Source organism: Proteiniborus sp. DW1, assembly GCF_900095305.1.
GTDB lineage: Bacteria > Bacillota > Clostridia > Tissierellales > Proteiniboraceae > Proteiniborus.
Map to the genome: position 1 here is coordinate 57672 of NZ_FMDO01000044.1, position 57671 is coordinate 115342.

General features: G+C 32.3%; 50 protein-coding genes (2 of these 50 cut by a window edge). 9 read left to right on the forward strand and 41 right to left on the reverse strand.

Annotated elements, in window-relative coordinates; all coding sequences use genetic code 11:
• Both DW1_RS11460 and DW1_RS11465 read right to left on the reverse strand, forming a co-directional pair.
• Window positions 1-498, reverse strand: the 5' portion of a protein-coding gene (locus DW1_RS11460; RefSeq protein ID WP_074350758.1) for a hypothetical protein. The gene continues 630 nt to the left of window position 1, outside the view; 498 of the gene's 1128 nt are visible here — the first part of the coding sequence; its start codon is at window positions 496-498; the stop codon falls past the left edge of the window.
• Window positions 499-564: 66 nt separating this feature from the next.
• Complete coding sequence (locus DW1_RS11465; RefSeq protein WP_074350759.1) at window positions 565-1449, reverse strand: C39 family peptidase; 885 nt, start codon at window positions 1447-1449, stop codon at window positions 565-567.
• A gap of 357 nt (window positions 1450-1806) precedes the next feature.
• On the opposite strand from DW1_RS11465, the gene DW1_RS11470 reads away from it, so the two are divergent.
• Complete coding sequence (locus DW1_RS11470) at window positions 1807-2229, forward strand: IS110 family transposase (protein WP_074350760.1); 423 nt, start codon at window positions 1807-1809, stop codon at window positions 2227-2229.
• Here the strand turns inward: DW1_RS11470 and DW1_RS15820 are convergent.
• The 12 genes from DW1_RS15820 to uvrC all read right to left on the reverse strand — a co-directional run bounded on the left by DW1_RS15820 (window position 2217) and on the right by uvrC (window position 15378).
• Complete coding sequence (locus DW1_RS15820; protein WP_242942487.1) at window positions 2217-2369, reverse strand: hypothetical protein; 153 nt, start codon at window positions 2367-2369, stop codon at window positions 2217-2219. The genes DW1_RS11470 and DW1_RS15820 overlap by 13 nt on opposite strands.
• Window positions 2370-2372: 3 nt before the next feature.
• Window positions 2373-2969 (reverse strand): transposase, encoded by a 597-nt coding sequence (locus DW1_RS11475; protein WP_242942488.1) that lies wholly within the window; start codon window positions 2967-2969, stop codon window positions 2373-2375.
• A gap of 196 nt (window positions 2970-3165) precedes the next feature.
• Complete coding sequence (locus tag DW1_RS11480) at window positions 3166-5049, reverse strand: DUF5050 domain-containing protein (protein ID WP_074350761.1); 1884 nt, start codon at window positions 5047-5049, stop codon at window positions 3166-3168.
• 102 nt (window positions 5050-5151) lie between these two features.
• Complete coding sequence (locus DW1_RS11485; RefSeq protein ID WP_074350762.1) at window positions 5152-6003, reverse strand: M23 family metallopeptidase; 852 nt, start codon at window positions 6001-6003, stop codon at window positions 5152-5154.
• A gap of 385 nt (window positions 6004-6388) precedes the next feature.
• Window positions 6389-6517, reverse strand: coding sequence for a winged helix-turn-helix transcriptional regulator (locus DW1_RS15940; RefSeq protein WP_278335756.1), 129 nt, complete (start codon window positions 6515-6517; stop codon window positions 6389-6391).
• Window positions 6518-6530: 13 nt separating this feature from the next.
• On the reverse strand, window positions 6531-6740 hold the full coding sequence (locus DW1_RS15690; RefSeq protein WP_200800517.1) for a hypothetical protein: 210 nt from the start codon (window positions 6738-6740) through the stop codon (window positions 6531-6533).
• 45 nt (window positions 6741-6785) lie between these two features.
• Complete coding sequence (locus DW1_RS15695) at window positions 6786-6929, reverse strand: hypothetical protein (RefSeq protein WP_200800518.1); 144 nt, start codon at window positions 6927-6929, stop codon at window positions 6786-6788.
• 211 nt (window positions 6930-7140) lie between these two features.
• Window positions 7141-7785: a hypothetical protein gene (locus DW1_RS11495; RefSeq protein ID WP_074350764.1), complete on the reverse strand. Its 645-nt coding sequence runs from the start codon at window positions 7783-7785 to the stop codon at window positions 7141-7143.
• 327 nt (window positions 7786-8112) lie between these two features.
• The gene (gene nifJ / locus DW1_RS11500; protein WP_074350765.1) at window positions 8113-11646 is read right to left on the reverse strand and encodes a pyruvate:ferredoxin (flavodoxin) oxidoreductase; all 3534 of its coding nucleotides are present in this window, start codon (window positions 11644-11646) and stop codon (window positions 8113-8115) included.
• 135 nt (window positions 11647-11781) lie between these two features.
• A complete protein-coding gene (locus DW1_RS11505) occupies window positions 11782-12525 on the reverse strand; it encodes a phosphatase (RefSeq protein WP_074350766.1) in 744 nt (247 codons plus the stop codon).
• Between the two features lie 20 nt (window positions 12526-12545).
• A complete protein-coding gene (gene hprK / locus DW1_RS11510; RefSeq protein WP_074350767.1) occupies window positions 12546-13496 on the reverse strand; it encodes an HPr(Ser) kinase/phosphatase in 951 nt (316 codons plus the stop codon).
• A gap of 1 nt (window position 13497) precedes the next feature.
• Window positions 13498-15378 carry an excinuclease ABC subunit UvrC gene (gene uvrC, locus DW1_RS11515; RefSeq protein WP_074350768.1) on the reverse strand — a complete coding sequence of 627 codons (1881 nt, stop codon included), beginning with the start codon at window positions 15376-15378 and terminating at the stop codon, window positions 13498-13500.
• Window positions 15379-15495: 117 nt separating this feature from the next.
• Here uvrC and DW1_RS11520 point away from each other — a divergent pair, with 117 nt between their 5' ends.
• A complete protein-coding gene (locus DW1_RS11520) occupies window positions 15496-16188 on the forward strand; it encodes a hypothetical protein (RefSeq protein WP_074350769.1) in 693 nt (230 codons plus the stop codon).
• Between the two features lie 124 nt (window positions 16189-16312).
• Here the strand turns inward: DW1_RS11520 and DW1_RS11525 are convergent, their stop codons facing one another.
• From DW1_RS11525 to DW1_RS11535, 3 genes are all read right to left on the reverse strand, one after another.
• Window positions 16313-18367 (reverse strand): methyl-accepting chemotaxis protein, encoded by a 2055-nt coding sequence (locus tag DW1_RS11525; protein ID WP_074350770.1) that lies wholly within the window; start codon window positions 18365-18367, stop codon window positions 16313-16315.
• Between the two features lie 548 nt (window positions 18368-18915).
• Window positions 18916-19533, reverse strand: coding sequence for a response regulator transcription factor (locus DW1_RS11530; RefSeq protein ID WP_074350771.1), 618 nt, complete (start codon window positions 19531-19533; stop codon window positions 18916-18918).
• 391 nt (window positions 19534-19924) lie between these two features.
• A complete protein-coding gene (locus DW1_RS11535; RefSeq protein WP_159433586.1) occupies window positions 19925-20989 on the reverse strand; it encodes a rhomboid family intramembrane serine protease in 1065 nt (354 codons plus the stop codon).
• A gap of 179 nt (window positions 20990-21168) precedes the next feature.
• Between DW1_RS11535 and DW1_RS11540 the strand changes: the two genes are divergently transcribed.
• From DW1_RS11540 to DW1_RS11555, 4 genes are all read left to right on the forward strand, one after another.
• A complete protein-coding gene (locus DW1_RS11540; protein WP_074350773.1) occupies window positions 21169-22293 on the forward strand; it encodes an amidase domain-containing protein in 1125 nt (374 codons plus the stop codon).
• 228 nt (window positions 22294-22521) lie between these two features.
• On the forward strand, window positions 22522-24174 hold the full coding sequence (locus tag DW1_RS11545) for an ABC transporter ATP-binding protein (RefSeq protein ID WP_074350774.1): 1653 nt from the start codon (window positions 22522-22524) through the stop codon (window positions 24172-24174).
• Window positions 24171-25790: an ABC transporter ATP-binding protein gene (locus tag DW1_RS11550; protein ID WP_074350775.1), complete on the forward strand. Its 1620-nt coding sequence runs from the start codon at window positions 24171-24173 to the stop codon at window positions 25788-25790. Before DW1_RS11545 ends, DW1_RS11550 begins: the two co-directional genes overlap by 4 nt.
• Window positions 25791-25917: 127 nt before the next feature.
• Complete coding sequence (locus tag DW1_RS11555) at window positions 25918-26364, forward strand: YaiI/YqxD family protein (RefSeq protein WP_074350864.1); 447 nt, start codon at window positions 25918-25920, stop codon at window positions 26362-26364.
• A gap of 114 nt (window positions 26365-26478) precedes the next feature.
• On the opposite strand, the gene DW1_RS11560 is transcribed toward DW1_RS11555, so the two are convergent.
• The 3 genes from DW1_RS11560 to uvrB form a co-directional block, all read right to left on the reverse strand.
• Entirely contained in the window at window positions 26479-27021 is a 543-nt protein-coding gene (locus DW1_RS11560) for a copper amine oxidase N-terminal domain-containing protein (RefSeq protein WP_074350776.1), read from the reverse strand.
• 64 nt (window positions 27022-27085) lie between these two features.
• The gene (gene uvrA, locus DW1_RS11565; protein ID WP_074350777.1) at window positions 27086-29911 is read right to left on the reverse strand and encodes an excinuclease ABC subunit UvrA; all 2826 of its coding nucleotides are present in this window, start codon (window positions 29909-29911) and stop codon (window positions 27086-27088) included.
• Between the two features lie 60 nt (window positions 29912-29971).
• Complete coding sequence (uvrB, locus tag DW1_RS11570) at window positions 29972-31945, reverse strand: excinuclease ABC subunit UvrB (protein ID WP_074350778.1); 1974 nt, start codon at window positions 31943-31945, stop codon at window positions 29972-29974.
• Between the two features lie 221 nt (window positions 31946-32166).
• On the opposite strand from uvrB, the gene DW1_RS11575 reads away from it, so the two are divergent.
• The gene (locus DW1_RS11575) at window positions 32167-33753 is read left to right on the forward strand and encodes a hypothetical protein (RefSeq protein WP_074350779.1); all 1587 of its coding nucleotides are present in this window, start codon (window positions 32167-32169) and stop codon (window positions 33751-33753) included.
• A 61-nt stretch (window positions 33754-33814) separates the two neighbouring features.
• Here the strand turns inward: DW1_RS11575 and DW1_RS11580 are convergent, their stop codons facing one another.
• The 4 genes from DW1_RS11580 to ftsE form a co-directional block, all read right to left on the reverse strand.
• The gene (locus tag DW1_RS11580; protein WP_200800519.1) at window positions 33815-35038 is read right to left on the reverse strand and encodes a S41 family peptidase; all 1224 of its coding nucleotides are present in this window, start codon (window positions 35036-35038) and stop codon (window positions 33815-33817) included.
• A gap of 229 nt (window positions 35039-35267) precedes the next feature.
• Window positions 35268-36392 (reverse strand): murein hydrolase activator EnvC family protein, encoded by a 1125-nt coding sequence (locus DW1_RS11585; RefSeq protein ID WP_083605660.1) that lies wholly within the window; start codon window positions 36390-36392, stop codon window positions 35268-35270.
• An 18-nt stretch (window positions 36393-36410) separates the two neighbouring features.
• The gene (ftsX, locus tag DW1_RS11590; RefSeq protein ID WP_074350781.1) at window positions 36411-37307 is read right to left on the reverse strand and encodes a permease-like cell division protein FtsX; all 897 of its coding nucleotides are present in this window, start codon (window positions 37305-37307) and stop codon (window positions 36411-36413) included.
• On the reverse strand, window positions 37297-37983 hold the full coding sequence (gene ftsE / locus DW1_RS11595) for a cell division ATP-binding protein FtsE (protein ID WP_074350782.1): 687 nt from the start codon (window positions 37981-37983) through the stop codon (window positions 37297-37299). Before ftsE ends, ftsX begins: the two co-directional genes overlap by 11 nt.
• 344 nt (window positions 37984-38327) lie before the next feature.
• Between ftsE and DW1_RS11600 the strand changes: the two genes are divergently transcribed.
• Window positions 38328-38903 (forward strand): 5-formyltetrahydrofolate cyclo-ligase, encoded by a 576-nt coding sequence (locus tag DW1_RS11600; RefSeq protein ID WP_074350783.1) that lies wholly within the window; start codon window positions 38328-38330, stop codon window positions 38901-38903.
• Window positions 38904-38986: 83 nt separating this feature from the next.
• On the opposite strand, the gene DW1_RS11605 is transcribed toward DW1_RS11600, so the two are convergent.
• The 3 genes from DW1_RS11605 to DW1_RS11615 all read right to left on the reverse strand — a co-directional run bounded on the left by DW1_RS11605 (window position 38987) and on the right by DW1_RS11615 (window position 43130).
• Complete coding sequence (locus tag DW1_RS11605) at window positions 38987-41371, reverse strand: Lon protease family protein (protein ID WP_074350784.1); 2385 nt, start codon at window positions 41369-41371, stop codon at window positions 38987-38989.
• Between the two features lie 179 nt (window positions 41372-41550).
• Window positions 41551-42432, reverse strand: coding sequence for a LysM peptidoglycan-binding domain-containing protein (locus DW1_RS11610; protein ID WP_074350785.1), 882 nt, complete (start codon window positions 42430-42432; stop codon window positions 41551-41553).
• Between the two features lie 257 nt (window positions 42433-42689).
• Window positions 42690-43130 (reverse strand): protease complex subunit PrcB family protein, encoded by a 441-nt coding sequence (locus DW1_RS11615; RefSeq protein ID WP_242942490.1) that lies wholly within the window; start codon window positions 43128-43130, stop codon window positions 42690-42692.
• 273 nt (window positions 43131-43403) lie between these two features.
• Here DW1_RS11615 and DW1_RS11620 point away from each other — a divergent pair, with 273 nt between their 5' ends.
• Window positions 43404-43760 (forward strand): transposase, encoded by a 357-nt coding sequence (locus DW1_RS11620; protein WP_347499745.1) that lies wholly within the window; start codon window positions 43404-43406, stop codon window positions 43758-43760.
• A 202-nt stretch (window positions 43761-43962) separates the two neighbouring features.
• Here DW1_RS11620 and DW1_RS11625 read toward each other — a convergent pair whose 3' ends face one another.
• The 14 genes from DW1_RS11625 to DW1_RS11690 form a co-directional block, all read right to left on the reverse strand.
• Window positions 43963-44904, reverse strand: coding sequence for a transketolase family protein (locus DW1_RS11625; RefSeq protein WP_143474414.1), 942 nt, complete (start codon window positions 44902-44904; stop codon window positions 43963-43965).
• Window positions 44901-45719: a 1-deoxy-D-xylulose-5-phosphate synthase N-terminal domain-containing protein gene (locus DW1_RS11630; protein WP_074350788.1), complete on the reverse strand. Its 819-nt coding sequence runs from the start codon at window positions 45717-45719 to the stop codon at window positions 44901-44903. Before DW1_RS11630 ends, DW1_RS11625 begins: the two co-directional genes overlap by 4 nt.
• Before the next feature lie 4 nt (window positions 45720-45723).
• Window positions 45724-46593: a YitT family protein gene (locus tag DW1_RS11635; protein WP_143474415.1), complete on the reverse strand. Its 870-nt coding sequence runs from the start codon at window positions 46591-46593 to the stop codon at window positions 45724-45726.
• Window positions 46594-46762: 169 nt separating this feature from the next.
• Window positions 46763-47524 carry a WecB/TagA/CpsF family glycosyltransferase gene (locus DW1_RS11640; protein WP_074350789.1) on the reverse strand — a complete coding sequence of 254 codons (762 nt, stop codon included), beginning with the start codon at window positions 47522-47524 and terminating at the stop codon, window positions 46763-46765.
• Between the two features lie 124 nt (window positions 47525-47648).
• Window positions 47649-48737: a polysaccharide pyruvyl transferase CsaB gene (csaB, locus tag DW1_RS11645; RefSeq protein ID WP_074350790.1), complete on the reverse strand. Its 1089-nt coding sequence runs from the start codon at window positions 48735-48737 to the stop codon at window positions 47649-47651.
• 39 nt (window positions 48738-48776) lie between these two features.
• Window positions 48777-49274, reverse strand: a complete 498-nt coding sequence (locus tag DW1_RS11650; protein ID WP_074350791.1) for a DUF4330 domain-containing protein — start codon at window positions 49272-49274, stop codon at window positions 48777-48779.
• A 1-nt stretch (window position 49275) separates the two neighbouring features.
• Window positions 49276-50403: a glycosyltransferase family 4 protein gene (locus tag DW1_RS11655; protein WP_159433587.1), complete on the reverse strand. Its 1128-nt coding sequence runs from the start codon at window positions 50401-50403 to the stop codon at window positions 49276-49278.
• 5 nt (window positions 50404-50408) lie between these two features.
• Window positions 50409-51752 carry an O-antigen ligase family protein gene (locus DW1_RS11660; protein WP_074350793.1) on the reverse strand — a complete coding sequence of 448 codons (1344 nt, stop codon included), beginning with the start codon at window positions 51750-51752 and terminating at the stop codon, window positions 50409-50411.
• A 5-nt stretch (window positions 51753-51757) separates the two neighbouring features.
• Window positions 51758-52297, reverse strand: a complete 540-nt coding sequence (locus tag DW1_RS11665; RefSeq protein ID WP_074350794.1) for a hypothetical protein — start codon at window positions 52295-52297, stop codon at window positions 51758-51760.
• 13 nt (window positions 52298-52310) lie between these two features.
• Window positions 52311-52796, reverse strand: a complete 486-nt coding sequence (locus DW1_RS11670) for a DUF4330 domain-containing protein (RefSeq protein ID WP_074350795.1) — start codon at window positions 52794-52796, stop codon at window positions 52311-52313.
• A gap of 256 nt (window positions 52797-53052) precedes the next feature.
• Window positions 53053-55884, reverse strand: a complete 2832-nt coding sequence (locus tag DW1_RS11675; protein WP_074350796.1) for a phosphodiester glycosidase family protein — start codon at window positions 55882-55884, stop codon at window positions 53053-53055.
• A 307-nt stretch (window positions 55885-56191) separates the two neighbouring features.
• Entirely contained in the window at window positions 56192-56743 is a 552-nt protein-coding gene (locus DW1_RS11680) for a hypothetical protein (protein WP_074350797.1), read from the reverse strand.
• 512 nt (window positions 56744-57255) lie between these two features.
• Complete coding sequence (locus DW1_RS11685; protein WP_074350867.1) at window positions 57256-57606, reverse strand: type II toxin-antitoxin system PemK/MazF family toxin; 351 nt, start codon at window positions 57604-57606, stop codon at window positions 57256-57258.
• Window positions 57603-57671 carry the 3' portion of a CopG family ribbon-helix-helix protein gene (locus DW1_RS11690; protein WP_074350798.1) on the reverse strand. Its footprint extends 213 nt past the window's final position, so only the last 69 of its 282 coding nucleotides appear in the window; its start codon lies beyond the right edge, outside the window — the gene reads right to left on this strand; its stop codon occupies window positions 57603-57605. The genes DW1_RS11685 and DW1_RS11690 overlap by 4 nt, the downstream gene beginning before the upstream one ends.

Genomic DNA, 57671 nt, shown 5'->3' on the forward strand with positions numbered 1-57671 from the left:
ATATGAAAAGAACTTTACTAAATCCATCTTTGTAAAGTTGTAGTAATATAATTGGCAAGTTCTCCAATCATCTTCTGAAAGTTTAACAATCATATAATTATCATTAGAAGTGCAAATCTCAAAATCCATATTTTTATCAATATTAATTAATTTCTTATATCTATCAGTTTCAAAGTTATACATTCCTATTTCATGTATTACAATATTTGGACTTTCTGTATATAAAACGACTATTACATTAGATTCGTTATATATTTTACTACAAGACATATTCATACCATTCAATTTTTCAGGTAACATAACTTCTTCAATTTTTAGCACTTCGTTCGCATCACATATAGGAACATAAATTTCATAAATGCTTTCCACATTTTCATATGAATTAACATTTTGTGAAGTAATATTTTTTACCTCAGAAATATTTTGGTTACACGCAATGAGAGAAAAACAAGCTATTAAAGCGAATAAAAATTTTATTAATTTATTTGCTATAGACATGTATAAGAACCTCCTTCCATATGAAACCTGAACACAGTGAAATACACTGTGTTCAGGTAAGTTACATTACCAAACAATACCTTTTGATTTTGCATAGGCTGCCAACTTAGTAGATGTAATAGAATAATAAGCAGATATATTATCAGAAAAGCTAACTTCATCTGATTTAGCTGGATCAACAATCCAAATTTCATCACCATCTAACTTATATCCATCAATTGCTAACCAATGTCCAATTTTTCTTGCAGGATATCCTGGCAGTATACTTTCGTGACCCTTAATGTTCCCATATGATATTCCACATACTACAAGCCCATGATCAGAATCAATTGTCGAAACAATTCTCCAATCAATATCAGATGCTTCAATATTTGTAGTTCCAGCTTCACCATAAGGATATGGAACATAATAAAATCCTATTTCATCAGTTAAATAGTTTGGTACAGGAAACTGGTCTCGAGAGTTACCATTAGAAATATACCAAGGACATGAAGAATATCTGTCATATACTTCTTCTGCAATAACTGATTGGGACTTATTTATATTTTCATAGTCAAGAAGGCTTTTTATTGCAGCATAGCCACACCAATAATCTTTCTCTTGAGGTACTTGATAAATAGCTAACCTTTTCCCTGAATAAAGTGGAACTAAACTATATTCTGGTTCATTAGCTACTTCATCATAAGTTGCTTTAATTTCACTCAGTATGCTACTTGCAAGTATAGAATTTCCAGACATTTTTGCTCTGTAATATTCTTTAGCTTTTTGCTCTTTTCTGGCTATCTTAGCAGCATACTCACTATCATACTGAAAATCCCCTATAACTGGAGCATAGTCTTCAATTTCATAATTGTCATTTCTTCTATACTCAGTGTTCGCAAACACAACTGGGATTCCAGATGTACTTATTATCATTATCATTAGCAGTATCGCAATATATCTTTTTATCACCTTAAACACTCCTCGTATAATATGTTTAAACCCAATTATTTTATGATGTTTAAGCATATTTATTTTTAATACAATTTTTAATTGGTATATCCTAATACTACAATAGTATTAAGAATAGTTAGCAAAGGATAATTCTTTCACTCCTAGCAAAACCATTTGGTTATTGCTTAAAAAAGCATGCTTCCTGACTTAGCTGTCACATTCTGCTTACTTCAGTTGCTGCATCTCTTTGATTAGCTCATCAGCAAGATAGTTTTCAAAGATGAATGCTAATAATGCGAGGTTTCAGTCAGCAGCTAAGATTAGGATATCTCTTTTACTATTTGTTCCCCATTTCATAAGAAAGGTGGTGATTTTATGAAGAACAATATTCTTTCAACTTTATTCGTAGGTATTGATGTAAGCTCAAAGACTAATGTCTTATGTGCTCTTGATTTTGAAGGCAATAAACTTCTTAACCTAAAGGCTTTAAATAATCAACCTGGTACTGAGTCTATCTTAGTTAACATTATTGGTTATTTAGTTTCTAATAACCTAAAATATGTTGTTATTGCCTTGGAATCTACTTCTTTTTACAGTACTCACATTGCAAACTTTCTAGCTTCAAATGAAATACTATTAGCATACAAGCCTCTTGTATACTGTCTTAATCCTACAACCATTGCTAATTACAGAAAGTCATTTGTTGATATGGATAAGACTGATCCTTTAGGTGCCTATGTTATTGCTGATTTTGCTAGATGTGGAAGAATCACATCTAAACCTTATTACATTAGGTGATACCCTGTCACTCTAGCAAGCTGTCTTGTTGATGTCTCCTTGATTTTCAATAGTTCTCTTAGAATTCTTTCCTTTTCTTCTTTAGATTTGTTTTGTATCATAATTGGCTTCATTTTATACTTCTGTTCAATTATTTTCATAAGCTATTCATCAGATAATCTTATTGCTTTTTCTTCAATTTCTAGACACTCATCATCATTATTCTCTTCAGTATATTTAACAAACTCTATTATAGCTTTGCTTTTGTCCTCGCTAAACATTTTTAAGACAAATTCCCTATCTGTCAAACCCTTATCCTCTATATATTCTATATAACTACTCCATTTATAATTTTTTATATCTTTTGCTATACCTGCTTTTATCGGATTTTGATGTATGTATCTTAATACAGTGATGAAGTACTTATCATCTTCTACGGGCTCACTTTTAAAACGATCTTGAAAAAGATTACCTATACGCTGATATTTCCTATTGTACCAATAAACATAACTTCCACAAATGCGTCTCATAATCTGCTCAAGTGGATCTGTTCCTACTTTAAGCAATAGATGAAAATGATTACTCATGAGACAAAAGGCATATAATTGATATCCACATATTTCTTTATAATGTGCTAGTGTTTCAATTAATTTATGTCTGTCTTCATTATCTATAAATATATCCTGATGATTTATCCCTCGTAATATTATATGATATATACCACTTTCACTTTTTGTTCTTGCTTTTCTTGGGACAAACACCACCCTTTTCTAGTATAACATGGGAATTGTTGTAAATCAATCCCACGCTCTCTTACTTTTATATATATTGGGTTAAGATGAAAAAGGTATAATTTTTCGATTAATAATAGTTTGTAAAATTACTAACAACAAAAAATAAAAATGAAGCAGTAACCCCGTCCCCCTGCTTCAGCAGTAACCCCGTCCCCCTGCTTCCCTAACCAACATGCTTTTCTATTACATCTTTTATAAAATCGAGATTGGATTTAATCTTCAGCAAATCTTCCATTCTGATACCTAAATCTATTATACCTTTAGGAGTAAGTCCTAATAAGTACTCTAAATCATAATACTCTCCATCTTTATTTAGTACTATAAAATCTTTCAATGATATTTTATTAGGTATATCTTTGCGCATCAACCACTTAAAAGATGTCGTTTCAATATCCTCGAACAATATATCTTCATCTATCATTGTCAGGTCAATGAATTTACTTTCATTATCTATGCTCTGGATATAATTATTGGCTTGTAGGTAATCTAAAAAATCCCTAAAATAATCAATTATCTCGATTGCATCACTTATTTCCTCTTCATCTATTGTAATAAATTCTTCTTTATTCTCAACTAGAGTTTTATAATACTCTAATCTAAACTTAAGTATATCTAGTTCCTCCATTATAATATTTGCATTTGATATTTCATCTGGAGTCATTTTAAATAAATCATCTAAACTATAAAAAAAATTGTCCTCACTTACCACCCCAAAATTACTAAACGGATATTTATTTTCTAAAGCTTTTATTGTTAGAAAGTTTAAGTATTCTCCATTATAGTGACCTTTTTGTGAGAAATACTCTATAATTTCTTTGATTTCATCTATCTTATTCTTGGCTTCATATTTCTCTTCATCACCAATCGCAGAATATGGTTCAACTAATACTTTAGTTTCTTTTCCATCTAAACTCAATGCATATTGAGTTCCATATGCAGTATATAAAATCCAATCACCTACAATACTAAATCTGGTGTTGCTATTATCCCTAAACTCAGCGAGAATTTCTCTATTGTTTTTATCTAGCCTAAAAATTTGCATATCTAAATCATTATTCTTTTCATTAGAAAAATAGATGTTACCATAAAGCCATCCATTTTTTATATTAAAGGTATATAACTCGATATCTATAAGCTCTTTTTTCGTAGAATCTTCAATACTTTTTTCTACAATACATGTTTTATCATTTCCTATGTCGTAATATACAATCCTATTATCTAAAGTTGTTAGGTGTGTTCCTGATATAGGATTCTCTAATACTATTTCATAATTGATTTTATTTTTTTCTAGTTTTTCATTCCTTAAATCATCTCTTTTTATTCGTATTATACCACCCTGTGCATATTCTGCTTCGTAACTCACATCTCTTCCATATATATACTTATCATCATAACTAAAGTCCGATATTTCTATATCTAATATTCTTTGATAATCACTACCGTCTATCCTCATCCTAGAAAATGCTGTAGCTAGATAAGAGCCTGGTGAACCATGATATCCAATTCCTTGACCTTTCTTATTCAAATATTCATTGAAATATACCCACCCATCTATATAAATAAAATTAAACATTCTATGTTCATCATTTATTTTTCTTCTATCTGTTCCATCTGTTCTTATTTTATAAAAAGTCCTAAAATCTGAGTTATTAATATAATATATCCAATCATCTTTAACAAAAATATTAGATGCAGAATCATTTGACAGCTTTGTCACCCCAGTAGCATCTTCTTTCATTTTATATAATTCACCTATTTCTAAAGTATCCCCATAGTTCATTTTTTTTCTACGGCTAAAATAAATCCATCCATTATCATAATATGCAACACCCCCACCATTGCTTAGAAAACTATTAACCTGACTTGTAATTACTTTTTCTTCTTCAACATCCTTTATCTCTATAATAGGATCAACTTCATATGTCTTTAAAGTCTCATTTACAGATTTTGAGCTGTTGCAACTAACAATGCTAAAACTTGGCAAAAATATTAAAATTATCAAAACAAATAATTTATGACCTCTATTTTTAGGATTATTAAAATACATGTCCATCCTTCCTTCTGATTTCATTTTTTACAGGTATGTCCAAAAACCTAAATTAGATTTTTGGACATACTTATTCTAATTATTTACAGGTAATTATTTGATTTATTTCAAGTAATTACTTATAATCCTTAATTTGTTAAGGTCCGACTCGAAAATCATTTCCTTTACATAATCATCTGTAATAAGCACGTTTATATCTTCTTTAGAAATCCCTAATTTAGCAATTTCGATTTGTGTTAGTTTTAAAAGATCCTCAACTCCATAAAAGTTACCTTTTCTATCAAAGACACCTAATGATTGGAAACTGATATTAGGGTAATAAATTAACGGGTCACGTGCGGCATTATTACTAGGATTTTTTTCGTCCATGGAACTTATATCTCTGATTTCAAAATGTAAATGTACACCTGTAGATCCTCCTGTAGTTCCCATAGTTCCAAGTTTAGCGCCACGATTTACATTAGCTCCAGCTGTTACCGAAATAGTGTCGAGATGAGCATATCTGGACTGTCTTAGCAAAGTTATTGTTACATCCATTGGCTTAATGCCTTTTGAATTTGTTCCCTTATCATCTTCAGAATAACTTTCTGGCTCAATACCAATATAGGTTTTTTCAATCTCTGAATTTAAATATACTACATTCCCATAGGTTCCAATGCTTCTAGCCTCCATTACTTTCCCTGCTGCAATTGCACTTATCTTGTCCCCTTTAACTTTTGCTTTAACAGGTGCGACATCTACCCCGTAATGCATTGCTCCCCCTCTCATTCCAAAATGCGAGTTAATTTTTGTCGAAGTAGTAGGCCAAATTATATCATAATAGATACCACCATAATTTTGAGGTTCTACATCATTTAATGTCTCTTGCCCAATCTTAATATTTTCTTCAAGTGCAAAAGCCACACTACTAATCGTCATTAAACAGACAAGTATAAAACAAAAGCCTCTTTTCATTTTTGCCCCTCCTTAGTTTATTGTTTTATCAAATTATTAGCAACTTACTAGGTATTGAAATTAAAGCTATTTGATTGTTAGCATAATAGAATATACAACTTGTTTTATGTAGTAATATGAACGATGCTTCTTAAGCGTTAATAACAATTAAAAATACTTACTTCCATTCCCAACGGAATCACCCTCTTAAAATCCAATTATAAAGTTCAAGAAGCTAAGAAACTGTGTTATTGCTTAAACTATTTTAAGCCCACCGGTAAGCTTAGTTAAATGGTAACATTTATTCCATCATTTGTTAACGCCTAAAGCAAATGTATTTGGTGAAGCACGGGGAAGCACGGGGACGGGGGAAGCACGGGGGAAGCACGGGGACGGAGTTATTGCTTCACAGTCTCCATATTAAATTAGGTGATACTCCTGTCGCTCTAGCAAGTTGTCTTGTCGATACTCCCTTAATTTTCAATAGTTCTCTTAAAATTCTTTCTTTTTCTTCTTTTGATTTATTTTGAATCACAATTAACTTTACTTTAAACCTTTTTTATACCTGCTTTTATCGGATTTTGATATATGTATCTTAATACAGTGATGAAGTACTTATCATCTTCTACGGGCTCACTTTTAAAGCGATCTTGAAAAAGATTGCCCATACGCTGATATTTTCTGTTGTACCAGTAAACATAGCTTCTGCAAATACGTCTCATAGCCTGCTCAAGTAGCTCTGTTTCTACTTTGAGCAATAAGTGAAAAAGATTACCCAAGATGCAAAAGGCATATAACTGATATCAACATATTTCTTTATAATTCTCTAATATTTCCATTAGCCTACGTTTATCTTCATCATCTAAAAATATATCCTGATGATTTATCCCTCGTAATATTATATGATATATACCACTTTCACTTTTTGTTCTTGCTTTTCTTGGCACAAACACCACCCTTTTCTAGTATAACATGGGAATTGTTGTAAATCAATCCCACGCTCTCTTACTTTTATATATATTGGGTTAAGATGAAAAAGGTATAATTTTTCGATTAATAATAGTTTGTAAAATCACTAACAACAAAAAATAAAAATGAAGCAGTAACCCCGTCCCCCTGCTTCCCACCTTGTGCCCGTACTAAGAACCTATATAACCTTTATTGAATCAAGTTTTCTAGGGAAAGTGATTTCAGAAATTTAATCAATTCATATTTATCCTTGTACTTCTCAAATTGCTTAATTGAAAAATCATCTTCTGTTATTTTAAGAAGCTCTACATGTACGTTATATTTATTACCCCAAAGTTCTTTATCAAAGGTTATAAAATGAATACTATTATCATCATGGTAGATGTTATAGTTCAACTCTCCTATTGGAATCTTATCTAAGGTGTAGTCCTTCAATTGAGGTATAAAGAGCCTTGATGCATTTTTATAGTGAAGTTTAATTATCTCAGAGCTTTCATTCCAATAGGTAATCTGTAGATAATCTATCAAAGATAGATCATGTTGCCATTCTGACTTGTTATCATTAGTTAATTCTTTATAAAATTTCGGATCACTAAGTGGATTTTCTGTTACCATTAAATCTTTTAATTCATATTCTAATAATTTATTGACAACTGATGCCTTAGGATATATTGCTTTAAAATCCTTTATTGATTCAAAAGAACACAGGTTATATAATTTATATTCATTGTCCTGTAGTTGTTTTATAGTCCCAAACAAATCAGAACCTGCTAGTACACTTGATGTCAATCCTAAGATTATAATAATGCATGCAATCGTCCAAATTCTTTTCACTGTTTTCACCTCCTGTCTAAGTGATTTTAGAAATACGCTCTATTTTTATGCTTATCTTTGTATTGATTCTGTATACTAGTTCTCTTTTGTTTTTATTATTTGTGTTGCAATTAACTTTGTAATTAGGATTTTGAATTAGTTATCATATGTAAATTTATCCTATATTTAGTATATCATTTATGTTATTTTTTGTCAATCTTAACCAAACTCAAATAGACAAAACCCCTAAAACTCCTAAAAAACCTAAAAAATCCCAGAAAACCCTGCTTTCACTTTGATAAAAAAACAAGCAAGAGATTTTCACTCTTGCCCGTCTTATACATGCTTCTACGCTTCTGCTAACTTCTTATATTTTTCGTATCTTTCTTTAGCATCTTTTTCAGCCTTCTCAAATAGCTCATCTGCTACTTCTGGGAATGTCTGTACTAGTGATGTATATCTTACCTCACCATTTAGGAAATCTCTAAATGAAGCAGTTGGTTCTTTTGAATCTAGGATAAATGGATTCTTTCCTTCTTCAGCTAATAGTGGATTGTATCTATATAGATGCCAGTATCCTGCTTCTACTGCTTTCTTAGCTTGATTTTGTGTACGCCCCATTCCTTCTTTAATTCCATGGTTAATACATGGTGCGTATGCAATAATTAGTGATGGTCCATCGTAGCTTTCAGCCTCTAGTATTGCCTTCATAAATTGATTCTTGTCAGCACCCATAGCTACTTGTGCCACATATACATAACCATATTGTGCTGCTATCATTCCAAGGTCTTTCTTCTTAACCTTCTTACCTGAAGCCGCAAACTTAGCAACAGCTGCAGTTGGAGTAGCCTTAGAAGACTGTCCTCCTGTATTTGAGTAAACCTCTGTATCAAATACTAGTACATTTACATTTTCTCCTGATGCTAGTACATGGTCTAATCCACCATATCCTATATCGTATGCCCAACCATCTCCACCAAAAATCCATACAGACTTTTTGATTAGGTAATCTTTCTTTTCAGCAAATTCTTTTAGTATTTCATCTGCTCTAGCATTGCCAGTATTTATGTCTACTAGAAGCGGAAGTATCATAGCTGCTGCTTTCTTAGAAGCTTGAGCATCTTCTTTATCTTCTAGCCATGCAGTGAACACTTCATTAATCTTTTCTGAAACATTTAACTCTACTAATTCCTTAGCTAAATCTACTAATCTATTTCTAATTTGATTTACAGCAAGCGCCATACCATAGCCATATTCAGCATTGTCTTCAAATAATGAGTTTGCCCAAGCAGGTCCCTTACCTTCTTTATTTACACAGTAAGGAGTTGATGGTGCGGATCCTCCCCAAATTGAAGAACATCCTGTAGCATTTGCTATTATCATTCTATCTCCAAATAGCTGAGTAATTACTTTAGCATATGGTGTTTCTCCACATCCTGCACAAGCACCTGAGAATTCAAGTAATGGTTGTGCAAATTGACTTCCCTTTAGAGTTGTAAGTGGCATTAAATCATCTTTAACTCCCACTGTCATAGCATACTCCCAATTAGGTACTTGAACTTCAAGTTGCTCTTCTATAGGCTTCATAATAAGAGCTTTTTCCTTAGCAGGACATATATCAGCACAGTTTCCACAGCCTGTACAATCTAAGGTACTTACTTGGATACGATACTCTAATCCTTCTAAGCCCTTTCCTATTGCTTTCTTAGTTTCAAAGCTCTCAGGAGCATTTGCTTTTTCTTCTTCATTAACTAAGAATGGCCTAATTGCAGCATGTGGACATACAAATGAACATTGATTACATTGAATACATTTGTCTATTTGCCATTCAGGCACATGAACTGCTATACCACGTTTTTCATATGCAGCTGTCCCATGTGGAAATACTCCATCTTCAGCACCTACAAAAGTACTTACTGGTAATGAGTCTCCTTCTTGTCTAGCCATTGGAACTAGTACACTTTTAATGAAATCCGGAACTTCTTTTGCAGCAGCTACTTCATCTTGATGTACAGCTTCCTTCCAGCTTTCAGGTACGTCTACTTTTACTAATGCATCTATACCTCTATCTATAGCATCATAGTTCATTTGAACTATTTTTTCTCCTTTTCTTCCATAGGAATGATCAACTGCTTCTTTTAGATACCTTACAGCATCATCTATATCAATAACATTTGCAAGCTTAAAGAATGCAGATTGCATAATAGTATTTGTTCTATTACCTAGTCCTAATTCTTCAGCTATCTTAGTAGCATCGATTATATAGAAGTTAATATCGTTTTCCGCAATATACTTTTTCATACCTGCTGGAAGTTTTTCATCTAGTTCATTAACTGACCATCTGCAATTTAATAGGAATGTTCCACCTTTTTTTAGTCCCTTTAATAAATCATATTGATTTACATAAGCTGGAGTTGAGCAAGATATGAAATCTGCCTCATCTATTAAATAAGTAGATTTTATTGGTTGCTTTCCAAATCTTAAGTGGGATATTGTAACTCCACCAGATTTTTTACTATCGTAAGAGAAATATCCTTGAGCATATAAGTCAGTATTATCACCAATTATCTTAATAGAGTTTTTATTTGCTCCTACTGTTCCATCTGAACCAAGACCCCAGAATTTACATCTAATAGTTCCTTTTGGTGCAGTTCTTATCTCCTCTTTTATTTCTAATGATAGATGAGTTACGTCATCTACTATACCAATAGTAAATCCATCAGCTGGCTTGTCTTTCTTAAGATTATCAAAGACAGCCTTAATTTGTGAAGGTGTAGTATCCTTTGAACCTAAACCATATCTTCCGCCTACTATTAATGGTGCGTTCTCCATGTTGTAGAATAATGTTCTAACATCTTGGTATAGTGGCTCTCCTAGTGCTCCCGGTTCCTTTGTTCTATCTAGTACTGCTATTCTCTTAACTGTCTTGGGTAATACATTAAAGAAATATTTTGTTGAAAATGGTCTGTAAAGATGTACTTTTATTAAACCATATTTTTCTCCATTAGCATTTAAGTAATCTATTGTCTCTTCAATAGTTTCACATACAGAGCCCATTGCTACTATTATGTATTCTGCATCTTCCGCTCCGTAATAGTTAAATGGATAATATTCTCTACCTGTAATCTTGCTTATTTCCTTCATATAGTCAGCAACTATATCTGGTACTGCATCATAAAACTTATTTGACGCTTCCTTAGCTTGGAAGAATATATCAGGATTTTGTGCAGTTCCCTTTGTATATGGATGTTCAGGATTTAACGCTCTATTTCTAAATTCATTAATTGCATCATAATCCACTAATCTCGCAAAGTCTTCATAATCTATTTCTTCAATCTTTTGAATTTCATGTGATGTTCTAAATCCATCAAAGAAATGCAAGAATGGAACCCTTGACTTGATAGCGCTTAGATGTGCAACTCCCCCTAAATCCATTACTTCTTGAACACTTCCAGATGCTAATAGGGCAAACCCAGTTTGTCTAGTTGCCATAACATCTGAATGATCTCCGAATATTGATAAAGCATGACCAGCTACAGCACGTGCAGTTACATGGAAAACTCCTGGTAAAAGTTCTCCTGCTATTTTATACATATTTGGAATCATTAACAATAAACCTTGAGAAGCAGTAAAAGTAGTAGTTAATGCTCCTGCTGAAAGTGAACCGTGTACAGTTCCTGCAGCTCCTGCTTCAGATTGCATTTCAGCAACATGTACTGTTTGTCCGAATATATTTTTCTTTCCATGGGCAGCCCATTCATCAACAAGCTCTGCCATAGTTGATGATGGAGTTATAGGATAAATACCTGCAACTTCCGTAAAAGCATATGCCACATAAGCAGCAGCAGTATTTCCATCCATGGACTTCATAACTTTTGCCATTTTGTTACCCCCTTAAATTAAAAATACTGTATACAATACATCCCTATTTCTAGTATAGTAGACTATGCCTCTAAAGTCAATAATTCTCGCATTCTTTAAATCTTACAAAAATGTTTTAATTGTCTAAAAACTTAGTTAAACTATAGGAGTTATGCTGGAAAACCTTTTCTTGCCCTTTAACTCTAAAAATTTCACTAGTCTTTCAGATGAAAAGTTCATAATCAAATGGTCTGGCATATCAATGGTCATTAATACTTCTATTGCTTTATCAAATCTTCCTACATCAAAGGCTATGTGAGAGTCACTGCCTACAGTAATCATCACCTCATATTCCTTGCATAGCCTAGCTATCTCAATACAATTATTTAGACTTCCATGTCTACTTGATACAAAAGAACTGTTGTTTATCTCAATTAGTGTACCTGTTTCCTTAGCCTTTTTCACAACTCTTTCATAATCTATAGGAAATGCAGGATTTCCGGGATGAGCGATGATATCAACATTTTTATTTTCCATTGCTTTTATAATTGCATTAGTGTTCTTTTCTTCCCCTCCTGATTCTATACAGGCTTCATGTAATGAAGCGATGACAATATCGAGTTTTGCTAGGTGTTCATCTATTATATCTAAATTCCCATCAAAGTCCATTATATTTGCCTCTACGCCTCTAAGTATTTGAACTCCATATATAGCTTCTGGTATGACCTTTTGATTTAAAATGTGCCAAATATTCGGAGCTCCCTGCATTGCTGGTCCATGGTCTGTTATAGCAACTATTTCTAAACCTTTATTATTTGCTTCTCTCGCTATCTCCATGACTGTACTATATGCATGACCGCTTGCAAGAGTATGGCAATGTGTATCAATAACGAATTTCATGTAAAATACAACTCCTTTACTTAATATTGACCTTGTCTATTTTCAGCTTGTTTTTTCTTTTCATACTCTTCCTTCATCCTTCTATCTAATTCCATAGCTGCATTGTAGCCAAATTGCTTTTGTCTAGTATTTCTTGTAGCCACCTCAAGTATCATTGCAACATTTCTTCCTGGTCGTACTGGCATTGTTAGCTTAGGTACTTTTTTACCTAAAATATCAATATACTCATCATCCAATCCTAATCTATCATACTCTTTTTTAGGATCCCAATCCTCCAATTGTACTACTAAATCTATAGCTTCCCACTTTTTAACTGCTCCTGTTCCATATAGTCTTTCTATATCTAATATTCCAAGTCCTCTTATTTCTAAAAAATACCTGATAAGATCTGGTGATTCACCAATAAGCAAATCTTCTCCTACCTTCTTAACTTGAACAGCATCATCTGCAACAAGTCTATGACCTCTTTTCACCAGTTCAAGTGCAGTTTCACTTTTTCCTACTCCACTCTCTCCTGTTAATAATATTCCCATTCCATAGACTTCTACTAGTACTCCATGCATAGTTATTTGCGGAGCTAATGCTTCGTCTAAATAATTTACTAGTCTATTAGTAAATTTTGTAGTTACCATGTCAGTTCTAAGTACGTTTTTATCATACTTTTCCGCTGCCATAAGAATTTCATCAAAAACCTCAAGATTTCTCGTAAGTACAACTGCTGGTATTGGATACTGAAAAATTGAATCTATTCTTCTTGCTCTAATATCTTTTTCCATGCCTTGTAAAAAGTGCCATTCTGCATTTCCAATTATCTGAATCCTTTTATATCCAAAATACTTAAAAAAACCAGCAATCTGAAGCCCTAACCTATTTATTTCATTCCTGGTTATTTCAGAAACAGAATTTTTCGGTTTATATATAACCTCCAAACCTAAATCCTGTACTAATTTATCAATTGATACTGACCTCATACTATTCCTCCTTTGTTTGCTTATTATTTCTAAAAAAGTCATATACCTGCTGAGCAGCTAACTTGTTCATCCCTTCAACATCTGCCAGCTCTTCTACAGTTGCTTTTTTTATATTATCTACAGAACCAAAGACTCTTAAAAGAGCTTTCTTTCTTTTATCTCCAATCCCTTTAATATCATCAAGTATAGACTTTATCATTTTTTTATCTCTAAGGCTTCTATGGTATGTTATTGCAAATCTATGAGCCTCATCCTGTATTCTAGTTATTAGCTTAAAACTTTCGCTATTTGGTGGTAAACTTATTTCATCGTCTTCATATGTCAAAGCTCTGGTTCTATGAAAATCATCCTTTACAAGGCCACAAACAGGTATGTGGATACCTAACTCCTTTAAAACTTTCTTAGCTACATTAACCTGTCCTTTTCCCCCATCCATCATAATCAGATCTGGAAAAACTGAAAAGCTTTCTACTGTAGATAGGTTTTCTTTAATCATTTCTTTTTCCTTAATTCCTCTACTAAATCTTCTATATATGATTTCCTCCATGCTTCCATAGTCATCTGGACCAATTACTGTCTTTATTTTAAACCGTCTATAATCACTATTTTTTGACTGTCCATTTTCAAAAACTACCATGGAGCCAACTGATTCTACTCCTTGAATATTTGAAATGTCAAATGCCTCTATTCTTCTTGGTATATCATCAAGCTGTAAAACTTCTTTCAGCTCATTTAATGCCTTCTCATTGCCTTCCATCTTTCTTTTTAGCTTATCACTATATTTATCTAGCATGTCTAAGGCATTTTTCCTAACCATTTCAACTAATAAATTCTTCTCCCCACGTTTCGGAACTCTTATGCTTACCTTTGAGCCTCTCTTGTCACTAAGCCAGCTAGTGACAGTATCAATATCTTCGAATTCCTCTTCTATTAGTATTTCTTTAGGCACATATGAGGTTCCTATATAAAATTGCTTTACAAAGGAACTGAGTATATCACCTCTACTTTGATATTCAGTGTCTGTAAGTATAAAATGCTCTCTGCCTGTAACTTTTCCGCCCCTTACAAAAAATATTTGTACACAAGCCTCATCTATTCCTGTTGCCATTCCTATTATATCCTGATCTACCATAGTAGTTGTAGATACAATCTTCTGTTTTTCCAGCATTAAATTTAATGAATTTATCTTATCTCTATATTTTGCAGCATTTTCAAAGTCCAAATTCTTGGCAGCTTCTTTCATTTTATCCTCTATTATCTCTATAAGTTTTTCTTCTTTGCCATTTAAAAACATGATAATTTCATCTATCATTTCCATATATTTTTTCTCGTCCACATCATGATGACATGGTCCAAAGCATTTCCCTATATAATAGTTAAGACAAGGTCTTTGTCTTTTTTCATTTTTATTAAAATTCATCTTACATGTTCTAAGAGGATATAGATTATTGATAATATCTAATGTATCATTTACGGCACCTACACTAGTATAAGGGCCAAAATATTTTGCCCCATCTTTAATAATCCTCCTAGTCTTCATTACCCTTGGAAACATTTCATTTGTAGTGACCTTTATATATGGATACTGCTTATCATCTCTAAGTAAAATATTGTACTTAGGTTTATGTTTTTTTATTAAATTCGCCTCAAGAATTAAAGCTTCTACTTCTGTATCTGTAATAATATACTCAAACTCCTCTATATTTTTCACCATTGCATTTACTTTTGGTGTATGGTTTTTTGACGATTGAAAATATTGCCTAACTCTTTTTTTAAGAGATATAGCTTTGCCAACATATATTATCTGTTCATTCTTATCTTTCATCAAATATACACCAGGTTTATCTGGTAGCTTTTTTAACTCTTCTTCTATATTAAACAATGATTTCACCCTTATTTCTTTAATAATATATAATTATAATACCACATTTAGTGTTGTTTAAATTGAAAAAATGTATATAATTTAGATAGTAGAAAGTTTTTATTCAGGAGGTAAATCATGTCGCAAACGAAAAAAGCTGTAATATTCTTTTTATCATTTTTCACTATTATAATATTATTATCTCTATTATTTCAATCCATGAGCGCTCTTTTCGTTAATATGAATGAGAGTTTAATGTTCAATGTTATTTCTCCCTTGTTTACTACTATAGGACTAGTAATGTTTTTAATATTACAGTCAGTAATAAGATATTTATTTTATAGAAAGACTTTAAACTCCAATACTAATTTGGTGTATGCTAGTATAACCAAATTTGGTATGAAAGAAAGAATGCTTCCTTATGCATTTCTTATACTAATACATTTAGCGCCCTTTTTGGGTAATATAATATTTGATCATACTTTTATGATTCGAATTCTACTTTTTATAGGCTCTATAATCATTATTGAGTTATTGCTAAGAGTATCTAACAAAAAAACTAAGGTATTCTTTCAGAGAAGTGGAATCCTGATTGCTGGCTTCGATGCTAGGCTGGAGATTCCTTTAGGTGTGAGTATAAATATTAAAAATGATTCAGGCTTTTATAGCTACAATGATATTGAAGAATATGCAGTATTACCTGACCGTATTGAGCTTAAACTAGTGAACAGTTATGGCAAAATTGAGTTTATGGCCAATGGAGAATTAAAAAGACAGATTACTGGGTTAATGGTACAAAATAAAGTTCCTGTTAAGAAGGCAGCTGAATAGAGATATACAATTAAACCAACGGGGTTGCGCTCATTTTTAAGCGCAACCCCATTGATTTGCCTAGCTCCCTCAAGCTTACAGTTTTTGTGCATTATGAAGGTTGTCCTACGTTTTATCATTAAAATTATAGCTTAAATTCTGAAATGCTTCGTTTCATTTCATCTGCTAAGTTACCTAAGTATTCGCTAGAACTTGCAATTTGCTCCATTGAAGCTGTTAATTCCTCAATAGATGCAGACGCCTCTTCTGTTCCAGCTGCATTTTCCTCTGCTATTGCTGACAGATTTTGTGTAAGGTCTATTAACTTGTTTTTTCTTATATTCATTTCCTTTGCTGAATCATTAAGTCTTATAATTATAGTTTTCACAATATCAATGGCTAATGCAATAGTTTCAAACTTAGTCTTAGTTTCCTCAACACTAATTTTTTGTTCATCAGCTAGCTCTTTTATTTCTAACATTTCCTGCACTGCATTTTCAGAATCTGTTTTTAAATATAAAATTAGTTCTTTTATCTCTTCAGTAAAGCTATTAGACTGATCTGCTAACTTCCTTATTTCTTCAGCAACTACAGCAAATCCTTTTCCAGCCTCCCCAGCTCTTGCTGCTTCTATAGCTGCATTAAGAGCTAACAAATTAGTTTGCTCAGATATTTTCTTGATCATCTCGCTTGCAGCTTCTATTTTTTCTGCATTTTCCTTATTATTTATGACGATATTATTTATATGCTCTATTACTTCATTGTTTTTCTCTGTTTTTTGGATAAGTCCTCCGAGAACTATAAACCCATCCTCTTTTTGATTGTCTATTTTTTCTATAGCATTGTTAAGTTCTCTAGTACAATCATCACATTCATCAAATAGCTTTCCAATATCCTCAATGTATCCTGCAGATATTTCAGTATCTTTGGCTTGTTCACTTGCCCCCTTAGCTATTTCCTCTACAGCCTTAGCAACCTCATCTGATGCTATGGCTGTCTGATTTGTGACATCGATAAGTTCAGATGAAGAAGTACCTACATGTTGAGAAACTTCCATAGTTTTTCCAATAATGTTCCTGAAATTGCTTTGCATTTTTATAAGAGCCTTTGCTATACTACCAATTTCATCATCTCTTTTACTATATAAATTTACCTCTTTATCTCGCTTAAACGTCAGATTATAATTAGACAATGTCTCAATTTCTTCAGTTAGACTTATTATACTCTTTGCAATACTATTAGAACGTACAAATAGTACTATACCTAAAAGAATGCAAGAAAATAGCCCAATTCCTCCAATGAAGTATATATTTCTTTTAATACTTGAATCTATCCTTTCAATAGATAACCCAAGGTTCAGTATCCCTACTTTTTGCCCTTCTATAGTAATAGGAGCCATTACATCATATACTGTAACATTTTTACTTTCTAAAAAATATTCACGTATATAATAATCTCCATTCTCAATAGCATTAACAATGTTCTCATCTGCTAAAAAATCCCCTATCGTAAATAACTCAGCATCACTAGTTGCTTCTATTTCCATATCATTATTAATAAAAGTAGCATAAATTATCTCTTCATTTTGTGATAACTCTAGTGATAGGTTTTGATATCCATATCTTTGAGTCATTTCATGGACTTTATCGCCTGATATTGCAATTTGAACGAATTCCCCATTTGGTGCCTTTACTGCCCCAAATTTATAATATTTTTCTTCTTCTGAAGCCATATCTCTTCTAATATCTTCCATGATTTCTTTTTCATTACTTCTTGAAAATATAGTTAGTGGATGGTCTTCACCTGGTTGCCAGCCAATGTCACCTCTCACAGTAGAATGTGTCATGACTCTATCAATACCATACCAATATATTTCATCAATAGTAGATCTATTAGCTATTTCATCTAGCAACTCATTGCTCAAATTTTCACGATTAGCTATGACATCACGGGCTGCTGTTCTCATATTTTCTTCTAACATAGCATTAATTTCTTTTAATGCATATCTATTGTCTTCTATTCTCTTGATAACTTGTTGTACTAGCTCTTGGCTATGTGCCTCCATCTCATTGACTAAGCTTTGTCTTAATAAGACAGAAGATATAACTCCTATAAGCAAAATACCAATACACACAGCTATTAAAGGAAAAACTGTTATCTTACTTTTAATTGATCCTCTCTTTTTATCTTTTTTATGCATTTTAACACTCCCCCTCTAATTCATAATAACTTGATTGTGCTGATACTCTCTAATATTGATAATAAATATATACGCACGATTAAATTGTTATGTTCACCATCCTTATGTTATATATTTTTTTGCAATCGTTTTCCCAGACTTCATACAGTACACATATGTCTATTACTATACCAAGTTTCATGCCAACTTTTAATTACTAGTAATAATTCTCATATCAATTAAGCAAATAGCTTTACCTTCTTGTTCAGATAGTAGTCTATTATTTACTTCTTAAAGTTGAATATAAAGTAAACAAGTATGAAATAATCACATACTATGAAATTATTTCATACTTGCTTGCTTCATTTTCAGATTAATTTACCGCGTACAAAAATCGTCAGGTATTCATAAAATACATATCTGCCGATTTCATCTAATTTTTATGATTTGCTTAAGAGGATTAAAACTATAATGTATGTTTTCTATCTATTATACTTCCTTCAGTATATATATAATCATACTCCTATTGTTTTAAAAGTATCAAGGAACTCAAATAAAAAATATATGCACTACATATTTTTTAAGTAAAATATAGCTAATTGGGTTCTATCTCTTAATTTCAACTTCTCCAAGAGTCCAGATATATAGTTTCTAACAGTACCATCACTTAACTTAGCCCCTATTTCTTTATTAGATAAGCCTTCTGATATGAGTTGTAATATCTCCAGTTCTCGACTTCCTAATTCATAATTAATTTTAGACTTATGAAGCTTATCTTTTAACATTAATGTTAAAGTATTTACCACTTCTTTATCTAGAACAGTATTGCCTCTATATACAGTTCTTAAACTGTCAATTATACTGTCAGAAGATTGATTCTTTAATATATAGCCTTCTGCACCATTTTTCACTGCTTCTTTTATGTATTCATCATCCTTAAAGGTTGTTAATATGATAATCTTTATATCATTAAAATGTTCTTTTATGAGCTTTGTACCTAGTACTCCATCCATTATAGGCATTCTTATATCCATAAGAACTATATCTGGTCTTAGCTTCTGACACAGTTCAAAGGCTTGTTGTCCATTAGATGCTATTCCTACTACTTCTATATCTGATTCCAAGCTTAAAAGTAATTTAAGACTGTCCCTAATTAACGCGTCATCATCAACTATTAGAACCTTCAATGCACACACCTCCTTGAACATTTTCTCTTGGAATAATAGCAACTATCATAAACCCATCATTTGAATCTATAGAAATATTTCCACAGCAATATAAATAAATTTAAAGTTAAAAGTCCTAAGCTTAACTTAAGTAGTCGCATTGCTAGAATAAGCACTATGATAATTTGGATACCTATAATTGTTATAAAACTTAGAATATTTTGCAGCATATAACTTTTGTTAGTAACAGGTGAGCTAAATACTCTAGTAATTGTTGTGAGTGCAATAGAGTGCAATAGGGACAGTGCAATAGGGACAGTGCAATAGGGACAGTGCAATAGGGACAGTGCAATAGGGACGGTTCTTTTTGCATTACTTTCTTGATGCAAAAAGAACCGTCCCTACTGCATTTTTACCTAATACTATTTATCAAATCATCAATATTTGAATAGGGAGCATTTAAGGTTTTAGCCCGTTGAAGCTCTTGTTTGGCTTGTTCAAACTGCCCCATATCGTAATAAACAATTCCTAGCATATAGTGTCCATCTTTAGGGGACAATTTTGCCAAAGTCTTAGCATATTCTACTGCTTTATTATAGTTACCAGTTATTGCTTCCGCCTTCGTAGTTATCCAAAGTACCTCTATTTTGATATTTTTATTTGTAGGCTTTTGATTTAAAATCTCTTCTCCTAAACTTGCTGCTTCCTTCCAATTTTGATTGGAATCATATTTATATAGTTCTTCCAGTTTTACAAGTACATTATTGTTTCCATAATTAAAGCCATATACTAATCCAGAAGCTCCAATTACTATAGTTAATAGAATAAATATTGTCTTACTAAGATACCACTTCCTGTTGTTATCTTTAACCTTTACTATTCCAGAAGCTAGAAATCCACCTAATAAACCACCCATGTGTCCAAAGTTATCTATACCTGTATTCATAAATCCATAAGCCAAATTTATTGCTAAAGTTATGAGGATACTTCTACCAAAATAAATCTTAAAAAGATTGGGAAATTCAACACCAAAGTATAAAAGTGTTCCCAACAATCCGAATATAGCTCCTGAAGCACCAACTGAAGGATTTATTGAAAACATAAAGCTTAGGAGACTTCCCATAAATCCAGCTGTTACATATATAAATAGAAACTTGCCTTTGCCATATATTCTTTCTACTGTTGGTCCAACGGCATATAAAGAATAACAATTGACAAGCAAATGTGTAAAATCAGCATGTAAAAATATTGGGGTTATAAATCTCCAGTACTGACCATTTATAATATTGATATTGATTTTAGCTCCAAAATCAAATAATAATTGACTGTAACTTCTGCCAGTTCTTAATGAAATATAATTCAGCAAAGCCCACATTGCTACATTAACAATGATTAATATATATGTGATTATTGGCCTCTTAACATTTAGGGTCACTACTTTTCTTACTTGATAATAGTTCCCTTCATTATAATTCATATTATTTTCATCCATAATCATAATCCTTTCTAGTTTTTAATTTGTCTACTACAATCACCTTCATATTAAATATTGTATTGTTATTAATAAAATATTTCAACTTAAACCTTCTACTTATAGGTAATAGCACTAATTTATTAATCATATAATCCTAGTAATAAGTCATAGGGAGGGAGATAATGGTTATATTTATTAGAACACAAATGATTAAGGCAGTATTAGTAGTTATGGCCCTCTTAGTCATACTTCTATTAGGAATGTACTTTTTCAGTCAATATGATAATAACTCTACTGTATTTGTAGATGATAGTATGAAAGAGTTCCTGACTTTAAAGGTTCAAGATATATTTAATAAAAGGAACCAAGCAATACTTAATAAAAAGTCCGATATTCTAGATAGCTTATATGATAAATCAGTACGAAATGGCCTATGGGCATATGAGCATGAGATAAAAAAAATGAAATACCTTCATAGTTGGTCAAATAGGCAATCTGTGGATTTCACAAACATTAACTCACAAATTATAGTTAGAAGTATTAAAGAAAAAGGAAATGGCTATACCTTAAATATTCTGGCATCAACAGAATATGAGTACTATTATTTAGATAGTCCTGAAATTAAAAATACTTTTAGAATTGGTACTTATCATTCCCTTGATCTAATGCCGAAGGACGATAAACTTTTAATCACAAAGGAATGGTATACTGATCCCTTTGCTGATTCATTACATTTAGATGAGTTGAAAAACGAAGAAATAAAAAAGATTATTTCATCTGGAGAGCCTAGGGACCTATCTTCATTAAATGAACGCCGAATAAAAGCAGTAGAATATGCTGATAAATTCTGTGGTGCGGCAAGCCTTCCTGAGCATGGATTTAAATATAATCCTAAATACAGAAACTATAATTCTCAAGGTGGAGATTGTACTAATTTTGCTTCTCAGATAATGTATGCAGGGGGCTTTAAAAAAAATGGCACCTGGAATTATTCAAATGGAGCTGGGTCTAAAGCTTGGGTAAATGCACAGGGCTTCAAAGATTATATGCTTTATAGTGGAAGAGCATCTTTAATAACCAATGGAAGCTACGATAAGGTTTTGAAGGCTTCCTATAAGTTACTACCTGGTGATATAGTAGCTTATGAGAAGAAAGGGAAAATTGCTCATATATCTATTGTAACAGGCATAGATTCTAAAGGATATGCTCTTGTAAACTCTCATAACTCTGACAGATACAGAGTTCCATGGGATTTGGGCTGGAATGATAAAGGAATTAAGTTTTGGCTCATTCATGTCCATTTTTAAATATAATTTAAGTAGCAAGGGTTATTTAAGTTATCCCTTGCTTTTATTTTGTGCTGAATAAGAATATACTAATCGGTTTTATATATAATTAATATTATTAATTATGTAATTAAAATAATTAAGTTTAAGCTTTAATATTTTTATAAAATGTATTGACAATTTTAAAATATCAATTACAATAATAATATAACCGGAAAATTAAAAACTGTCATAAGGAGGTTCAGCACCATGAAGGATTTGCTATTAAAAAGAAAAAGTAAGTTTATTTTGTACGTCATAGCTTGCTTTCTACCAGTAATAGATACCTTGTTAAGAAATGTCTCCATAGCACTACTAATTGGAAGTATAGAAAGAGGAGATATTGATTACTTTTTAAAAGTCCTTGCACTTTCAATCTTTTTTACTATCTTTGGTGTTGTGCTCTATGTTATATCTAGATTCATGAGAATCAGCTATATGAGAGATACAATCTTAGACGTAAGAATAAATGCTTTCGACAGAATTTTAAAATATTCATATAAGAATTTTAGTAAAAAATCTAAAGATGTATACATATCAAATCTTGTAAATGACATCAATATTTTTGAACAAAACTTCTTTCTAAGGCTAATAAATACAATTTTTCAAGGTGGATGGTATCTTGTATCTTTAATAATACTATTTTTCTTGGATTTTAAGTTCGCATCAGGAATTTTTGCTGTATCTATAATAATGTTTTTCATAAGTAAATCCTTTGAAAGTAAGACTGTAAGATTGCAGGAAGAAGTTTCTGAAAATAATGAAAATTTTACTACAAATATTTCTAATACTTTTAATGGACTTGAAATATTAAAGCTAAACAATATAGAAGACAAGTTTCTATATAATACTCTAAAAGCCATAGATAAGGTAGAGAAAAAGAAGCTTTATTATACTGTATTTACTGATGGACAGAGAAGCTTTACTAACTTTCTTGGCTTTGGAATATTTGTTGGTATAATACTGTATTGTATTAATTTAGTTTTGCAAGGGGCATCTTTTACTAAGATAACATTGATGATACAATTATCTAACGGTTGTATATGGCCTATAGTTCAAATCCTTCCTTGGTTTAATGAATTAAAGGCTTCAGCTAAAATATACGATAAGATTACTAGGGATGATGAAGAAAAGGTTTCAGATATAGTGAAAGAAAAAGAATTTAAGTTTGAATCAAAATTAGAAGTAAGCAATCTAGAGTTTAACTATGACAACAAAGAAGTTTTTAAGGGGGCATCCTTTACTATTGAGAAGGGAAAAAAATATCTGCTTAAAGGTGCTAGTGGAGCTGGAAAATCAACTTTAATTAACCTTCTTTCAATGGTCAATGATGACTACAAAGGAAAGATAGCTTTAGACGGCATAGATTATAGAGAGATTAACGAAAAAAGCTTCAACGACAATATAGCTTTTATCTATCAAGATGTGTTTTTATTTGAAGATACTATTTACAATAATATTGCATTATTCAAGGAAATACCGGAAGAAAAAATATTAAAGGCTGCTGAAGGAGCTGGATTATCAGAGTTTCTTAAAGAAAGAGCAGAAGGATTACAGGAAAAACTAATGGAAAATGGTAAGAATCTCTCCGGTGGTCAAAGACAGAGAATATCTATAGCTAGAGCATTGGCAAAAGGTGCTAATATTTTATTTGTAGATGAAGCTACATCAAGCTTAAATGAAGAACTAGGTAGAGCCATAGAGAATACACTTTTATCCTTAGATAGTACAGTTATTGCCATCTCTCATAGATACTATGAAGGGCTTAGTGAAAAATATGATTATGTACTTGAGGTAAAAGACGGTCAAGTATATCAACATAATAGTCAGGAGTACTTTAACATGGAGGCGATGGCTATATGAAGAAATCAATATTTAAAGCAATTCCATATCTAATATTAGTTACTATTATTGCCTTAGTATGTGCTGTACTAGAAGGTGCTTTATCTATTTCAATGATGAAGACTATTGATATAGCTGTATCTGGTAATATGGATTCATTTAAAAGTGAAGCAATAAAGCTCATAATTCTTGCATTGTCAATATTGCCTGCTAGTATTCTATTATCCTTTGGAAAAGGACTTTATAAAAGAAAGGCTATATTGTCAGCAAAAATTAATTTTGTTAGTAGAGTATTTAAGAAAAACATCAATGAGTTTCAAAGAGATAATAATGCAAAGTATGTGTCTGCCTTAACTAATGATGTAAATACTATTGAAACTAATTATATAGATGGAATATATGAGGTTATACTGGGAATTATATACTCCATAGTTAGTGTTGGAGTTATCGCATATGTTAGCCCAGTTGCACTTGGAATCGGAACTGGTATAGGTGTTATCAGTACTCTACTTTCTATTTTAATAGGTAGGCCTATGCAAAAGCACCATAATCAGAGAAGCGAGCTTTATGAGGGTTATACCTCTTATATTAAAGAGGTTCTAAGCGCCTTTCATATAATCAAATCTAATAACTTAACTGATAAAGTAAAGAGTGATTTTTATAACAAAAGCCATAGTATTCAACAAAAAGGATATATTATTGACAAAATATATACCTATATCAGTGCCCTACAAAATCTTAATATGATACTTGCTCTTATGGCTCTACTTGGTATATCAGCTTATATGGCCATAAAGGGAAGCCTCACTTTAGGAGGAGTTATACTAATTATCAACAATATGGAAAAAATCATTGTACCTATAATGAGGTTTGGAGAATGGATGCCTAAGATATTTGCAACTAAGAAGTTATTCTCAAAGATTGAGGATACTCTTACAAATCAAGATAATTATGAAGAAACTATTTCTTTAGAAAGCTTCAATGATTCAATTGAGTTTAGTAACGTAACTTTTGGATATGAAGATGAAGATATCTTACAAAATATTAGTCTATCTCTGAAAAAAGGCGAAAAATATTTAGTAATAGGACCTAGTGGTGGTGGAAAATCTACACTATTAAAGCTATTAAGAAAATACTTCTCACCTAAGAGTGGAGAAATATTAATAGACAATCAAAATCTTAAGGATATTATTAAAACAAGCTATTTTAGACATATATCAAATATAGAACAAAATGTGTTCCTATTTGAAGATACTTTAAAAAATAATATTACTTTATATAAAGATTTTTCAGATGAGGAAATAAATACTGCTATTGAAAACGCAGGATTAAAAAGCTTTATTGAAGCTCTTCCCCAAGGATTAGATACTATAATTTATGATAATGGTAAGAATATCTCTGGTGGTGAAAAGAGCAGAGTCGCCATAGCTAGAGGGCTTCTTCAAAAAGCAGATATTATCTTTTTAGATGAAGCCTTCGCAAGCTTAGACTCTAAAATTGCCAAGGAAATAGAAAATACTATTCTCAATCTAGAGGGAATAACAGTAGTAAATGTAAGCCATGTAATATTTGAAGAGTCAAAGAAAAAGTATGATAATGTGTTTGTTGTTAAAAATAAAGGAGTTTACTCAGTTTAGAAACATTACTTTTTTCATTCCCCTAAAGCAGGACAACGGACTTATTGCTTCGTTCTCCTGCTTTATTTATGCCACTTTATCTGATATAATAAATATACCAAATAGAGGAAAAGCTAAGGTGATTGAAATGAAAATAATTATAGATGCTGATGGCTGTCCTGTAGTAGAGTTAACCATTAAAATAGCTAAAGAATATAAGATAGGAGTCACTATAGTAAAAAACTATGCCCACGAAATCTACGATGACTATGCCACTGTAATCACTGTAGACCTAGCTCCAGATAGTGTTGATTATTATATAGTCAATATTACTGAAAAAAATGATATAGTAGTGACTCAAGATTATGGTCTTGCAGCTATGGTTTTGTCAAAGCTTGGAATATGCATCAATCAAAATGGACTTATTATATCTAATGATAATATTGATGAGCTTTTGAGAAGAAGGCATTTTCACAGCGAGTTACGACGAAAACATAAGTACTATACTAAAGCTAAAAAAAGAGAGTCTGATAATAATATTGAGTTTGAAAGGAATTTAAGGACTTTAATCGAGAAGAATATGAAAATGTTATAATACAACAAAAAATAAAGGGTGGGGACGATGCCAATTTTTATATCCTCAGAGAATGAGCGCAACAGAAAGCTTCCTAAATAGCATGAGGGGTTGGCCTGAAAGCCACCCCATATATTATATGAACATTATTATCCCTCTAACCATTCCATTCTTATCAATAACTGCACCTAAAACATCTCCACACTTTAAATCCTCAAATTCAATATTCATGACTTTGTCATTTCTTTGAAGAATTATTATTGCATCATCTTTTACAGTTAGTATTGGAGTGATTTCTATGGAGTTGTCGTCTATGTGCTGCTCTATTTCTATGGTTCTATTTTTATGGTCTATCTTAGTTATCATTCCATATACAAACTTTTCTCCATTTAAATAATCACACTCTGGAAAATCCTTATACTTATTTATGATAACCTTATTTGCACTATTATCCCATTTAACTTCGCATCCTATGCCTTCTGCTACTGCCCTAATTGGTACAAAGGTTCTGTTATTATAAATAAATGGTTCTGTATCTGTTTCAATTATCTCTCCATTTACTTCTATTCTTGTCCCATTAATTAGTACGTCAATTCTTTTGAAATATCCTCCTGCAAAGGAGGTAGCTGATAATAGTAGAATTATACCTATGAATAAAATTAATAAAGCCTTTTTCATAATAAAACCCCCTAATCTGTTATAATATGAGTTTTGACAAATTAGAGGGATTTATTCAAATATATTATTTTTCTAGCATTTTTTTAAGAAATTGTCCAGTATAGGACTCCTCAACACTGCATATCTCCTCAGGTGTTCCTTGAGCTACTATAGTTCCACCCTTGTCTCCTCCTTCAGGTCCTAGGTCAATTATATAGTCAGATGTCTTTATAACATCTAGATTATGCTCTATAACTAATACAGCATTTCCAGCATCTACTAATTTATTTAACACCTTTATAAGCTTGTGTATATCTGCTATATGAAGTCCTGTTGTAGGTTCATCAAGAATATATAATGTCTTTCCTGTACTTCTCTTGCTAAGCTCAGTAGCTAACTTTACTCTTTGTGCTTCTCCACCTGAAAGTTGTGTTGAAGGTTGCCCTAGCTTAATATAGCCTAATCCAACTTCATACATAGTTTCTATTTTTCTCTTTATGCTTGGTATACTATCAAAGAATTCTAAGGCCTCCTCCACTGTCATATCTAAAATATCAGAGATAGTTTTGCCTTTATATTTAACTTGTAGGGTTTCTCTATTGTATCTCTTGCCCTTGCATACCTCACAAGGAACATACACATCTGGAAGGAAGTGCATTTCAATTTTTAATATACCGTCTCCCTTACAAGCTTCACATCTTCCTCCTTTTACATTAAAGCTAAACCTTCCTTTGCTATATCCTCTTGCTTTTGCCTCAGGAGTCATAGCAAATAAGTCTCTAATCTGGTCAAACACTCCTGTATATGTTGCAGGATTCGATCTTGGAGTTCTTCCTATAGGTGATTGGTCAATTTCAATAATCTTATCTATATGTTCAATTCCAAGAATTTTTTTATGCTTTCCAGGTTTGTCTTTAGATCTATACAATTCCTGTGCCAAGCTTTTATAAAGTATTTCATTTACTAAAGTACTTTTCCCTGATCCAGAAACACCAGTAATAGATGTGAATACTCCAAGAGGTATCTTAACATCTATATTTTTCAAATTGTTTTCTGAGGCACCTTTTATTTCAATCCATTTACCATTAAGCTTTCTTCTTTCCTTTGGAACCTCTATTTTCTTTTTGCCGCTTAAATATTGTCCAGTAATAGACTCTTCACATTTTTTAATATCGTCAATAGTTCCTTCTGCTATTATATATCCACCATGAACACCTGCACCTGGTCCTATATCTACTATATGATCAGCACAATACATAGTATCCTCGTCATGCTCGACTACTATTAGAGTATTACCTAAGTCAGTTAAATTTCTAAGAGCTTTTAATAGCTTATCATTGTCTCTTTGATGAAGCCCGATGCTTGGTTCATCTAATACATATAGTACACCTACCAAACTTGAACCTATCTGAGTAGCTAGTCTAATTCTCTGTGCCTCTCCTCCTGAAAGAGTCCCGGCATTTCTTGACAGTGTAAGATAATCTAGTCCAACATCTACAAGAAAGTTTAGTCTTTCTTTTATCTCTTTAAGTATCTGATTAGCTATTTTCTCTTGCATTTCAGTAAGCTTTAATTCATTTACAAAATCTATTGCCTGTCTTACTGACATATCTGTAAACTCAGATATGTTAAGTCCTCCTACAGTAACTGCAAGTATCTCTGGCCTTAATCTATTCCCATTGCAATCAGGACATGGGATGATACTCATATATTCTTCTATTTTATCCTTCATATAATCAGAGTTTGTTTCGCTATATCTTCTTTCGAAATTAGGTATTACACCTTCAAAAGCCGCCTTAAAGGTTTTCCACCCTCCAAATCTGCTATCAAATTCAAATTCTAGTTCTCTTTCTCCTGTGCCGTAGAGTATATCATCTATTAATTCTTTTGGTGCCTCTCCAATAGGTGCATCTAAATCAAATTTATAGTATTCTGCAATAGCTCTAAACATTTTTATATAATATGTGTCATCAGAAGAATTTGCATAAGGGGCTATGGCACCCTGATTTATAGATATATTTTTGTTAGGAATAATGAGCTCAGGATCTATTTTCATGTGACTTCCTAGTCCATTACAAGTAGGACACATTCCAAAAGGGCTATTGAATGAAAACATTCTTGGTGCCAATTCTTCTATTCCTACACCACAGTCAGGACATGAAAGCTTTTGACTAAATAGTAGTTCTTCTTTTTCCAGTACATCTACTATAACAAGTCCATCTGAAAGCTTTAAGGCTGTTTCTAAGGAATCTGTTAGTCTCTTCTCTATTCCTTCCTTGACTACTATTCTATCTACTATTACTTCTATTGTGTGTTTTTTAGTTTTTTCAAGCTTTATGTCATCACTTAACTCCATCATTTCTCCATCTATTCTAACTCTGACAAAGCCCTCTTTTCTAATACTTTCAAGTACTTTTTGATGCTCTCCCTTACGTCCTCTAATAATCGGAGCAAGTAATTGAAGTTTTGTTCTTTCTTCTAGTGACATTATTTGATCTACCATCTGGTCTATTGATTGGGACGCAATCTCTTTTCCGCATTTATAACAGTGAGGAGTACCTATTCTAGCATATAGAAGCCTTAGGTAGTCATAAATTTCTGTTACTGTACCAACTGTAGATCTAGGGTTTTTGCTTGTTGTCTTTTGGTCTATTGATATAGCAGGCGACAGTCCTTCTATATATTCTACATCTGGCTTTTCCATTTGTCCTAAAAACTGTCTTGCATAAGCAGAAAGACTTTCTACATATCTTCTTTGTCCCTCTGCGTATATGGTATCAAATGCTAAGGAGGACTTTCCTGAACCACTTAAACCTGTTAGTACAATGAATTTATTCCTTGGAAGCTCTATATTTATATTTTTTAAGTTGTTTTCTTTAGCTCCTCTTATTATTATTTTATCTTTTAACATATTGCACCTCGTTTTTCTTAAATGAGTACTTAGATTCTAGATTCTTCGTTTAAAGCTCTTTTACAGTTTACCCTTTAACTCACTGATTTTATCTCTTAATTCAGCTGCTCTTTCAAATTGTAAATTCTCTGCTGCCTCAAACATTTCTATCTCTAGGTTTTTAATCAGAGCTATTAGTTCATCCTTATTAATTTCTTTTTCCTTGTCATATCCATATTTGTCATAGTCTTCTGCAACCTTAGTGGCCTCTATAACATCTCTAATTCCTTTTTTAATAGTTTGAGGGACGATATTATGTTCTTTGTTATACTCGATTTGTATATGTCTTCTTCTATTAGTTTCATCTATAGCTCTTTTCATTGAATTAGTGATGCTATCAGCATACATTATAACCTTACCATCTGCATTTCTAGCTGCTCTACCTATTGTCTGTACCATTGATGTTTCAGATCTTAAGAATCCTTCCTTATCAGCATCTAATATGGCCACTAATGAAACCTCAGGTAAGTCTAATCCTTCTCTTAACAGGTTAATACCTACTAAAACGTCGAACTTACCCATTCTAAGATCCCTGATTATTTCCATTCTTTCAATAGTCTTAATATCTGAATGCAAATAAGTTACCTTTATCCCTATTTCTTTAAAATAGTTTGTTAAATCTTCAGACATTTTTTTAGTAAGGGTAGTAATTAAAACTCTTTCATTACGCTCTGCTCTAATATTTATCTCTTTAACTAGGTCGTCTATTTGATTTCTAGTAGGTCTAACTTCAATCACTGGATCCAATAGTCCTGTAGGTCTGATAATTTGCTCTACAACTTGTTGAGAATGCTCCAACTCATAAGAACCAGGAGTAGCACTTACATATATAACCTGATTAATATGCTTTTCAAATTCTTCAAATTGAAGAGGTCTATTGTCTAGTGCTGATGGAAGTCTAAATCCATAATCAACTAATGTAGTCTTTCGAGATTTATCTCCTGCATACATTCCTCTGATTTGAGGTATAGTTACATGCGACTCATCTATAAACATTAGAAAATCATCTGGAAAATAGTCTAACAATGTATATGGCTTGCTTCCAGGTGGTCTAGCGCTAATGTGTCTTGAGTAATTTTCTATACCTTGACAAAATCCCATTTCTCTTAGCATCTCAATATCGTACATTGTTCTTTGCTTTAGTCTCTGAGCTTCTAGAAGCTTATCTTCTGCTATCAATTCTTTTACTCTTTCTTCTAACTCCTCTTCTATACTTTTAATTGCTCTCTCTATTTTCTCAGGACTAGTAGCATAGTGTGAAGCAGGAAATATAGAGATATGACTTCTTGTCCCGATTATTTCTCCTGTTAGTGCGTTGACCTCAGTTAATCTCTCTACTTCGTCTCCAAATAGTTCAACTCGAATAGCATTTTCGTTAGAAGATGCGGGAAATATTTCTATGACATCTCCTCTGACTCTAAAGGTCCCCCTTACAAAATTAATATCGTTCCTTTCATACTGTATATCTATAAGCTTTCTTAGTATCTCATCTCTATCCTTTATCATGCCAGGTCTTAGAGATAAAACTAAGTTTTCATAATCAATAGGGTCTCCTAAACCATATATACAGGAAACACTGGCTACTATTATAACATCTCTTCTTTCGAATAAAGCAGCAGTAGCTGAGTGTCTTAGCTTATCTATCTCGTCATTTATAGATGCGTCTTTTTCAATATAAGTATCTGTATGAGGTACATATGCCTCAGGTTGGTAATAATCATAATAGCTTACAAAATATTCTACAGCATTATCTGGGAAAAACTCTTTGAATTCACTGGTAAGCTGTGCTGCTAATGTTTTATTATGGGCTATCACTAGAGTTGGTTTTTGAGTCTTTTCAATAATATTTGCCATTGTAAAAGTTTTTCCAGAGCCTGTTACTCCTAAAAGAGTCTGATGCATAAGCTTGTTGTTTATTCCACAAACTAACTTTTCGATAGCCTTGGGCTGATCTCCCGTTGGCTTAAAATCAGACCTGATTTTAAATTTATTCATAGTATCACCTCATTTAGTGATGATAAATAATATATACCACAAAGAAAATAAAACTATATTTATAATTATTTGGAACATTTGTTCGTTTCCTATTATATATTTTGTCCCTATATAAGTCAATATACGAAAAAATATAATTTTAAAAAGATTTTTTTTAACTAGGCAGGGTATTCAGATTTATTGTTGAATATATAAAAGTAGTGCTAGGAGGGAGTTTTTAGATGAAAAAACAAATACTATACTTATCAATGATATTAACTTTGACAGCTTGCACACCTAAGAACAACGCACCCCTAATTGATTCAAGCATATCTGTTTTATCAGAGTCAAATATTGACTATAAGATAGATAAAACTGTTTTATCAAAAGGTTTCCAATCTATTATACCAAATGTTAAAGCACTTGAGAAAGAATACGAAAGACTTTTTTTGGTAAATTTGGGAGTTGTTGAATGTTCAATGGCTAACATTGATAGTATATCTAGAGTAAATAATGAAATAAATATATACACTTCAGTAGAAAAGAAATGGGGAAAAACAGATATAGTAGTTCCACAATTTACAGTTGAAATTAACGGCATAAAGAAAAGAGAATTAGAGGATATAAAATTCAATATAATACCTACTAACTATTCTCCTATTGCTTTAAAATTTGATAAATCTCAAGCTCTTAGTAAAATACATACTCAGCTAAATTACACTGATAATACTATGCCGAACGTAAACCTTATCAAAGACAAAGATGAATACATGTGGGAAATAACCCTAAATAACACTTTTATGAAAGATAATCCTAGTAGCCCTATATATATGCTCAATGTAAAGGTAAATTCAACTAGTGGTGAGATTATTGAAGCAAAGCCTATATTGCTATCAACTACAATAGACAAAGGCAAGATACTAGACCTCGCAGGTGACAAGCTATTAGCATATGTTAAAAAAGAAGTTGTGGAAAACTCAAACATGGAAAGCATATGGATATATGATATTCATAGTCAAGAAAAGCAAAAGATATATTCCACTCTTAACACCATATATTCTACAAGGTTTAGTCCTGACCTTAGCAAGTTAGCAATTATTGAGCATAATGGAACACTTTCAGATTTATATATTGTAGATTTAAAAAATAAGAATACACAAAAAATTACTCCAATGGATTATCAACACACTTGGAGTGTTGAATGGAAAGATAATAATTTGCTTTATGGTGTAAATAACGATAAAGATAAAATGTCAACTGTACTATTATTTGATACTTCTAAATATAATCCTGAAATTCTTTTTAATGTAAGAATGAATGTTACTGGGTTTGATTCGTATAGAGACAATTTTATCTTTATAGAAAAAGATAACTCTAAGGATGTATCAGATGTCTTTATTAAGGAAAACGAAAAGAGATTGAAAAAGATAGATAGAGGATTTAATGGTGAGTTTTTAAGCAAGGATAAACTATTATACACCAGAAAGCTTGATAAAGAAGATAAGTTTGAGCTATATATGTATGATATTGAAGAGCATGATGAAAAGATAGTTTTAGACTTAGATGTCAGAAAGTTTACTATAATTGATGATGAAAATATTCTAGTGATAGCTAAAAATAGCTCTTCCACCGACTTTTCAGTATACTTGTATAGTCTAAAGGATGATGAAGCTAAGTTATTGGGTCAAGTTCTAGATAAAAACATTTTCTATAGCCCTAGCTTAAATACAGGATTTTTCAATATTGTTCCGCCTATTGAAAATTCAGATTCAGATTTTATATATGGTATTAACTTTGATATACTTACATCAGCTAAAAAGGATAGCTAAACTTAGCTATCCTTTTTGTATTCAAACTATTATATTTGGCTCACAGTCAACACACTATATGCTACTTAATTTTATCTTTTATGATTTCAATTGCCTTCAGTAGCTGCGTATCTTGTTCTAGGTTTTCTACCCCTATTACCTCGACATCTTCAGGTATTTCTACTATAATATCAGGAGTTATTCCTATGCCCTGAATATTTCTTCCATTAGGAGTAAAATATTCTGACACCGTTATTTTAAAGCCTGAACCATCAGATAATTCTTTTATTCTCTGCACTATACCCTTTCCAAATGTTTTAGTTCCAACTATAGTGCCTACCTTAGTATCTTGAATTGCTCCTGATACTACCTCAGATGCACTTGCACTGCCTTCATTCACTAAAACAACTAATGGCAATCCCAACTTTTTTTTGTCAGATTTTAAATATTCCCTTTCTTTTTTCTTTGTTTCTGTATATACAATTGTCCCCTCTCCCATAAGCTCATCTGCTATCTTAGCAGATACATCTAAAAGCCCACCTGGATTATTTCTTAAGTCTATTACTAGGCCCTTCATACCTTTATTTTGTAGGGCTTTTAAATTAGCTGTAAAATCCTTATGTGTCTGTTCATCAAAGGATGTAATCCTTATATATCCAATATCATTTTCCAGCATGCTAGCTTTAATGGTTTTCACTCTAATTTCTTCTCTTGTAATAGTTTTTTCCAAAATTTCTGACTTGCCTTCACTGTCTCTTCTAATAGTTATAGTAACATCCGTACCAGGCTCACCCTTCATAAGCTTAACTGCTTCATCCATTTTCTCTGCAGTAAACTCTTTACCATCTACTTTAATTATCTTATCGCCAGACTTTATCCCGGCTCTCTCTCCAGGAGTACCCTCTATAGGTGATACTACTGTTATCAGATTATCTTCTCCTGCTCCTACATATATTCCTATGCCACCAAATACTCCCATAGTATGCTCCATAAAACTTTTAAATTCATCCTTTGGCATATAAACTGAATAAGGATCTCCCATGGAAGCAAATAGTCCTCTCAGCTGTCCTTCTAATAATATTTCATCATCTACATCCCTCAAATAATATTCCTTAATGATATCTTCTAAGAGCATATTTTTTGAATATTTCTTATAAACTCTTGTAAGTTCATTGTATTCATTTTTGGTAATAACAACTTTTTCTTTAACAGAAATTTGTATCATATTGCTAGCTACAAATGTTGAAATACTAGTTATTAAAATAAGTAAGATTGCACCAACTGTCGCCTTCTTTTTAGAAATCATATTGTCACCTCTATAAGCATTATGTTATCTATTTTATTAAATTCATGTAAACATTATACCATTATGTGTCTAAATTATCAAAATATACTTAGTAATTTGCATTTTTATTTTTCAGGCTAGGTTAAAATAAGACTTCTATTGAAACTAATTAACAAAAAGCTCTCTTATGTAAGATTATTCAAGTAGGACTTTTCTATATGCTATAAAAAAATAAAGGGCCTTGTTGCCCTTATTTTCCTTTAACATATGGTATTGGATCTACATATGTTCCGTTTTTCCTTACTTCAAAATGCAAGTGTGGTCCAGTTGACATTCCTGTGTTTCCTATCTTAGCTATGGTATCACCTTTATTTACTTTTTGTCCTTCCTTAACTAATAATGAAGAATTATGTGCATATAAGGTCGCTATTTGACCACCATGATCTATAATTACACATTTTCCGTAACTACCTAGAGTACCTGAAAACTGTACTGTCCCTTCGCCTGCTGCCTTTACAGGAACTCCTGAATTTGCTGGGATATCAATACCTGTATGCATTTTCTTAGTCTTTAATATTGGATGTATTCTATAGCCGAAAGGAGAGCTGATTCGAGTGTTACCTGGTACAGGCCACATCATAACTCCACCTACATATTTCCCGCTGCTCAGCTTCTTTCTAATCTCTGCTTCTAGAGCCTTTGCCTCAGCAAGAAAAGCATCTTCGGCTTTCTCTAAAGCCTCTTGTTCCTTCTCTAAGTCTTTCATTAGATTTATTTTTGCTCGAGTTGCTACTTCAAGCTCTCTCTTTTTAACTTCCATATTCTTCTTTGCCATTTCCACAGAACTTTGTTGTGCCTCAAGCGCTACTTTATTTTGCTCAATTATATCTCTTTGTTCCTTCATATATTTAAGCATATCCACATCGTGGTTTGCTATGCTTTTTATCATGTCTATTCTTGTCATAAAGTCTCTAATATTTTTAGCCCCAAGTAAAACTTCCAAATATCCTACTGTTCCATTTTTATACATTACTCTAAGTCTAGAGTTAAATGTATCACTTCTTTTAGCTAAATTATTCTCTGCCTCTTTTAAGTTATTTTTTGTAATTTCAATATTTTCACTCAACTCATTTAGCTGCCTCTGTATTTCCTCAAGCTCGTTGTTAGTTTGTTCAACCTGCTTGTCTAGTCTAGCTATTTCTTTACTAGTGTTATCAATCTTCTTTTTATTTTCTTGTTTCTCTTTTTTGACTTGATTTATCTTTTTTTGGGTATTACTAAGTTTCTTATTTAGACTATCAACACTAGCATATGCTGTAGTGCTGCCTACAAAAATCACAATAGCTAACAAAGCATGTAAAATTCTCTTTTTCAAGTATGCCATCCCCCTTTGCTAAACATTTAGAAACTTTTTAAGTGAAATAATGCTGCCTAATAAACCTATTCCTACACCTATAGCAACAAAAATAATAGTTATATCATTAATCATTACTTTGGGAGGTATCATGTAAACGGTAAATATCACATATAATTTTTCATTTAAGGTACTCACTAAATATTTGTAGCCATAAAATGTTATTAAAATTGACATGCCCGAACCAATTAATCCTAAAAGCACACCTTCTACCATAAAAGGTCCCCTTATATAACCGTTGGTTGCACCTACATATTTCATAATACCTATTTCTCTTCTTCTGGCTGCAACAGTTATCTTTACTGTGTTAGATATTATAAACACAGAAATCAGTACTAGAATTCCAATAAGAACCAGTCCACCTATTCTAACAAAATTTGCTACTGCCAATAATTTATCTACAATATCCTTGTAATACTTAATTTCTTCTATGTTACTTAGGTGCTTTATTTGATTCACAACCATATCAGCATACTCAATATCTTTCAATTGAATAATATATGAATCTGGTAATGGACTTTCTTCAAGACCTTCTAATAGGTAGCCTTGATCCCCCCATTCTTCCTTCCATATTTCAAGTGCTTGTTCCTTTGACTGGAATATAACTGAGTTTATGCCCTCACATTCGTTGATGGCTTGTCCGACTTTTTCAATTTCCTCCTGTGAAATGTCTTCTTTTAAATAAACTTGTATCTCATCAAATTGCTTCTGTGTTGTATTAGCAGCAGTATTTATATTAAGAATAAGTATAAGTATCATTCCTAATATAGTAAGTGTGGCACCTACAGAACCAATTGAGGCAATGCCCATTGTTCTGTTCCTCCACATCCCAACAAAACCTTGCTTAATAATATTTTTCAAAATTCTAAACTTCATGGTAATACACACCCTTCTGCTCGTCTCTTACTATTCTTCCTGCTTCAAGTGCTATAACTCTTCTTTTCATGGCATTTACTATTTCCTTAGCGTGTGTAGCCATAACTACTGTTGTTCCTCTTCTGTTTATTTCCTTAATCAATTTCATGATTTCCCAAGCAGTATCAGGGTCTAAATTTCCTGTAGGCTCATCTGCAATAAGTACAGAAGGATTATTTACTATCGCACGAGCAATAGCAACCCTCTGATGCTCTCCACCAGAAAGCTGATTTGGATAATTGTGTGCTTTATCACTGAGCCCCACCATTCCAAGAACCATAGGAACTTGTCTTCGTATTTCTCTAGCAGATGCTCCTACTATTTCCATGGCAAAAGCTACATTTTCATATACGGTCTTATCTGGCAAAAGCCTAAAGTCCTGAAAAACTATGCCAAGATTCCTTCTGATATATGGTATTCTTCTATTTTTAACTTTCGTAATATCAACCTTATTAAGAAAAATCTTTCCCTGAGTGGGCTCTATCTCCTTTAATAGAAGCTTCATTAAAGTAGATTTACCTGCTCCACTGGAACCAACTATAAAAACAAACTCCCCTTTTTCTATGCTTATATTCACATTTTCTAAAGCCTTAGAGCCGTTTCCATATTGCTTGCTAACATTTACGTACTTTATCAACTGTATCACTCCTGTCTATTCAGCCCTATTAAGTTTCATATTCGACATGTTTTATACAATTCCTTTATTTTATTTAAATTTTTTGTAGTCAAATTATACTATTTTGATTAATTTGTATTTAATTTTTATTTATTAGCATAATAAGCTATAATATAAGCTATCCTCGACCTTTTTGTCTACCTGCTTATGTATCTATTTTATATTTTATAGTTTACTGTGGTGATATTTCCAGAGGTAATACCTGCCATGTTGATTTTTTGTTGATTCTTAGAAAAAATAATTTTATTATATTGTTGCTTCTTGTATAATTAAGCTAGTGAATTATAGAAATTGGAGGAAGTAAAATGGATAAAAGAGCTCTAAGAAGTGAAATACTTAGTAAAAGAAAAGCCTTATCAAAGGAAGAGGTAAATAAAAAAAGTTCAGCAATTTCAAATCTATTATTTTCAACTGAACAGTATAAAAAATCTAAATACATAATGTGCTACATTGATTTTAGAAATGAAGTCAGAACTGAGGAAATTATAAGAATGGCTTTAAATGAAGATAAAAATATTATAATACCTATAAGCATTGTAGAAACGAAGCAGTTGGTTTTATCTCAGCTACTAGATTACGACAAGGAACTCGAATCTGGTACATATGGTATACTTGAGCCTAAAAAGGAATTTATAAGAGAGGTAAATCCTGAACTAATTGACTTAGTTCTAATGCCTGGTGTGGCTTTTGATAGGCGTGGTTATAGAATAGGCTATGGCGGAGGATACTACGATAGATTTTTAACTAGAATTGTTGACTCAGTACCTAAAATTGCCTTAGCATTTGATCTTCAGCTGGTACCTCATGTCAGGAAAGGAAGATATGATATTCCTGTAGATTATATAATTACAGAAAAAGAAATTATAAAAGCTTCCAAGTAATATGGGGAAATAACTAACAAGGGAAAGCAACAACCCCGTCCCCTTGCTTTCCCCCCGTCCCCTTGCTTTCCCCCTTGCTTTCCCTATCTTTGTTTTTCCCCTACCTTTGCATATCTATCCAGTTTTTTTTGCACTAAATAACTAATTGTTCCTTCTTCAAAGTTTCCATTTTCATCTCTTTTACCTAGTTTTATTCCTGTTAGTATTTCTATGCCCTCGTCAATTGTCTTTATAGCATAAATTGAAAAATTTCCATCATTGACTGCTTCTATTACCTCATCACTAAGCATTAGATTATCTATATTTTGATGTGGAATGATGACTCCTTGTTCTCCTGTTAGTCCCTTTAGCTTGCATATCTTAAAGTATCCTTCAATTTTTTCGTTTACTCCTCCTATTGGCTGTATCATTCCTTTTTGGTTTACTGAGCCTGTAACTGCTATTCCTTGATTAATCGGAATATCTGAAAGACTTGATAGGAGAGCATATAGCTCTGTACTAGATGCACTGTCCCCATCAATTATTCCATAGGATTGTTCAAATGTAATGCTAGCTGATAATGATAGTGGGTGCTTAGTTGCAAATTTCTCTCCTAGATATCCGCTTAGTATCATGACTCCCTTATCATGACTGCTTCCACTTATATTTACTTCTCTCTCTATATTAATAATTCCATCCTTTCCTGCATATGTGGTTACAGTTATCTTGTTAGGCCTGCCAAAGGAATATTGGCCTGAGCCCATGACTGATAAGCCATTTATTTCTCCAACCTTGTGCCCCAATATGTTTATTAGTATAGTACCTTCTGCAATAAGCTCTTGAATTTTTTCCTCGAATTTATTATTGCGGTAAACTTTCTCATCTATGGCTTTATCAACATGCTCTCGTAGTACGATACAGCTACCATCCTGATCCGCCCAAGCATCTGCTTCATACATTATCTCGACTATTTCATTGAATCGTGTAGTCAACTTATTTTGATGCTCTGCTAGCCTAGAGCCATATTCCAGTATTCTTTCTATGGCTCCTTTGTGAAATGGTTTTAGTCCTTCTTCGCTACAATGCTGAGCAATAAATGAAATAATCTTCTTTATATTCTCTTCACTTCTATCCATTTCTATATCAAAGTCTGCTCTTATTCTAAACATTTTTTTAAAATCATCATCATAAATATATAGTAGCTGATAAGTATAGCTATCTCCTATTATAATGACCTTTAAATCTAGAGGTATTGGTTCTGGCATAATTGTCTCTGGAAGTATACTTTCCTTTCCTATATTTTCAATTTTAGCTTCTTCGGTAATAAGAGCTCTTTTTAGCCCTTCCCAAGCTCCGGGGTTAGTTAGTATATCTTTTGCTTGTATTATTAAATATCCCCCATTTGCTTCATGAATAGCACCTGGTCTTATTTTAGTATGATCTGTTTTAAGCATTCCAAGTTCATTTACATGCTCTATCTTTCCTAATAGATTATAATAAGTCGGATTTGCTTCTCTGATTACAGGTGCACCACTGTTATTGCTTTTATCTATAAATAAATTTACCTCGTACTTTATAAAAAAGTCTTCACTTTTATTTCCTCTATTTAGAATTGCATGGAGTTCCGTAGTTTCTTCCTCATCAATAAATTCTTCAATATTATCAATAATGCTTTCTTTTACCTCATTTAGATAGTCAACCACTGCCTTATTTTCGCTAAAGTATGTCTCTAAATGAGCAGAATAAAAATCCACCACTTCACAAGCTGTTTCTTCATTTAGTTTTTCTATTTTACTTTTCAGCTCTTCTTCTATCTGTCTGATTTTTTTGACTACATCAAAGGCCTTTGATATTAATTGTCGAGAATTTTTCCTGACCTCTCCTATCTCTTCTTCAGATAGGTTCTCCATCTCGCTTTCTTTCATAGGCCTTCCATCTATAAGAGGTATACTCAGCAATCCTTTTTCTGTTTGCTTAAAAACAAAGTTATGCTCCTTTGCCATGATATTTAATTCTTCAATTATATCTTCTATTTTTTTCTGATAGTGATGTAAAACCTCACTCTTTTTATCTTCATGCCCTTTAGAACCAAAGGATTTTGGTATCTCAATTTCTAATTTTTCCATAAGTTCTTTCATCTTTTTCTTAAATATAGTACCCTCTCCTGGCTTCAGTCTTATAGCTATTGGATTTTCAGGCTTTTTAAAGTTATATACATAGCACCAGTCACTAGGAGTATCTCTTTTATCTGCAAAGTTCTTTGCAATAGAATAAGAGTGACTATTTCTACCTGTACCTGTTATTCCTGTAACAAAGACATTGTATCCCTTTTTCTTAATGGATAAACCAAATTTTAACGCTTTTATACCACGTTCCTGCCCTATAATATCCTTACACATGCTTATTTGCTCAGTAGTGATAAAATCAAACTTACTTAAATCAGACCTTCTTTTCAATCTAAATAAAGGTACTTTATAGTTATCTCTCATTACTTCACCTCCTGGAAATGTCTAAATCTCAAATGCTATTATATAATCTATACCCAATTTGCTTTCAGAGAATATTTCCTCTAATTTATTTTCCGTTTAACTTCATTGTATTCAGCCAAAGCTTAATAATTGCTTAAAAAGGATCAAAAAATACTGGAGAAATCTCCAGTACTCTAGTTTTATTTGACCCCAGCTGCTATTTTTACGTTCTTTTGATGCTCTGTATCTACTTTTCCGTCACTATGTCTTGTACTATTTAGAAAATGTATGTCAAAATGTCCATCTATTCCATTTCCCTTTACATAATCATAGTTTGTTCCTGCTCCATATCCTCCACTTCTCCATGTAGAATAAGCTCCACCTGGTGCATGTTCATTTCCTGCATGAGGAGCACTTGTCATACTAGCAGCTATTTTTCTCCCATTGTACTCTATAATTACTGGTCTTCTAACCCAGCTTAAAGTTCCTCCCCATATGCTTTTCATTGTATTAGTATCCTTTAGAGTAAGAGTTTCTGCATCGATGTGACTAGCCCCTACTGTTCTTTTTACCCAAAAGGATTTCCCAGTATAAAAATCAGTTACTTTAAACTCTGCATTGATTGGAAGCAAATACTGTGCTTCGGTCCACCAATCAAGAAGTTCCCCATATTGTGGTCCCGGCGTTGATTTTACAGGAACATTATATACTGGAATCTTCAGTACATCTCCAATATATAGTACTTTGTTTGTAGATATATTATTTGCTTTTGCTATGTCGTTAACAGTTATCCCATATTTGATGCTAAGCTGCCATAGGTCTTCTCCCTTTTGTACCACATGAGTTTTGTAGGTAATTTTTTCTGGAATGTATACCTTCTGCCCAATATAAAGTATACTTGTATATGTTGCACCATTTGCTTTTAATAAATCTTCTAATGTTACTCCATACCAAGTACTTATTTTCCAGTATGTATCACCAGCTTTTGCTGTATGGGTTGCTGCTAATACACTAAGCGATGATGTAGATGCTATAGTAAATGTCAAAGCCCCTATAAGTAGTCTCTTCTTAAGTTTTTTCATATGCTTTCCTCTCCTTTATTTATTATAAAATATAATGAACTGCGTTGCCTTTTGTCATCTTGAATGTAATGGAGGAGCTCTTTTAAGTTTCCTCGCTAACGTTAGAAATGATACACATCCCATTATGGTTCTGTAAACAAATATGAAAATTGGTTACAAAATAGTTACAATTACTATTTAATTCTGTCCTCAACACTGATTTCCTCTATGTAATAATTGGCTATAAAACCAAAATCACCAGAATATAAACTGGTGATTTATTGGTCGTATTCAACTTCTAATTTAATTTTATCAGGCAATCTGTCTAGCTCTGCCTTTGCAACTACTACTGGATAAGTTATTCTCTGACCTACCATTTCATTTGGCTTTGGATCCTTGTATTTCGCATGAGCTATAATATCAAAGTTGTTTTCATTTTTGACTTTTATTATTTTATCAAGTGAAACTGAGTATCCCTCTGTTCTTTTTTCACCCCTCGTTACTATGATATATACTTCATTATCTACTTTACATGCTAAGGCTCTTTCTTCATATAAGTATTTGGGAACCAATTCTTGTATTTTTTTTGGTGCTTCACTTAAATCAAGGGTCTTAAATTTCACTTCACTCTCACCTTCGTTCTTAAGCATTTTGGGAATGAATATTATTCCTAAAACAACTATGACAATTATTGCACAGATTAATATTTTTTTGTTCACCATACTCCCCCTTATTAAAAATATCAATATATTCCTAGTGCACTTCAATATATATTATTCGTTAGGTGGCTTATTTATGAATATATTAAGGGATTATATTAAATCAGGTTAGGTCATTTTCCGCAGTCTCGCAACACAAATTTACTTGCTCGCTGTCGCTCGAGTAAATTTGGTGCTCATTGCGTTTGACCTACCATCGATTTTCGAAAAAAAGCATTCGGAAAATCGGGTTAGGTCATAAAAAAACAAACCAGTGTTATTATAGGTTCTATAATAGATGAGAATAGGGATGCTGTTGATTTAATGCTGCTATATAATGATGATTTACGTGTTGCTCATAAGCTTAAAGAATGGTTTTATGAAATATGTCAAAGTGATAAATACTCTTATCAGCGTACAGAATTAGTTAAGTGGATTGAAAATGCAGAAAACTCTGGGATACCAGAGTTTGAGAAGTGTGCAGCTACATATAGAAGATGGCTTAAGGAGATTAAGAATGCCTTTAAATATGGTTATACTAATGGTCCAACTGAAGGGTTTAATAATAAGATCAAGGTGTTAAAACGAGTATCTTTTGGAATTAAGAACTTCCAGAGATTTCGTAATAGGATTATTCATTGTATGAACTAAATATAAAGAAGAATTTAATATCTGTAAAAGCCTACATTTTAGATAGGTTTATTAAGTGCACCCTAAAACACGTGTTACTTTGTCTAACTCCATCGCTATATTAAATTTGGTCTAAATGCAGTAATGGAGCGGGATTAAAGAAAATCCCACCCCAACTATTGACAAAGAGCCTTATTATACTGGTTTGTTTTTATGTAATTCCCTATCTTCTTCCAATTGCTCTTCTTGCAGCTTCTACTATTTTATCTGCTGTTAAGCCATATTTCACAAGGAGCTCATCTCCACTTCCTGATTCTCCAAAAGTATCTCTAACTCCTACTCTTTCCATTGGTATTGGATAGCTTTCCACTAATACCTCTGCTACTGCACTACCTAAACCGCCTATTATGTTATGCTCCTCAGCTGTGACTATTGCTCTTGTTTCTCTAGCTGCTTCTATTATTATATCCTTGTCTATAGGCTTAATAGTATGAATATTTATTATCCTAGCTTCTATTCCTTCTTTTTTAAGAGCCTCTGCCGCCTCAAGTGCTAGAGAAACCATTATTCCAGTGGCTATTATAGTTACATCTGAGCCATCTCTTACCTTTATGCCTTTGCCTATTTCAAATTTATAGTTTTCTTCATCAAATATTACAGGCACTTTACTTCTTCCTAATCTTATATATACAGGCCCCTTATGCTCTGCTGCTTTCATAATTGCAGCTTTTGTTTCTACTCCATCAGCAGGATTTAGAACTACCATATTAGGTATGGTTCTCATGATACTAATATCTTCAAGAGCTTGATGAGATGCTCCGTCCTCTCCAACAGTTAACCCAGCATGTGTAGCAGCTATTTTTACATTTAATTTTGGGTATGCTACCGAATTTCTAATAATTTCAAATGCTCTACCTGCTGCAAACATGGCAAATGAGCTTGCAAAGGGTATTTTACCTGTTGTAGCTAGCCCTGCCGCAGTTGCTATTAGGTTTTGCTCCGCTATACCAACATTTATAAATCTTTCTGGGAACTCTTTAGCAAAAACTGCTGTTTTTGTAGAACCAGAAAGGTCAGCGTCTAATACTACTACATCTTTATTTAGTTTGCCTAATTCTTTTAATGCTTCACCATATGCGTCTCTTGTAGCCATCATTGCCATTATAATTCACCTCCAAGTTCAGCAAATGCTTTTTGTGCTTGTTCTGCATTTGGTGCAGTTCCATGCCAATTAGCTTGATTTTCCATAAATGAAACACCTTTACCTTTAACTGTTTTAGCTATAATCAAAGTTGGTTTGTCTTTTATAGCTTTACTCTTTTCTAACGCATCAAATATTTGATTAAAATCATGTCCATCTATCTCTAATACATTCCATCCAAAAGCTTCAAATTTCTTATTTACTGGCTCTACGTTCATTACATCTTCATTATGTCCATCAATTTGTAATCCATTATGATCCATGAATACAGTAAGATTATCCAGCTTATAATGTGTAGCAAACATTGCAGCCTCCCAAATAATCCCTTCCTGAATCTCACCATCACCTACTAGAGCATATACCCTGTAGTCTTTATTATCAAGCTTAGCTGATAATGCCATACCATTGGCTACTGCAAGTCCTTGACCTAGGGAACCAGTGGACATATCTACTCCTGGAGTACCTTTCATGTCTGGATGCCCTTGTAGCATTGAATTGATTTTTCTAAATTTCATTAGCTCTTCTTTTGGGAAAAAGCCTCTTTCTGAAAGTGTTGCATATAGAACAGGAGTTGCATGTCCCTTTGATAATACAAACCTGTCCCTGTCTTCCCACTTGGGATTACTTGGGTCTATCCTCATTTCTTTAAAATAAAGTGCTGTTAGTATTTCACATGCAGATAATGATCCTCCAGGATGTCCTGACTTAGCTTCATGTGTCATCATAATAATGTCTTTTCTTAAGGTATTTGCTATTTGTTTATAATCTTTCACGTTTATCCTCCTATTCTTTTTCTATTTCTTTAAATCCCTCTCCTAATACTTCATGCATATCTGTAATCATTATGAAAGCTCTTTTATCAATAGAGCTTATTATCTCTTTTACTTTTATCATCTGTGCTCTATTTACAACACATAATAGAACATCCTTATCTAGCCCTGAATAGAATCCTTTACCCTTTAATATAGTAACCCCTCTATCAAGCTCCTCTAATATAGTTTTTCCGATTTTCTCTGGCTCATTAGATATAATGAAGAAAGCTTTCTCATACCCAATACCATCAAGTAATATATCTGTTACTCTTACTAATATGTATAAGGCAATAACTGAGTATAACGCTGTGTCTATTCTTTTATTTAAGATACTTGAGCTAGAAACAACTATTAAGTCAATTATCATCATATGTGTTGCTGTGCTAAGACTCGGAAATAATCTATTCAATATTGCTCCTGCTAAGTCTGTTCCTCCTGTTGTCCCACCTGATTTAAAGACTATACCTAGTCCTATTCCCATTATGACTCCTCCAAAAACAGAAGATAGAAGCAAGTCTTGAGTAGCACCGATGTCTGGTACAATCATTATGAAAAAAGAAAGTATAAAGGTTCCAAATAATGTTTTAGCACCAAAGGATTTACCTAGTATTATAACTCCAGCAATAAATAGTGGTATATTTACAATAAGATTTGTTGCCCAAACCGTAATAAATCCATTAGTTAGCTTTTGTATAACTATTCCAAGACCTGTTACTCCTCCAGGTGCAATAGTGTTAGGCTCTAGAAAAATATTAATTGCAATTGCCATTATAAAAGTTCCTAAAGTAACTCCTGCATACTCTAAGAAATGTCTATACCAGTATTTTTTTATCTTGTTCAATTAATTTCCTCCTTATAATGCCTAAAAATAATATGTATTTTTTAATAGTGGGGCCTCCGTTAATAGTTCCATAAGGCTAATACTGCCTAGCTCAGATTACAATAAGTTAAGTATTGTCAGTACTCACTACTACTTCACACATGCACAGACTGATATTCAGCAGTCCTCACTACTTAACGACTTCATCCTTAGAGAAAAGTACTATTAACACAAACAACGGTAGTACCATTTGTCTTTTTATTCTTTTTGGGTCTTTCATAAGTCTATAAAACCACTCAAGACCTAATCTTTGATAAATCTCTGGTGCTCTTTTTACTGCACCTGCTAAAACATCTATAGTTCCTCCATTTCCTATGATAACCTTACAATTTAATCTATCCTTATTCTCATGTATCCACTTTTCTTGCTTTGGTGCACCAAAGCCTACGAAAATAATATCCGGTTTGGATTCATTTATTTTATTCAATACCTGAATTTCTTCCTCATGTTCTTTATACCCTATATGGGTTCCCTTAAAGTACCCATGATGACTTCCTACAATGTTAATATTAGGATATTGCTTTTTTATATTTTCCACTGCCCTATCTGCTATGCCTGGCTTTCCTCCAACAAGAAATAGGCTACAGCTCTTGTCGTTTGCTATCTCTAATATTTTCATTGATAAATCAAATCCAGTAACTCTTTCAGGAAGAGGTCTTTTTTTAATTTTTGATGCATATACTAATCCTATCCCATCTGGAATGACTAAATCTCCGCTATTTACTATATTTTTTAAATCTGGATTCTTTCTTGTTTCCATTACTACTTCAGTATTAGGCGTATATATTGTATTTATTTTGTTGCTATTTAAAAAAGATTTTACCCTATCCACTGCATCCTTCAATGTGAGTTTGTCAATATTTACTCCTAATATGCTAATTTTTTCTCTCATATTTTCACCTGTTTCTTATTTTAATCAAAATAAAAATTTCTATCGAAACAATTAAATAAAGGAAACTATTATTAAAACCCATTACTTGAAATACTTTAAACACAAGCTCAAAAGTAAAACTTTCCTATTCGCTATAAAGCAATTCTACCGCCATATTTGCAGTTTTTCTCGCCTTCTCTTCAAGAAGTGGTTTTTTACTAATTAAAACTTTTTTATAGCTTTCTCTATTATGATATACTTTATCAATGCTCAAACATAGGTTAATGGAATCTAACTCTCCAATATCTCCTACACTTTCTTGATTTACTAAATCAATAAAACCTTTAACTTTAGGATCATATTCAATTGCTACCATAGGAACGTTTTCGATAGCAGCAAATATCAAAGAATGAAGTCTAATTCCTACAAGCATTGTCATTTTACTAATGATTCCTAATATCTCTTCAGGCTTATAGTAGTCCTCTATTATAAAAGGCTTTGTTTTACACATTTCTTTTACTTCAATTGAAAAATCCAAATCGTCAGGATATTTCATTGGAATTAGCACAACATTCGCACCAAGTTCAGATATATGATCTATTGCACTAGCAATTGTTTCTTTAATCTTTTTATCATCTTTCCACCTTCTTATAGAAACCCCAACTAATTCCTTATCAGCTGGAATTTTTTCAATTGAAAAAATCTCATCTAGCCTGTTCGAGTCACAAGACTTCATAGTAAACGTAGGATCTGCAGTAACTTCAACATTATCAATTATTCCTAGATTATATAATTCTTCTCTAGATATATCATCTCTAAGTGTTATAAGATCCACTTTGCTAACTAGACTTTTTATTAGTAGTTTATTAAATTTCTTATTAACAGGACCATATCCATTTCCATAAAACATGACTTTTTTGCCAAAGAGCTTTGCCATAAAAATAAGCCCTAAATAAAATATTAGAGACCTGCTGCTGGTTACATCCTGTAGTAGTGATCCTCCTCCACTTATAAGTAAATCACAGTTCTTAATTGCAGATACTATTTCAAAAATCTTAGATCTACTTATTACACCAACCTTATGTGTAGTCTTCGTATATTTCGCATTATAGGTTAATACTGATATATTAACATCTGACCTTATCTTCTTTATGCTATTTATAATAGATTCAAGCATTGCATCATCGCCAGCATTCTTAAATCCATAATATCCAAAAATAAAGACACGCTTCATGCAATTCTTCCTTTCCAGGAACTACTAAGAATTAGAGTATTAATTATATTCAATACCATAAATTATTGCCTCTAATCTGTTCATCCTACTTTGAATTTGTGAAGTTTTTCCTATCTTAATTTCTTCATTAGCCACCTTTATATCATAATCCGTAACTTGTCCTTTCCCTTTGATAGTCAAATACATATCGAATCTATCAGGTATCTCACTATAAACTACTTTCCCTTTTTCATCAGTAGTCATTATAGAGGAAGGCTGTATATCTATATTTGTTACCTCACCAATCACATTATTAGTTGTTACATCTCTAAAAACATCCCCAATCTTAACACCTTTTATGGAAACATCCTTAACTCCTTTTACATAATAAAGAATTTCGACTTCTTGAAAACCATCTGAATTCAACTCTTTTGGAAATACATCATCTCTTTCTATAAACACAAATCTTCCTAATACTATTATAAATGCTAGTACAATAAACAAGTCAATATAATTAATTAATCCAAAGATTCTTCCTTTATCATCTATTATTTTCATTCTACTTCCTCCTATTTATAAGTTTCTTATAAATCTCTATGGTTTCATCAGTCATTGAATCAATGGAGAAATACTCTTTGACAACTTCTCTACCTAGTTTCCCTAACTTCGCTCTTCTAATAGCATTATCTTTACCAATAATTTTTTCAATTTCATTTGCGATTTTATCCGTAGTAATCTCTTCCTTCACAGTTCTACCTGTGAAGTTATTTTGCATTGCAACAGATAAGTTTTCATCAGTCAAAAGTCCCATATATCCCTCTCCACCTACTAAAACAACTGCCTTTTCGCATGACATAGCTTCTAGTGCTGATCTAGAAACTGCTACCACAACATCTCCAAAAGCCAGTATTTCAGGGATATCTGTTCTCTTACCTAATACATGAATGAATTTTTCCCCATACTCCGAATTAATTTTATGGGAGTAGTTTTCAATCCTTGAAAAATCGTCTCCATCGCCTACTACTATTAGGTCAATGAGCACTCCCTGTTTTCTTATTTTATATATTGCATCACTGACCATCCTCGCTACGTCAGCCAATGTTCCTGATAACCTGCTTATATATACTACCTTATTGCTTTCTACAGAAATAGGAACCTCTTGTTGTAGCCTAGATGTATCAATATTGGAGTTAAATCTCTCAGTATCAATTCCATTATTTATAACTGTAATCCTATCTTCCTTTACACCAAAGTTTTTAATTAAATGTTCTTTTATATCCTCACTTACAGAGATGGTGACTTCTCCCCAAAAAGATATAAGCCTATATTTAATACTATCATCAAATTTAGCATGCGCCGTTGTCATGAATGGTGTATGAGTGACTATTGAAATAATTTTACTAATAAACGCAGGAATCCTTCCATGAGCATGAATCAAATCAATATTTTCACTTTTTACAACATCTCTCATTATCTTAAGTGAATTGATAGTTGCTTTTAACCCTTTTTTATCTAATTCTGCCTTATAATGAGGAATTTGCTCTGATATGATCTCTTGTTCATAAACTCCCCCTGAAGAAATCACTACTGGATAGTGTCCCTTTCTCTTAAGTTTTCTTGCTAGATTTACAACATGTGTTTCTGCTCCACCAATATCTAATCCCATAGCAACTAGTAAAATATTCATAAAAATCATCCTTTATTAATTATTCTAATACGTTCTTCTCCATATAGCTGCAAATAATTTACTAATATCCCAAAAATCAACCAGAAAACTAATATTATCTTGGGATTAAAAAATATATGTTCAGCAAGACCATGCACTAGGATTCCAGAAATAGAAGCTATATATGCTGCTACAAATAATCTGTAATATTTTTGTCCACTATTTAGTACAACCCCCACTGCAGTCTTAAAGGATATTAAAATCAGAGCAATAAAAACTAGTAGCCCCGGAATTCCCATCTCTATAGCAATCTGCAAATATGTGTTGTGAGTATGATATGGAGCCATATTTGTTATATATAAATGAGAAACTTGTTGGAATGGTATATATCCTATTCCGATACCTGAAAGCCAAAAATCCTTTATTATATCCATAGACTTTATCCACAGATTAAATCTATAAAGATTCGAACTGTCTTGTAGACTCCCAATTGTCTGTATACGTTGCAATATTGATGCTGGTAATACAAATAATCCTGCTATTCCTAAAGGAATAAGCCCTAAAAGAGCCTTCCAGTTTATAAGCATAAGGAACAGAACAATTCCAAATGCCATACCTAGCCAACTTCCTCTAGAATAGGTAAGTCCTATAGTAATTAAAATAATAATTGAAGTAAAAGCAAATATCATTTTTCTAATAAAGTCTCTGTTATATAAAAATAATCCTAAGGAAATCGGAAATATCATAATTAAATATTCAGCTAATAGATTTGGATTCTCAAAAGTTGCATAGACTCTTGTTTTAATATCTGGATTTTGTGATACGTCTAGCCAACCACTTTCCATAGGTACTCCATTAAAAAATTGGTAAATACCATAAGCTGCTATCACTGTTGCTGTTAGGACAAGCACAATATTTAAATCGTGAAGATCTTTTTTTGTTTTACTACTGTGTAGGAAAACGAATAATATACCGAGTCCTACAAAATGTATCGCAAAATCTCTGAAGCTTCCCCTCGGATTTATTGAAAGCAGTGTACTTATGGTAATTATAATCCCAAGCAATAATATGCTCAAATTAACTTTAGAATAGTTATATTTAAAAGTCCCATCTTTTATAAAATTCACACCATAGATACCAATTACTAATATTCCTAGATACATTATATGGATATCTTGTAAAAATGGTAAACCTACTACATACAACAAAATGGCATAAAAAGGTTTTTTAAACATCAATGCAATGATAATTATTCCTATACCTAGTCCTACAGTGTTAACAGCACCTATAAAAATCATAGCTAAGGCAACTAATACCCCTAACACTAAAGGAAACCATTTATTTTCGGTTAAAGTGAGGATATTTTTCACTCAAATCACTCCTCAAAATTGAATTCAAATATTTTAGCAATTGATTTTCTAATAAAACTCTCTTTAAAAGCAGTTAAGATGTCCGTACAGCTATTTAAAATAAATAGAGCAATAACTACAAATGTGAAAATAATCTTATTATAGGTAAAAGTTCCGACAACAATAGAATATATATCAAATACTAAAGTTGCACTGATTATAACATTCATCACAAAAGAACTCTTACTCTCTTTTATAACCTTGCAAACGGAACTAAACAAGCTAATGATAATACTCCCTTTTAATCCCCTAGATACAAAAGAATTAACGACTTTAACTATCCAATTGATAATTTTCTCAAAAGTCTGAATGATAAAGCTACTTTTTTTAGGAGTAAAATTATTAGCATTCTTAACCAACATTTTATAGATAAAGCTCTCGCTGAAAGCTATTTTTACATTAAGCAAAATAATATTAACTACTTTTTTAGTCACGCTATAATTATAGTACTCAATCAACCCATTAATAAACTTCATAATAAATCTATATACTAAGCTATGTTTCATAGACCCACTCCATCTATTCACTAATATTTACTATTTTTGAATCAAATACATACAATGACGATTTTAACCTTATTTCAGAGCCAATAAAAACTGAGTTGTTCCCTAATAATACCCCATTGTCAGTAAATGTTCCTCTTGCAATTATGTCTATAACCACATCATATGAATCCGGTATTTCTAGAAACTCTACTTTCCCGTCTTTACCAATTACCATTTCTTCATGCGGTGTTATTTTTTTATCTATAACCCTTCCAAAGTCAGTTCCTCTAACTGAATCCTTCAAAAGATCATCTTTTTTAATTGCATTTGCTAGACCATCACTTATGCCCTCAACCTTAATACTCATCTTTATTTCTTGGATGCCTTCTTCTGAAATCTTTCCTAATTTCCCAAACTTTAGTATACCACCTACTATAAAAACTATAATTGTAGCAATAATTAACAAATCCACTACATTAATTAACCCCAAAATCTTACCTTTCTTATCTATAAAAGCCATGATAGATTTACTCCTCCCTTATCTCCATAAGTATAATTATTTTCTTATGACAGTTATCTGCAATTTAACATCTATTAATTATATCATATTATCCTATTATTATTAAGATTAAATTAAATTAATAATACAGCAAAAAGTACCCCTATAAGTTAAATTTGTTGCCTAACTCAGGGGTACTTAAGGAAGGTTTCTTATATTGCAATTTTTCCTTAGTAAGCTGAAGCCATCTTATACATAAAGCCCTATCAATACTATCCTATTTAACCTTTGGAAATAAGGGTAGTATTTCATAGCTTATATCATTTCCGTTAACTGTGAATAAAACATATTCCAAATTAAAAATATCTGAAGTATTGTTAGAACTTGATTTATTAAGCTTTATATACCTTATACCAGTTCTAACCTGAACCTCTGTTTTTTGTCCTTCAGTTATTACAAAAACATTCTTCCCATTTTCCCTTTGCTCTAATAAAACTTCTTCTAAAAGTTGTGCTTCTAGCTTATCGGTAAATCCATTATCTCCAAAAACTTCTTTAGGAAGAGATACTACAATGTTTTTCTCTATCGGATTGCTTAGCTTTTGTTTAAGCCAAATCCATTGATTATAATCAGTTGCTCTTATGCCATTTTTAGTATCGTCTAGCCTAATAAATAAGGTGTTTTTATGACTCACTGCCCCATGTCCTGTATTGACTATCATATTAGGTTTAGTCAAACCAGCATTAAACTTAGCATTATAACTACCTAGTATTAGTCCAAAGTCTGTATTATTGATTGTCTTCGTTATTTTGTTTCCTATATGATCCTTAAGAAGAGTATCAGCTTCATTAATTCCGCTAACTACTGCAAACCTATATCCACCTTCGGCCAGCTCTGATTTCCTCATTAAAGGATCATTTGCTGTTGTCTCTTTTGGGATTTGTAGGTTGTTATCCACAGTAACTGAATACAAGGAAGTTAGACCGTCTATTAAAATCTCCCCCATATCCTTTTTGGATGGGTCTGTTTCAACTAAATATACTCTCTCTAGTTTTATCGGATACGCTATATTTGCAGGAATATCTGCGGTAACCCACTTCCAGTCAGACCAATCAATAGTTTTATCAAAATCTATATTGTATGATGTTCCTTTACTATCTACAAGCTTACCTCTTAGCCAATGCTCACTTTTATTTCCATATACCCACATACCAATCTTATTTGGCTTGCCACTTAAGCTTATACCCTGCCCTTGACTGCCTAACAACACATAAGCCGCCCTTGTTTCTTCAGATTGAGTAAAGTCATAGTTTAAGCGTAGTGAATGGGTTCCTTCTTTAGCATCAGTACTAAGAGATATACTCCCAGTTACTGCCTGAGGATAAGTAGTAAATCCTAAGTCTTCATAACTATCTAAACCATGTATAGGGGCTTTATTATATCCTACTGTTACAAGAATACTTTCAATTGCACTTCCTACTGAAGCAGTTATATATCCTGATGTTGCTTTGTTCCCACTGTATATAACATTATTTTCTACTCTCCCAATATCTCCTACTACACTCCAGCTTATATCCCTAGGCTCTATTTTCGCAGTAAAGCCTTCATCATTCATACCATAAAATTCACCTAGGTTTCTTTGACTATTAGTGTCTAAATGTATTTTAGCTAAGTCTGCTTCAATATCTTTTACTTCTTCAAGAATGTTGACTTTCATCTCAGCAGTTTTTCCGTTATAATTAGCCTTAACTGTAGCTACCCCTGGTGTTTTCGCTCTCAATATATTCCCTGTAAATTCACCATATTGGCTCTCTATTTCAAAATACACGTCTTCAATATCAATATTTGTTGGATTGTGATATTTATCAAATCCCTTAATAGTAAATTCTCTTGAAGTCCCTTCAAATACATTAGTGTCATCAGCGTAAATCTTGATATAATCTATTGGATAAACAGGAGCATTGCTAAATACTCCTAAGCCATTAACAACTGACCTTTCTCCTCCATCTGAAGGATTGTTTACAATAGTTGGCTTGCCACCAATTGGACTTACTACCATTGTTGTGGAACCACCGCCATCTAGATTAAGAGCTTCATAAGCACCTAATTCAATCATTATATTAGCAAGAGCTGCCTGTGACATTCCTTTATACGAAGTATGTCTGCCGTCTAAAGTAACTAGTAAAAGCTGGCTTCTATCTTGTGTAACTCCAATAGCAGTTCTAGGCTGTTCTCCTGTAATATTTATATCATTAGAATTATTAAAAACTTTTCCTTCTCTAACTATTATGGCCCCTCCACCTAGAGCTGCTTTAATGTTCTCATAGTCTGGATAACTTACAATCTCTAACTTTACTTTATCTCCAACTTTAAAATTATCCAATAAAGTTTTCCCTGCATTACCTGCTCCTGCTAATATGTAACCATCTAATGGCATATCCGTAGCAGGTTGTCCATTTCTAACTTCCATAACTTGGTCGTTAACAATGATTACTTCTACCATATCGTTGAACAAAGTATTTCCAAAAGTCTTTTTGTTCCAATTTATATCATATAATCTAATATCACTATAGTTTGAGCTAGCTTTATTTTTCGACTTAATATTAATGACATTATTTTGCTCTGTAATCACTTTAATTGAAGTAGTCCAATAATTTAATAAAACTTGGTTATTCATATCAATTGCTATAGTAGGAAGATTGTATTCTCTCTCTGTAACGGTTGAAACAATTTCACCATCTGTAACTACTATGCCTAAAGGGGAAGAGTAGTTAAATGATGCAAAAAAATCACCATTTATTCCTGCTACAGCATTCTTATCTTGAACCATTTTGGATATTCTTTCTCTCTTGCTTATTCCATCACTACTAAATATAGGCCTTACCTCAGTGTATTCATCATTTAAGTTCACTCTAAGAACGTTTATATTCCACCATCCATTACTGGTGAATTTTTGGATATGTTCATGAAGTACACCACTTGAAATAGTTTCAGTGGTTTTTCTTTCATGAATTATAACATTTTGCGCAAAGCTGATACTAAAAGTTGATACAGCTATAGAGAATGCCACAATTAGTGAAAATATTCTCTTATTCCTATTAAAAATCATTATTTCACCCCATCCTTAGTATTTTTGCTAAATTAGTTACTAGTTTTTCTTGTATGTATCCATTGTTTAGACTAAAATAGTCAAATATTGTTCCATACCACACATTATATACTAGATATATTAAAACCCAGTTACAAAAAAGTTACATTAATATTAAAAAGCTTGTATCGAATAATATTAAGACCAAGGTAGCTTTTCTTAAAGTTAATTGACAGAAAATTCTTCAAATATAAACAGTAAGTAGGACCTTCTTATTCATTTAAAAAAGAACCTAGAATAATCTAAGTTCTTTTTTAGAAGCTTGCTATTATCTTATCTCGTAAGCTCCCTTTACCATAAATATGGCAAACCTTTCTACATAAGCTCCTCTTCCATCATCCCTTGGTATTACAATAAGATGATTTAGTGAAATTGGCTCATTGCTAGCTAAATCTTTTCCTCCAGTCAAATCTGATAGTCCACCTAATTCTGACACTATGGCTTTAGCTGAACCACTTCTCAATATAATCTCTGTTCCAGCACCACATATTAATCTTTGTCCATCTTTAAGTTCTACTATTTCCAGTCCACTTCCTGGGGAATTAGCCGCTATTTGAGCTAATTGTTTTTTTATTGCTTCATTTTCTTCTTTAAGTCTTTGAATTTCTGAATTATCACTATTGGTGTTACCGCCACTTAACTTTTCATCTATGTAATATTTTAATTGTTCAATTCTCTTTTCTACAAAGCTATAAGTAACTAAAGGGTCCTCTGAGCCACCAGGTTGCCCAAAGCTAACACTAGAAGCATCTACTATTATGACTGCTATTAATAGTGTAAAAAAAATAAAAACAAAATTACTCCTAATTTTTTGCCACATTTACATCCCTCCATTATAAACATTCAACTCACATTAAAATCAAATAAAATACTAAAAAAATTTCGGATTTAGTACTATACTTCTTAGTAAATAAGGATAAAAAAACCGTTAGGTAATTAGATTAAGGTAAGGTCAACATATGCTTATATAATGAGTCGCGAAAAAATCAGAGATTTCTATAACCTCATTAACCGATGCAAGTTTGTAAAGTATGAGATTTTTTATCGGAATAAGCTATAGAATTATTTATGTCTGATTATGACCTAACCTGATTCATAAAACAAGTCAAATGTAACTCTTACCAAATTTATATGAGCGTAGCGAACAAATAAATTTATGTAAAAAGGCTGCTACTCATAAGTGTGTATTTTATTTGTTCTTACTTCTGTATAATATAATTCGACTAAAAAATTAAATATCCTGTATTTTTCTAAATAAATTTCATATTTCCGGGGAAATAGTGACAAAAAAGATTGAAGCGCTTAAATGCGCTCCATAATATGTAATATACATTAGTAATCCGCTAACCCTATGCTTATTTTTAAACACTCATTAACTTTATTCATCATTTCATCATCAAAATGTCCTATTTTTTCTCTTAGCCTTTTTTTGTCGATAGTTCTTATTTGCTCCAGTAACACTACTGAGTCCTTTGGTAATCCATACTCTGGAGCACTTATTTCAATATGTGTTGGCAACTTTGCTTTATTAATTTGTGATGTAATAGCAGAAACTATTACAGTTGGACTATATTTATTCCCAATATCGTTTTGGATTACTAATACTGGCCTAACTCCTCCCTGCTCAGAGCCTATGACAGGACTTAGGTCAGCATAAAGTATGTCTCCTCTTTTCACTATCACCATTCTTCACGTCCTGTCAGTCTGTTTTCATAATTTATTAGCTCCTTATAATCTTCCTCTATGCC

Coding starts and splice junctions, on each gene's coding strand:
- DW1_RS11670 (WP_074350795.1), bottom strand. CDS start 52,796: ATGGCTTTTATAGATAAGAAAGGTAAGATTTTGGGGTTAATTAATGTA.
- DW1_RS11540 (WP_074350773.1), top strand. CDS start 21,169: ATGGTTATATTTATTAGAACACAAATGATTAAGGCAGTATTAGTAGTT.
- DW1_RS11485 (WP_074350762.1), bottom strand. CDS start 6,003: ATGAAAAGAGGCTTTTGTTTTATACTTGTCTGTTTAATGACGATTAGT.
- DW1_RS11650 (WP_074350791.1), bottom strand. CDS start 49,274: ATGAAAATAATAGATGATAAAGGAAGAATCTTTGGATTAATTAATTAT.
- DW1_RS11535 (WP_159433586.1), bottom strand. CDS start 20,989: ATGAATTATAATGAAGGGAACTATTATCAAGTAAGAAAAGTAGTGACC.
- DW1_RS15820 (WP_242942487.1), bottom strand. CDS start 2,369: ATGAAAATAATTGAACAGAAGTATAAAATGAAGCCAATTATGATACAA.
- DW1_RS11575 (WP_074350779.1), top strand. CDS start 32,167: ATGAAAAAACAAATACTATACTTATCAATGATATTAACTTTGACAGCT.
- ftsX (WP_074350781.1), bottom strand. CDS start 37,307: ATGAAGTTTAGAATTTTGAAAAATATTATTAAGCAAGGTTTTGTTGGG.
- csaB (WP_074350790.1), bottom strand. CDS start 48,737: ATGAAGCGTGTCTTTATTTTTGGATATTATGGATTTAAGAATGCTGGC.
- DW1_RS11610 (WP_074350785.1), bottom strand. CDS start 42,432: ATGAAAAAACTTAAGAAGAGACTACTTATAGGGGCTTTGACATTTACT.
- DW1_RS11505 (WP_074350766.1), bottom strand. CDS start 12,525: ATGAAATTCGTTATTGATACACATTGCCATACTCTTGCAAGCGGTCAT.
- DW1_RS11525 (WP_074350770.1), bottom strand. CDS start 18,367: ATGCATAAAAAAGATAAAAAGAGAGGATCAATTAAAAGTAAGATAACA.
- DW1_RS11470 (WP_074350760.1), top strand. CDS start 1,807: ATGAAGAACAATATTCTTTCAACTTTATTCGTAGGTATTGATGTAAGC.
- DW1_RS11480 (WP_074350761.1), bottom strand. CDS start 5,049: ATGTATTTTAATAATCCTAAAAATAGAGGTCATAAATTATTTGTTTTG.
- uvrA (WP_074350777.1), bottom strand. CDS start 29,911: ATGTTAAAAGATAAAATAATAATAAGAGGAGCTAAAGAAAACAACTTA.
- DW1_RS11640 (WP_074350789.1), bottom strand. CDS start 47,524: ATGAGAGAAAAAATTAGCATATTAGGAGTAAATATTGACAAACTCACA.
- DW1_RS11665 (WP_074350794.1), bottom strand. CDS start 52,297: ATGAAACATAGCTTAGTATATAGATTTATTATGAAGTTTATTAATGGG.
- DW1_RS11605 (WP_074350784.1), bottom strand. CDS start 41,371: ATGAGAGATAACTATAAAGTACCTTTATTTAGATTGAAAAGAAGGTCT.
- nifJ (WP_074350765.1), bottom strand. CDS start 11,646: ATGGCAAAAGTTATGAAGTCCATGGATGGAAATACTGCTGCTGCTTAT.
- hprK (WP_074350767.1), bottom strand. CDS start 13,496: ATGAGGTCAGTATCAATTGATAAATTAGTACAGGATTTAGGTTTGGAG.
- DW1_RS11550 (WP_074350775.1), top strand. CDS start 24,171: ATGAAGAAATCAATATTTAAAGCAATTCCATATCTAATATTAGTTACT.
- uvrB (WP_074350778.1), bottom strand. CDS start 31,945: ATGAATAAATTTAAAATCAGGTCTGATTTTAAGCCAACGGGAGATCAG.
- DW1_RS11520 (WP_074350769.1), top strand. CDS start 15,496: ATGTCGCAAACGAAAAAAGCTGTAATATTCTTTTTATCATTTTTCACT.
- DW1_RS11560 (WP_074350776.1), bottom strand. CDS start 27,021: ATGAAAAAGGCTTTATTAATTTTATTCATAGGTATAATTCTACTATTA.
- DW1_RS11545 (WP_074350774.1), top strand. CDS start 22,522: ATGAAGGATTTGCTATTAAAAAGAAAAAGTAAGTTTATTTTGTACGTC.
- DW1_RS11655 (WP_159433587.1), bottom strand. CDS start 50,403: ATGAATATTTTACTAGTTGCTATGGGATTAGATATTGGTGGAGCAGAA.
- DW1_RS11680 (WP_074350797.1), bottom strand. CDS start 56,743: ATGTGGCAAAAAATTAGGAGTAATTTTGTTTTTATTTTTTTTACACTA.
- DW1_RS11555 (WP_074350864.1), top strand. CDS start 25,918: ATGAAAATAATTATAGATGCTGATGGCTGTCCTGTAGTAGAGTTAACC.
- DW1_RS11600 (WP_074350783.1), top strand. CDS start 38,328: ATGGATAAAAGAGCTCTAAGAAGTGAAATACTTAGTAAAAGAAAAGCC.
- DW1_RS11675 (WP_074350796.1), bottom strand. CDS start 55,884: ATGATTTTTAATAGGAATAAGAGAATATTTTCACTAATTGTGGCATTC.
- DW1_RS11580 (WP_200800519.1), bottom strand. CDS start 35,038: ATGATTTCTAAAAAGAAGGCGACAGTTGGTGCAATCTTACTTATTTTA.